The organism is Campylobacter sp. P0085 (assembly GCF_002139495.1).
Lineage (GTDB): Bacteria > Campylobacterota > Campylobacteria > Campylobacterales > Campylobacteraceae > Campylobacter > Campylobacter devanensis.
The window spans coordinates 133,488-191,158 of record NZ_MJKB01000004.1 but is presented as its reverse complement, the minus strand read 5'-3'; the positions used below and the strand labels follow the sequence as shown (position 1 = coordinate 191,158).

Below are 57,671 nucleotides of genomic sequence, written 5' to 3'. Positions count from 1 at the left end.
ATAGCAAAATTGCTAAAGTATTTGTTGAAAATTTAAAATACTATGAATATTGTGATAGGCTAATGTATCGCAAAATAAATAAAATAGTTTTTAAAATTTATGATAAATATTTTAGATTTAAACGAAGACTAAGAGTTAAATTTGGAGTTTAATACTTATTAACATAATGCTTTGATTAAAGATTATTATGCTCATTTTATTTACTTGTAGTGATGGCAATCTGGCAAATAAGCTAAAACTATATAGTAAAAACTACTACATAATAAGTTAGATAGTGAGATTAAAGCCCTAAACCTCCCACCCATCTAATGCATTTTGTAGCGTATCAATCGTAGTTTCTACCATTCCAGCCAAGCTAAAAAAGTAATACCCATGCTGGCGTACATATTCAAAAATTTTCTTATCACGTTCGCCTTTATTATTTTCAGGTTTTACCATTAGCGCCATAAATTCTAGCTCTTGATGAATACAAAAGTTATATGCGGTATACATATAGACATCATTAAAGACTTTATCACTCTGTAGTGTCGCCTTTAGTCGCTCGATTCTATCTTTTAACTCATAAAATTTAGCATATCGTGGCTCCTTGTTAGCGGCTAAATCTCTATCGGCACTCTCTACTAGCTTGCTAATTTTCTTAAATAGTTCAGTAATTAATGCTTGTCTATCCTTGCCAACTTTGATGAAATTTTCTATTATTGCTCTTTGTTCGCTTAGTTTTTGTTGGCTAAGTTTAGGTGAAATAGGCTCTGGTTTTATCAGTTCTTTTTTAACTCCAGCATCTATTAATTGGCTTACAAGCTCACCAAAAGGCATCTCAATAGCTCCTTTAATCCTAGAGCCGCCCTCAGTAGCATTATATACTTTTACATCTGTATAGGCATTTAAAGCATCAATCATCGCTTCAAAATAGTTTCTAAAAAGATCCCAGTTTTTAGTGGATTTTACCTGCGTTTTGCCGCCATAGCCTAGCACGGTTGTGATATTTGGTGTATACTCTTTAGAGGCGATAGTAGGTGAGGTCTCGCCAAATACCATTCCCTTAGCATGTGTGGTGCCATCGCTTGCCATTGCTAAATCCTGCCCGATAAATATGATTTGTTTACAGCCTAGTTCTATAGCCAAATCAAATGCAAAATGCGCTGTACTAGGACCTTTACACATATAGTTTTTACTATCCTCGCCTAGGGCGTACTCAAATTTAAGTGGCTTATGAGCAAAAACTGCATTTCTACCTTTTAAAAGTCCGATGGTATTTGGATGAATAAGTGAACTAGCTACAAAGGTTATACCATTATCAAATTCACTCGCTTTAGAATTAAAAAATTCACCACTTTCAACAATTCTCTCCATTGTAGTAACAAAATCTGGCCTAAGGTTATTAAGCTTTAATATCGGATATGAAGCATCAGCAGCGATAAGAATAGCATATGGCGCAACCTCTCTTAAAAGCTCAAGCTGCTTAGTTAGACTAGGTCCAGTAGAGACTATGATGGCGGTTTTATTGCGGTTAGCATTTAGGTTTAAAATATCTTTTAGGCTATAATTGGCATAAAAATGCGGCATATTTGCTACGACATGCTTCATCCCTATAAGGGTATCTTCGGCTGAAGTTCCGGCTGATTTGATACCTAAAAGCTGGGTGTTTAGTAGGCTTTTATTTATAGCATTTGCGCTAGATTCATAATTTTTAGCATAGTAATCATTATAGATATGAAAGTCATAACTTCGAACATTATAAATAACATCTTTTGAGCCACAAATTATATGTAGATATGACTCATTTAAGTAGCTAGTACAAAGTGGCACAAAGCGATTCTCACGCATATCTTTGCTAAAATCATTTAGATTAAGTACTATAAAAAATATCTCAATCTCAGGTTCAAATACTATAATCTTTTTATGATTTTTATTTTCTAGTAGGGCTTTGTAGAAGTTGCCATTACCAAGACCATAGAAAAATAGCGATGGATAAAGAGAATACTCTTTTTTAAATTTGTTTAGCATATCGTTAGTATGAGATGCTGGTGAGCCGCTATAAAGTGGCTCTTTAGTGTGAGTGTTGATTATATTGATATCTAGGCTACTTTTACCAGCAAATACATCAAATTTACTATTGCTTTTTAAGTCATAAACTGCCTTTGCTAGGTTGAAATTTATCTGACAAAGGGCAATTATATTATTTATAAATAGTGTTGTTCCGCCATTTGCTCTTATATCTTTATCGATTGCTTGGTGAAACTCTTTAACTGCATTTGGGTCAACTTGGTGGTTGTAATTTTTATTAAATATATTATCCATTCCATCGCCTTATTAGATTGTGTTTGATTTTTAAGCTATCTAGCCATTTAGCTATTATGAAATTTTCAGCCTCATCAATGCTGCTAGGCTGAGTGTAATATCCTAAAATTGGTGGAACAATCCCAACGCCAATACTAGCAAGCTTAGCCATCTGGCGTAATGATATAGCATTTAATGGTGTTTCACGCACAGCTAGGACTAAATTTTTTCGCTCTTTTAGCATTACTGCAGCTGCTCTTAAAAGAAGATTATCGCTAATACCGCAGCTGATTTTAGCTAAAGTATTTATAGAACAAGGCGCAACTATCATAGCATCAAACATCGCTGAGCCGCTAGCTGGAGCTGCGCTAATATCATTTATATCATAAATTTGAATTTTGCTATCAATTTTTTGGCTTAAATTCTCTTTTTGCATAGATAGTGTAGCGTTTTGAGTTATAATTAGGTTAGTATCTACGCCTAGAGAATTTGCATTATTTGCTAATTTGATTCCAAGGTGAGCGCCACTGGCTCCGCTGATTGCTACTATTAGCTTCACTCTATTATATGTCCTACGAATTTAGAGTAATTATCTATTATATCTTTACCTTTTCTAAAGCCTAGAGCGCACCCTTCAAAGGCAAAAAACATTCCAGCTTGATAGCTATCGCCGTTTTCATCTTTAGCAAAATCAGCAAACTCTTGATATAAAAATTTGCCACTTGCATATTCTCCATCATTTTGTATCTCTATACTACCATCGCTATTTATTATAGATACATTTGCTCCTTCTCTGGCTAAAAATGGCTTTTTAACCTGTTTTTTACCCTTTAATGGCTCAAAGCTTGATTCTAGAAGTAGCGGATGATTAGGATATAAATCCCATAGAATTTTCATAATTCCTTTACTTTGAAATAATAAAGTATAGGCTGGATTTAAGATTATGGCTTTTTGGTTTTTGATTATGTTTTTTATGATTAGTGCTAGGTCGCTCTCATCAATAGCAATCATCTCCCATGGAATTAGTTTAAACCAATACTCCCAGTTTTGCTCATTCCAAAATATCCCATTTTCATCATCAAAGCTCACCTCATCAACAAAGGCAAAATCACACTCAAATCCAGCATCTCTAGCTGCAGATTCTAGCAATCTTGTAGTATTTTCATCTTCAACACTTCCAGCTATAGAGCTAAAGAGAATTTTCCAACCCTCATAATACTCATCAAATCTGCTAGTATCTTCTTGAAGCGTTACAAGGCGTTTGAAATTCTCTACTAAAGCCTCATATACATCATTAAACTGAGCTGCTTCATCAAGATTGTTAAATTTAAGCATTGCCCATTGTATTATTGCTGTTTCAAAAAGACTCGTAGGCGTATCGGCGTTAAATTCAATTAATTTAATAGGCTTACCATCTATGCCACCAGCTAAATCAAATCTACCATAAATATGCCAATGAACATCATTTTCCCAGCTAGCTTTAATAGTATCAACTAGATTAAATGGAATCCCAAGCTCATGGAATAGATCATTATTAATAACATACTCAGCAGCCGCTACATACATATCATATAGCTCATTTGTCGCTTCATAAAAGGCCTCGGCTTCATCTTGGGTTATGCTTACTAGCTCATTAGATATATATCTGCTACCATCAAGATCGGTATGCCAGCCAAATCCGATACTCTCTAAATATCCATTATCAAGTGGTTTAATTTTTTTAAGCTTCACTTTTGTCCTTTTAATAGATTGATTTTAAATGCTTATTATATTTTAATAAATTAAATTTGAGCTATATTTTATAAATGATTTTACTATAGTTTTTTATCATTGTAAGGAGCTTGAAAAGTGTGGTAATTTGTAGCAACAATCAAATATTTTACTTATTTTTATATTAAATCTAAATTTTATATAAATTTTACTGAATTTAGATAATAATATTTAATTTTGCTAAATTTAGGCTCTCTTTTTTATCTCAAGTCTCTCAAAGTCAAACTCATCAGGGTGATTTATAGCATAATTAAACTTATTTCTATCAATTTTTTTATCCCAGATTCCTACGATTAGACAAGCGACTGCGTTGCCACAGAGATTTCCCACCGCACGCATCTCACTCATAAATTTATCAACCCCAAGTAGCACCGTCACAGTCACCACAGGTATGACATCATGCATAGAACCAAGCGTCCCGGCTAACACCACAAATCCAGATCCCGTTACGCCCACAGCGCCTTTACTAGTAACCATCAAAATTAGTAAAATACTAAGCAAATGTGAAAAACTAAGCTCTATATCAAAAGCTTGAGCCAAAAATATAACGCAAGATGATAGATAAATATTTGTACAATCTAGGTTAAAAGAGTAGCCAAAAGGGGTGATTACGCCGACGCAGCCTTTGTGAATTCCGGCACTTTCTAGCTTTTTCATAAGTGGAGCTAAGGCGACTTCGCTTGAGCTAGTAGCGAAGACAACTAGCACTTCTTTTGCGATAAAGCGCATAAATTTAAATATATTTACCTTAGCTAAGTAGCAAATCACGCCAAGCACAACAAAGATAAATATCAAACACGATACTAGCATAGTCCCAAGCAGACTTAGCATACCAATGAGACTCTCAATCCCAAATTTACCGATGAGATAGGCCATCGCACAATACGCCGCTAAAGGGCTAAGCCACATAAAAATACTAAGAATTTTTAGCACCCAGTGTTGGGCTTTTTCAATAGGTTTTATGAAAAAATCTTTAATTTTCTTTGGTGCGAAGCTTAACGCAATTGCTGAAATTAAAGCCATGAAAAGCACTTGAAGTGTATTAGCTTTGATAAATGGGGTGATAACGATACTTAGGGCTAAAAGGGCGTTTTTAAACACACCTAAAACAAAGCCAAATCCGCTAAGCGTACTTAAATCATCATAGGCAAAAAGCGGAGTTTTTGGCACTGCGTTTGCTAGTATCGACCAGATCGAGCCTACATCTTTTGAGACCCCAGAGAATTTCTCTACGCTACTAGGATCAAAGGAGTTAGCATCTAAATGCATTCCTACGCCAGGCTCTAATAATAGCGAACCTAAAATACCAACAGCCAAAGCCACCGTGCTAACTACTTCAAAGTATATAAAGCCCTTTAAACCTATACTTCCAAGGTCTTTCAAGCTCTCTAAACCCACAATGCCAGCAATAATAGTAAGAAAGATAATGGGCCCTACCATCCACTTTAAAATCATGATAAAATAGTCAATTCCAAATTTACTATCAATGCCAATTTGCGGAAAAAAATAACCTACGAAAATACCAAGCACTATTGCTAAAACAACCCAAAATGCAAGATTTTTAAACACTCCAAGCATACTAAAACCTTAAAAAATAAAAAATTCTAGCACAATAAAACTTAAATTTAGCAAGAAATCAAGGTGAATTTCAGATATAACTATATCATCGTAAAAATCAATATCGCATTACAAATCAAAATAATTTATTATCTATTCTTTAAAGCCATAGGCCAATCTCTGTGGTATAATCTGAAATTTCATATGAAATCACCAAAAAATGAGTTTAATAGCAATATTATAAATATTTTTTAGCTAATTTTATAAAAATAAATTTAAATTTAACAACTGCTAAACAATTTAGACTTATAATATTCCCTTATTATTTTAAGGAGAAATTATGAAAAAATTAGCCCTAGTCTGTCTGTGTGCTTATGCGCTCAATGCTACTTCGTTTAATGCACCTATGAGTGAGTATATAACAGAGTTAAAATCCGAGGCTCTAAAGCTAGATCCAAATTTTAAAGATTTTGATGCTTTAAGGGGTGAGAAAATCTTCACAACCAAGCATATAGGCAAAAATTCTCAAGAGCTTTCTTGCCAAAGTTGCCATGGTAACGACCTCAAAAAAGAAGCTACCAATATATTCACTAACAAAATTATCCCACCTCTCTCGCCAAGTGTTAATCCATCTAGGCTAAGCGATGTCAAAGAGGTGAAAAAATGGTTAAAAAGAAATTTCAAAGATGTCTATTTAAGAGAGGGAACCGCCATAGAAAAGGGCGATGTCTTATACTATCTAATCAAACAATAAAGGATAAAAAATGAGATTTTTACTATTTGTATTTGTAGCGATTTTAAGCTTAGAAGCAAAGGGGCTAGATGTAAGGCCGGTTGATAATGAGCTATATAAAAAAGAGTGTGCCACCTGTCATTACGGCTATCAGCCTGGACTTTTACCGACCCAGTCGTGGGAGTTTATAATGCAAAATTTAGAAAACCACTATGGGAGCGATGCGAGCATTGATGATGAAACAAATAAAAGCATTCTTAGCTATCTTTTGGCAAATGCTAGCCAAAATGCGATGAACTATAAAAGAAGTGCGAAAATCACAAATTCCCTAGAAAACGGCGTTTTATACAAGTCAATAACTGAAATTCCATATCATATCAAAAAGCATAGAAAGATAGAAAAATGGATGATAACGCAAAAAGAGGTCAAAACTCTATCTAACTGCACCGCCTGTCACAAAAAGGCCGATCAAGGCATCTACGGCGATGATAGCGTGAATATACCAAATTATGGGGTTTGGCGTGATTAAAAGCTATATTTGGAGTTTTGCGGCGAGATTTTCTCATCTTGCCTTGATACTTAGCTTTGCTCTTGCTTATGTGTTTAGCGAATTTGATGATTTGGTGTATTTTCACGCTGCTTTTGGTGTGATATTTGGTGTGGCGATCGTATTTAGGATAGTTTGGGGATTTGTAGGGACAAAATACTCTAAATTTAGCGATTTTAAATTCCAAGGATTAATTGGCTATTTTGGCTCATTTTTGGGTAAAAAAGAGAGATTTATCGGTCATAATCCCGCTTCAAGTATAGCAATTATCATTATATTGGCCCTTGGATTTGTCTGTGTGCTCTCTGGATTGGTGCTTTATGGCCTAGATAAAAATAGCGGAATTTTTGCGTTTTTATATGATAGTTATGCGAAATTTGAATTTACAAAATCCATCCACGAATTATCAGCAAATACCCTTTTGTTTGTAGCAATTATCCATATTTGTGGGGCTTTGATAGATAAATTTATACACAAAAATGATTCTGTAAATTCTATGATAACAGGCTATAAGCTCACTCAAAATGATGAGAGTATAAGGGCAAATTTAGCTCAAAAAATATTTTGTTTTATCTGGATTTTAGCTATTATCGCAATATTTTTATATATCTTTAATAAAGATAATTTTATATTAAAATCTCACGCTTTAAAGGTAGATTATAGCGCGCAAAATGCTGTATTTGCCAAAGAGTGCGGTAGCTGCCATATGATCTATGCACCATTTTTGTTGCCTAAAAAATCATGGGAAATTATGATGGCAAATTTAGAAGATCACTTTGGTGATGATGCTAGTGTAGATGAAGAGACAAACAAAGAGATATTAAATTTCCTAATATCCAACTCAGCTGAACAAAAAGGCAATAAAACAGCATTTAATATACTAAAATATGCTCAAAACGACCAAAATATCGCCATCACTCAAAATCCATATTGGATAAAAAAGCATAGAAAAATAGATGAAAAAATCTTTTTAAAGAGCGATATCAAATCCAAAGCAAATTGCGCAGCTTGTCATAAGGGGATCGAAAATGGGATAATTAGCGTGATTGAGTATGAAAAGATAAGATAATTTTTTAATTTAATTTAATGCTATAAATCGCCGCTTTGTTCATCTGATAGTGATAAATTTAGAAAATAGATTTTAAACTATTAAACACTTTGGGCGATTTTTTTCATCTTAACTAGTAGTTTTGATCGTTCATTATCATCTACATTTCCATATAATAGCTGATTCATCGCTTGCATAAAGTCAAATGTAGCAAAGAGTTTGGCGTCATTATTTGCCTCTTTGGTGGCATTTGAGATCGCTGAGTTTAGATCGCTAGAGTTGTTTTTTATCCCTTCTAAATTTTGTAAAATTTCATCAAATTTGCCACTTTCATCAAATTTGGCTTGATTTGTGGCTATTTTTATTAATTTTGTGGTTAGCTCATTGTCTATTGTCATATTTTTACCTTGTGATTGTGAATTTAGGCAATATAAGCAAATTTTAGACCAAATTTCACCATTAATTAGCTTGACTAAGAAGTAAAACAAATTTATTTTTACACTTATTAGAGTTTTGAAAGGTTGTTAAGTCCGTGCGTACCCAAAATTTTCGCCGTCGTTTCATCTATAAGATAAAACGCCTATTGTGAAAATTTTGTCGCAAAGCTGGGCTTAGCTCAGCTGCGAAGTAAGAAATATGGGTCACCCACTCAAGGAAACCACCCCTAAAGGGGTCGCATTCGCTGGTTTTGTGCATGTGGGGCTTTGCTATAAAATTAAAAATTATATCTAGCCTCAAATCTTAAATGTTTATAATCTCCTGGATCTGAGTCTCTATTAATATATGAATACCAAGCTTTAAAATTTAGCTTTTTGCTATATTTATAATCCACTCTAGCTACGGTTTCATACTTATTGGTAGTTGAGTTGTTTAGTTTGTGTGTTACTTCGCCAGATACATAATCAGCACCTACTCTTACTTTGTTAGCAAATGTATAGCCAGCTTTTAAAAACCAATGTTTACCTTCGCCAGTTATGAAAGAGTATTCTAGTATATCTTCACCAGCGTCTATAAAACTACCTTGGTCTTCAAATGAGATTAACGACACTTTATCTGTATCAAACCATACATAACCAGCATTCGCATCAAAGCCAAAAGCTTTAGCGCCAGCTTCTATAGCTGCAAATTTAGCATCATCTAAAGGCACCCCTTTTAAACCAAAATTTTCTGCCCACATACTTGAAGTGGCATATTGAGCTTGCAAGCTTAGGTCTATATCAGCTATATTTGTTCCTATTAGTAAATCAGTAGCATATAGTTGAGCTACGCTATCAATAGCGGCATACCATAGTTGGAAGCTAACTAGATCATATGAGCCAATAGCAGCTACACTATAGAGATTTCTATCGGTTACATATTCTGGTTGCTTGTAGTTTTTCTTGCCGATTAAAAAATAATTTGTTAGAATATCACTATCATTTTGAAGGTTATCAAATGCCATACCAGTTAAAGTAAGCCCGTTAATATCGTTATTAAGCACTTTAATACCAGTACCTACCATATCATCAGTAAAGAATGTGCCTAGCACTTGGCGACCAGCTGTGATAGTAGTGTTGCCAGCTTTGTATCCTAGATAGAATTGGCGAACATTGAATGTTTGACCATAATTATCATAGCTAAAGCCTGTATCCTTTGTCCCTACCTGGGTAGCAGCGTTATAATTTTGGCCAGAGTTATCACCGCTATCATATCTAAAGCCGATAACGCCAAAGAAGTTATCATCTAAAGTAGATTGAACATTTATTTCAGATGTAAATCTATGCCTATTAATATCAAGAATATCATATTCACTATCATAGATATCATACCTATATCTTGAATACCCTGATATATCTATATTTTTAATAGTCTCTTCAAGTGTCTTAGCGTTTGATACGCTTGAGATGGTAGCTACGCTTATAATAGCAAATAAGCTTAGTTTGACTAATTTCATTTTTATCTCCATATTTAAATATAAATTTATAAATTGTAACAATTTATCATTTAATATTTACTAAAAATTTGATAAATTATTATCTATTATTTACCAAAATTTAGCAATCTTTATAAGTGATTAGCTTAAATCAATAGCGGCAAAATCACTAAATTTCTTTGCTTATTAGCGGTAAATTTGGGCTATATTAAACGCTTTTTGCGATTTTTTCCATTTTAGCTAGTAGTTTTGACCGTTCATTATCATCTAAATTTCCATATAATAGCTGATTCATCGCTTGCATAAAGTCAAATGTAGCAAAGAGTTTGGCGTCATTATTTGCCTCTTTGGTGGCATTTGAGATGGCTGAGTTTATATCGCTAGAGTTGTTTTTTATCTCTTGTAAATTTTGTAAAATTTCATCAAATTTGCCGCTTTCATCAAATTTGGCTTGATTTGTGGCTATTTTTATTAATTTTGTGGTTAGTTCATTGTCTATTGTCATATTTTAGCCTTGTATTGTGAATTTGCACAACACAAGCAAATTTTAGACCAAAATATCAACCGCCAGTGGCTTGGGTTGAGCCACTTCCGCTTCCGCCACCAAAAAATCCGCTTCTAGCGTTGCTACCGGCTTTTGTAGCAGAAGTTGCGGTGGAGGCTTTGTTAAAGCTATTTACACTTCTGTTGTATGTGCTTGGGTTGCTGTATGCGCCTTGGCGTGAGTTTTGGTAGGTTGGGTTATTAAAGAGTTTTGAGCCGATCCAACTACCTATGATCGCACCTGCTGCGCTAGCTAGGATCGCTTCGCCTAGACCTAAGCCACCATTTCCGCTACTTAAATTTGAGTTTGTCAGACCACTTGTGCCGGCGTCTATTTTGGCGTTTTCTTCTTGAAGAAGTCTGTCTATTTCAGCTTGGCTTAATAATCTTTCACTCATTACGCCATTGGCATCGCTCTCTCGTAAAAATACTCTAGTATCATTACTTGGGAATTCATCTGCTATTTTATAGCTTCCATCGCTTGTTTTTTCTATAAATACGGTTGCGCCTTGTTTTTGGATAGTTTGGGCTGTGTTTGTGCTATCAGACTCGCCACATCCTGCTAAACCAAATGCTATTATAGCGCCCACACCGCTAGCTATGCTTATATCTTTTAATCTTTTGATATGTTTCATCTTTGCCCTTTAAATTAAAGTGAAATTATAAAAATATAGATTAAATTCAAATTTAACTTATCCCATATTTTAGTTTATACTCGCCAAATTCATTTTTAGCAAATATATCTTTGTTATAGTGTTTTTCTATAATTTGCCAAAATTTGGATTTGCTAATGCCTATAAAATTACAAAAATCCTCCACGCATCTAGGGTCTAGTGCGTGGTCTCTCTCTTTGACTAGCTCGATTGCTTTATCTCTACTCATCAGTCCATATCTAACAAACCTAGCAGCGTAGTCAGTAGCCATGGCGTGGCCAAATTTAGGATATTTCATCCAAGCATGGACGATATATGCTACGCTATCTACTTGATCGAAATCCTCTACAGTGTGAGCTCTATCCCATTCGCTCTTTAAATCGCTAAAGCCTCTGCTTTTAGCAAAGATATAATTAGAGTATGAATTCCACTTGATAAAATAGCTTAAATATATAGGTTCAAGGCTATCTATATCTAAATTTGAGCTATTTGGGTCATAAAATAATTGTAGATCTTTAAGGTCTATATCTACGCCACTTAAATCAATATCGCTTGCTACGCCATTTAAAAATATATCTTTAGCGCTTGGAGTCTCTACTGCGTCGCTACCGCCATACTCGTAGCTAACATTTTCGCCATATACCAAAAGCGGAGTATTAAATTTCGCCGCCATGGCAAATGGATAACTATATATAAGGCGATCTATATACCATGTTGGTTTGCCGTATTTTTCAAATGTGTAGAGCATTAGGGCTTTTTGGGTTTTGATATTTGGTTTTAGAGATATTATATGACAACCAAATTCTTCGCTTAAATTTCTTAAATTACTCTTACCAGCTTTTGTCATTGTGAAGTTATCCTCAACGCTAAAAAGCACAGGATTCATCCCTAAAACCTCTTTCATTATATGGACTTGAAAGTGGCTATCCTTACCGCCACTTACGGCGATAGCGCAGTCATAGTCATTTTTGCCATTTCGCCCTCTGTGCTTATCGCATAAAGCTTCAAGCTCTTTAAATCTAGATTTGTAATCGATATTTTTCTTATTTTCGTGATTTATACACGCACTACATTTGAGTCTTCCATCATCTAAGGTAGTAAATTTAATCCCCGGTCTGCTATCAGGCATAACACAAAAATCACAATATCGCATTACCCCCCCCCTAAAATCCTTACTCATTTATATATCCTTTTTAAATTATTTAAATTTGAAGTTGCGTTTAAAAGCAACATATCAGCTATAACTAGCCTTGCCATTGCCGTAGCTACCACGCTTCCACGCACTCCAATACATGGATCATGTCTGCCACGCAGCTGGCATATCGTCTCATCACCATTTAAATTTAGAGTTGGTTGAGCCTTAAAAATACTTGGCGTTGGCTTAAAATAGCTCTTAATCACAATATCGCTTCCATTGCTAATACCGCCTAAAATCCCGCCACAATGATTGGTTATAAAGCCGCTTTTATCCATGTAATCATTATTTTGACTTCCAAGCATATTAGCCACGCTTATCCCATCTCCTATCTCTACACCCTTTACTCCATTTATCCCCATCATAGCACTAGCTAAAGCAGCATCAAGCTTATTATATAGCACTTCGCCTAGTCCAGCAGGGGCGTTTTTGATGATAGTTAAAACACTAGCCCCAAGGCTATCATTTGAGTTTTTGGTATTTAGTATTAGCTCTTTAGCACTCTCTTCTGTGGATTCATCAGCCCAAAAAATCTCACTAGAATTCGCAAATTCAAAGTCGATTTTATCAGCTTTTATATCGCCAATTTGCCTTACGCAACTTTGGATATCTATATCAAATTCTCTTAAAAGCAACCCCGCAAACGCTCCACCAGCAACCCTTGCTACACTCTCTCTAGCGCTACTTCTACCACCACCCCTATGATCTCTAATCCCAAATTTAGCAAAATATGTATAATCAGCATGCCCTGGGCGAAATAGATCTTTGATATTATCATAATCTTTGGAGTGTTGAGAGGTATTAGCCACTATAAAGCCAATAGGACAACCGGTGGTAAAACCATCATAAATTCCGCTTAAAATCTCTATCTTATCACTCTCTTTTCTTGAAGTGGCATATTTGCCACCGGGGCGACGCCTATCAAGCTCACTTTGGATAAAGCTCATATCGACTTTAATACCGGCCGGAATTCCATCTATAACCCCACCTATAGCTACGCCGTGACTTTCGCCAAATGTGCTTAATCTAAATTTAGTCCCAAATGTATTCAATAACTATCCTTTCATTGAATTTAATATCTCTAAAGCCTTTAAAGCACAAGCCTGCTCGGCTGATTTTTTGCTATTTCCTATGGCTCTTGCGATCTCTTTGCCCTCTAATATCACCGCCATTTCAAAGCTCTTTTTATGATCTGGCCCACTTGAGCTTATTAGCTCATATTTTGGTGCTAAGCCTATCTTGGCTTGAGTGAGCTCTTGAAGAGTTGTTTTGTAATCTTTAGTTAGATTTAAGCTGATATCGGGGAAATTTGCTTCTAATAAAGCTATAAATATGCTCTTCACTTTTTCTAATCCACTCTCTAAATATATAGCCCCCATCAAGGCTTCTAAAGCATCGCTTATTAAGCTTTGTTTCTCTCTGCCTCCGTTATTCTCTTCGGCGGTTGAAAGATATAAAAACTCGCCAAGTCTTAGCTCTTTGGCTATCTTAGCAAGGCTATCTTCATTGACTAGTGAGGCTCTTAATTTGCTTAGGTCGCCCTCTTTTTTACCTTTAAATTTGTGATATAGATACTCACCTACTATCAAGTCTAGCACCGCATCACCTAAAAACTCAAGCCGTTCGTTATTGATAGAGCTTTTGATACTTTTGTGAGTTATGGCCTCTTTGAGCAAATTTATATTTTTAAATTTATATTTTAAAAGCTTTTGAATCTCTGTTAATTTATCCATAATAATCCTTTTTAATCCTTTGTAAGCTTCATCGCTGCATCTTTGGCTAGTTTGTCACATAACTCATTTTGTGGATGGCCGGCGTGGGCCTTGATCCAGTGGGCTTTGACTTTGTGAATTTGAGTTAATCTATCTATCTCTTGCCAAAGCTCTATATTTTTAACATTTTTAAAGCTCTTCTTTTTCCATCCATCTAGCCAAGAGTTAATCCCATTTGCAGCGTAGCTACTATCGGTGTAGAGATTGACAATACAAGGCTCTTTTAGGGCTTTTAAGCCATTGATGATGGCCAAAAGCTCCATTTGGTTATTCGTGGTATCTAGCACTGCTCCGCTATCATTTTTGGTATATTTTTCATACTCTAAGATATAGGCCCAGCCGCCATTTCCAGGGTTATTTAAGCAACTACCATCGCTAAAAAGAGATACTATTTTCATCGCTCTCCTTTATAACATTTGGGATAATAGCACAACTTCCTAGCCTAGCGCAGTGATTACACCGATAAAAAAATAGAGGATATGAGCCTTTACACTCCTTACAGATATAGCTAAAACTTAAAGTAGCATTAAGGTTATTATCCCTAGCGACCTTTAAAAGATTTAGATTAAAATCAGTTATTTGAGCGTTATTTAACCCCTTAGCGCTATAAAGTTCTTTATACTCATCATCATCTAAAACTCCATCATTTAGATACAAAATATCTAGGCAGTGAGCTAAATCTGGCTTTATATTTATTAAATTTACATCCTTGCCATTTATGATAAAAAGCTCTAAAATCATACGACTAACTAGCTTAAAATCATTAGCAAATTTAGCCATTTTAGCAACTTTTTCTTCAAATTCCATTTGGCTATTTTTAAGCTTTAGCGCCTTTGTATAGGCAATCTCCTGGGCGACATCTACGCCTTGTTCTTGTAATACATCAAGCACTTCTAGGCTCTTATCGTGCAATCTAAGCTTTTCAAATCCAAGCCCAAGGTGGCTAAGCGCATCAATATTTTTAGGACTAATCTTAATAGCTTCTAAAAATACTTCTATAGAGCGCTGCATAAATCCAGCTTTTAAATAGGCCTTGCCTAAATTTAAAAATATTAACTCTTTTTGAGATTTTGTGATTGCTTTTTGAAGGGCGATTAGATAAATGGCTATAGCTTTATTAAACTCTCCGCTTCTAGCAAAAATTCCAGCAAGTGCATTAAGTGAGCCTGAATCAATATCAAGGCGAATTAGCATATCTTGATATTTTTGGTCTAGATTGCTTTGAGATTGAAATTTATTGACAAATTTATCTATGCTATTTTTTTGATCTTTAAGCGAAAAAACTCCCCAAAAATAGCTAAAAATAGCTACCAAAAGAAGCACGCTAAAAAGCACAATAAGTCCAAAAATAGGATCTCTATACTCAATGAAAAAAAAGTCCAAACCAAACTACCTTGCTAAATTTAATGGCGATTATAGCTAAATCAATGTATAATCTCGCTTATGATATCTAAAAATAGTATAGAAAATTTAAAAAATATAGTTGATATTGCTGATGTTGTAGGCAGTTATATACCGCTTAAAAAATCTGGTGCAAATTTTGTATGTGTCTGTCCATTTCATAATGACAAGCATCCATCAATGTCTATAAGTCCTAGCAAAGGGATATATCATTGCTTTTCATGTAAGGCCGGTGGAGATGCGATTAAGTTTGTAATGGAGTATGAAAAATTAGGATATGTTGAAGCTATTGAAAAATTAGCAAGCATATATAATGTCGCATTAGAATATACAAGCAGCAAAAATGAATCAAAGATAGATAAGAAAATTTTAGAGAATTTAAATTTGCATTATAAGACGCTTTTGTATAAAAATCCTGAAGCTCTAAACTATCTAAAAAGTCGCTCCATCACTGATTCTATCATAGAAAAATGGGAGCTTGGCTGGGCGGCATCTTCGCAAAATACACTAAATTTACTTCAAAATGAAAATATCGAGCCAAAAGAGGCCTTAGAAGTAGGCGCTATAAAACAAAATGAGAGTGGATATTACGCTAGTTTTATCAATCGCATAACATTTCCTATATATAATCATCTTGGGAGTTTAGTAGGCTTTGGCGGTCGCACCATTAGCGATAATCCGGCCAAATATATCAATAGCCCACAAAGCCAAATTTTTGATAAATCTAAGATATTTTATGGCTATGATAAAGCTAAGAATGAAATATATAGATCACATTCTATTGTAATTTGTGAGGGTTATATGGATTGCATTATGCTACATGCTGCTGGGGTAAATAACGCTGTAGCAGTCCTTGGCACGGCTCTAACTCAAAAGCATATACCTTTAATACAGCGTGGAGATATCAAAGTAACTCTAAGTTTTGATAGTGATAGTGCTGGAATTAATGCAGCCTTTAAGAGTGCAAGGCTACTTATGGAGCATCAAATAGATGGTAAGGTAGTATTAATTAGTGGTGGCAAGGATCCAGCCGAACTAGTAGCAAGTGGCAGGGAGATGGAGCTAAAAGAGATATTAAAAGGTGGAATGGAGCTTGGGGAGTTTTATATAACTCAACTTGTAAAAAATTTAAATCCCAAAACCCCAATAGAGATAGCAAAATCACTAAAAGCTATTCAAGAGTTTAGCTTTGGTTTAAATCCAATTGTAGCTGATGCGTATGTGCCTTTAGTATCTACACTTTTAAGGATCGATCCGGGCTCATTTAGACTAAGTAAGATTGAAAAAAGAAGAGATAATTCAAATTTAGCAAAAACTCAAACAAATACTCAAATTCAAAATCTTCCAGTTATAGAAAAAAAGGATATAGCAGAGCTATCAATTTTAAAAAATATGCTTAAAAATCCTGAGTATTGTCAGATTGTAGAGCAGTATTATGGGGTTGAAATTTTTAAAGATAAGGCTACATATAGAGCAGTTACAGGCTCACAAAGCCAAAATAATGAGCATATAAGAGAGCTAGAGTTAAGCCAAAATTTAGAAGAGTATAAAAGTGTAAATGAGCTTCATAATGCTATTAGACCACTTGCTATTAGGTATTATGAAGGGCTTTTAAAGAGTGGCGGGCTTAGTATCGAAGAGATTATCGAGTGTAAAAAAAGAATATCAATATTAAAAGGAAAAAGATGAAAAGAAAGTGTTTAGCACTATTTAGCGGCGGGCTTGATAGTATGCTAGCTATAAAATTAATTACAATGCAAGGTATTGAGGTTCATGCTCTAAATATAGATATAGGATTTGGCTCAGACCCAGCTAAAAATGAAACTCTAGCCAAAAGAGCAGCTATGGCTGGAGCTAGTTTTGAGAGTGTAAATGTGCGTAGTAAATATCTCCAAGATGTGCTATTTAATCCTAAATTTGGATACGGGAAGCAGTTTAATCCATGTATTGATTGCCATGGGTTTATGTTTAGAACGGCTATTTCTATGCTTGATGATTATAACGCTAGTTTTGTAATTAGTGGAGAAGTCGTAGGCCAAAGACCGATGAGTCAGCGAAATGATGCGATGGTACATGTCAAAAATCTAGCCGATGATAAAGATGATATAGTGCTTAGACCATTATGCGCTAAGCTTTTAAAGCCGACAATGCCAGAGCGTGAAGGCTGGGTAGATAGAGAAAAATTGCTAGGATTAAATGGTCGTGGTAGAAACGCTCAGCTAAATTTGGCTAAAGAGTTTGGATTTGATGAGTTTGAAAGCCCTGGTGGAGGCTGTCCATATACGATGGAGGGCTTTAGTAATAGAATTAGGGATTTTATCAAATATGATAAAAATATGGGCGAAGACGACCTTCAAAGCCTAAGATATGGCAGGCATTTAAGGCTACCAGATGGTGCTAAAATGATAATTGGTAGGGATCAAAATGATAATGAAAAGCTTGAAGCTTTAAAACTTCAAAAGATGGATAGTATAAATTATGATGGAATTATAGGAGCGCATAGTTTTATAGATAAAAATGCAAGTGATTTAGATAGAGCTTTGGCTGCAAAATTAGCAATTAGTTATTGCAAAAGCGAACCAAATGTAGTGTATAAAGCCAAAATAGGTGATAAGATTATAGAAGCTACAAAATGCGATAAGAGTGAAGCTGCAAAATATTTTATCTAGGATTGGCGTGGGTAAATTTCAAAAAGTTTATATAGAAATTAGCGATGTTTGTGGGTGCGAGTGTAGCTTTTGTCCATCTGTCAATATAGCTAAATTTGGCTCTATGGATTTGGGGCTTTATGAGCGGATTTTGTCACAGATAAGGGGCAAGACAAGGGCGATTTGCCTTCATCTTTTAGGCGATCCACTAGCGAATTTAAATCTATATCAATATCTAAGCTTAGCTTATGATAATGGCTTTAAAATAGATCTAGTCACAACGGGCAAATACCTTAAAAAGCATGATTTTAGCGCACTTAGTAAGGCTCATCAAATTTCATTTTCTCTAAGTGCCTTTGTGGATAAAAATGCCAAATTTAACCAAGATTATATAGATGATTTACTAGCTTTTTGTCAATTTATTAAAGAGATAAAAAGTGAGATTTTTATCAATTTTAGAATCCAAAAACATATGATAAATGAGCCTAAATTTGAGATGATTAAGGCTAAATTTGAGCAGTTTTTTGGGGTAAAAATCGGTTGTAATGAGAGTAGAGTTCGCCTAGCTTATAAGATATTTTTGGTTTTTAAAGAGTATTTTGAGTGGAGAGAGCCAAACTCGCAAAATCCAAGTAAATATTGCCACGGCCTAATCTCACAAATCGGCATTAAAAGTAGCGGAATCGTGGTGCCTTGTTGCGTAGATGCTAACGCTAGGATAAACTTAGGCAATATCGGCCAAAATAGCCTAAATGAGATAGTAAATTCCCCCAAAGCTAAGGCTATAATAGATGGATTTAAACAGGGAAAAGCGATAGAAAATCTATGCCAAAAATGCGAATATAAGGCGACTTTGGACTAAATATCGCTTATTGTTTTGTAGTTTTTAAATCCTAATAAACTCATCCTTATCCAAGATAAAATTCAAATTATTTAAGCAAAATTTAAATTACAAAATTTTAAGCCAGAGAGCCTTAAATTTCAGCCCCCTAACCTTTTTAAACCTAGCAAATTTAATCTATAAAATCTCTATCAATTCACTAAAAATTCGCTCTTATATGCGCTCTATACGCATTTACATACTCATCCACTTTTGGATTTTTTACCACATCATTACAGATGAAACTAGGTAGCGCTTTCATGCCGCAAAACTCCATTGCCTTATGCATAGCAAAGGTTACGCCATCGCACCCACGCCCTTCAAAAAACTCATTTTTATCATTAAAGGCCGTAATTGGCGCATTCCAAGTGGTGCTTATCATATATTTTTTATTCACCGCTATCCCGCCTGTGCCATATCCGTGCTCAGGGTCGCTTGCGTGCCTGCCATCGCTTTTTAGCAGGCTTGCTGCTGCAGCCATGAAAACTTCATCAAGGTATTTTTTTACTATCCAAGGCTCACTCATCCACCAGCCAGGATATTGCCAGATTATAGCATCCGCGCCCAGCACCTTTTTTGTCTCAGTTTCTATATCATAGCCATCATCTATTCTTGTGCGTAGCACCTCGTGTCCTTTGGCTTTTAGCTCCTCATCTGCTATATTACAAAGCAGGGTGCTTAGCCTGCCACCGCTACTACCAAAATTTTTGCCACCATCTAACATTAATACTTTCATTTTTGCTCCTTTATAGTTTTTATGAGTTTGGCTGGCACGCCTGCTACTATGCTCATAGGCGGCACATCCTTGCTCACCACAGCCCCAGCAGCCACCACGGCACCATCGCCTATGCTAACGCCGCCTAAAATCGTAGCATTTGAGCCTATCCACACATTTGCGCCGATTTTTATCGCCTCCATGTGTAAATCACCCCTATGCTCTGGCAACAAATCGTGATTTAGCGTAGCTAGCACGCAAGCATGCCCTATTAGCGTATTATCGCCTATATAAATTCCGCCTTGGTCTTGGAAATGACAAGCGCCATTTATAAATACATTTTTGCCAAGGTGAATATTTCTGCCAAAGTCGCTATAAAAGGGCAAAAACACTCGCAAACTTTCATTTTTAGGCTCTTTTGTAATTTTGGCAAAAAATTCTCTTATTTTTTCTTCACTGCGCCATTTTTTATTCATTTTAGCGCAGAGTTTGCGAGTTTTTGCGCTGATTTCGCACATGAGAGTAAACTCAGCACTTTTAGAGCTTAATTTGCCCCCAGAGTTTAGAAGTTCAAAAAGTCTAGCATTAAGTTCTTTTTTACTCATTTTCTAAGTCTTTAAAAGCTCTTTGGATCGATCACGAAGCGATATCTAGCTCTTTTTGCTACTACATCACGCCAAGCCTGATTTATCTGTTCGCCAGTGATTTTTACTATATTTGGGCGAACTCCAGCTTTAGCACAAAACTCAGCCATTTCCGCAGTCTCTTTCATACCGCCAATTAAACTAGCATTTAAATTTACTTTTGTGCTAGCTAGATTTAAGGTTTGGGTTTTTTGGCTGAAATTTATAGGCATGCCAACTAGAGTGAAACTACCAAAAGGCTTAACCATCGCAATATATGGCTCCATCTCAAATTCATAAGGAATAGTGCTAAGCGCAAAATCAAATTTAGCCCTAAACGGAGTTAAATCATCGCTACTTTTTACTAGCACGGCTTTTGCGCCCCAGCTCTCTATATCTTTGATTTTGCTCTCAGTCGTAGTAAAGGCTGTAACTTTTGCACCCTTGGCAATAGCGATTTTAATCCCAAGATGCCCTAGGCCGCCGATACCGATGATCGCTACATTGTCGCCTTGTTTCATATATTTCATTATAGGTGAGTAGGTGGTGATCCCAGCGCACATTAGCGGTGCGGCCTCATCCCAGCTAAGCTCATTTGGGATATGGATAGCAAAATGCGAATTTACAACAAAATAATCGCTATATCCGCCCTGACTTATGCCAGTTGGCTCTTTAGGATATGGATACCCGTAGGTAAAAATCGTATTTTTGCTATATTGCTCTTCAAGCCCAGCCGTAGCGATATCAGTGTTATCCACCATGCAGCCTACACCTGCTCTATCACCGATTTTGAAGTTTTTGACATTTTTACCCACTTCACGCACGAGACCTACTATCTCATGACCGGGTACTTGTGGATAAATTTGCTTACCCCAATGTCCTAGCTCTGTGTGTATATCACTATGGCAGATACTAGTAGCCATCACTTCTATTAAGATATCATCATCACCAACAGCTCTACGCTCAAATCTCCACGGCCTCAACTCGCCACTCTCATCAAAAGCCGCCCAACCTTTACAAGCGATATTTGGCTTGTTTGCTGCGCCAAAAATATTTGTACCAGCACCGATTGCTACGCCAGCAACGGCTGCTTTTGCTAGAAAATCTCTACGATCTTTATTTTTGATTTCACTCATTTTTACCCCTTTAAAAAGATATGAAAAATTATAAAACATTACACCAAGTGTAAGTCAAGAGGTTTTGAGAAATTTAGTAAAATTTTGTTGAATTAAATAAGTTTTTGATAAATTTTTGGAATTCCTTGAAGTTTTGGAATTCCAAAAAATTCATATCATTTTAAAGATAGCCTTATCTCCACGCTGCTTGTGCCTAGTAGCTTTTTTAGTTCATCTTTGCCTATGCCATCTAATTTGCCAAGGCGAGTTAAGGGCCATGAGTTCGTATCGTAGGCTAATACGAAAGTTTGACCGCTATAAAGAATTATATCACAAGGCTGCATTGTGATTTGCTCATCATTTCGTGGCAACGGCGATGGTAGTTTGCCGCTTTTTTCAAAGCCACCATAATCACTAGCATTTATGATGATATCGCCTTTTTCTAGCTCTTTATATAGAGCCAAAGCCCGGCTATTTTCGGCCAAAACAGCCTTTAACTTTTGCTCATTTATAATAACAAAAATCTCCATTTTCTCTCCTAAAACAAAGCTAAAAAGCCAAAAAAGCGATAAAATCACTCGCATTTTTTGCCCCCTTTGCCGTGTGGGTCGCTTTTGGCTTTTATGGCAGTTTCGTAGAATTCGATTTTTTTATCCACGCAATCAAGTGCTGATTTTATCTCATCAAGCTCATTTAAAATTCTACTTTTTTCTTCTTTTATCATCGCTAGGCGAATTTCTAGCGTGCTATCGCCTTTGATAGCTAAATTTATATACTCTCTAAGCCGTTTAACGCTCATACCCATTTTACGAAAACGCACAACCCATTCTACCCACTCTATATCGCTCTTGCTAAAATACCTAATACCACTAGGGCTATGCTCAATCAAAGGAAAAAGCCCATTATCACACCAATAACGCAAAGTACGTGGGCTTACGCCTGTTTTTTGTGAGACTTCTATGATTGTGTATGCCATTATTTGCTAGCCTCTATTACAGCGGTGGTGGCATTTAGTGAGCGTGGATAGCCTATAAGAGCGATATTTGCGTTGATTAGGGCGATTAATTTTTCTTTATTTAAGCCTTGAAGAAAAATAGCTTTTGCGTGAGCTCTCATTTGTGATGAGGTATCGCCCTGCGCAGCCAAAAAGAAAAATGTGATAATCTCACGCTCGTCTAGGCTTAAAATCTCAGTTCTAGTGTAATAATCCCCAAAGCAATTTTGGCTTAAATACCTGCCGATTTGTGCGTAGTCGCCACTCATACTCTGCGTAGTAGCACTGCCAAAAAGCTCTATTTGTAAATTTTGCCCGTTTTTAAGTCTATTTTCATCACTATCTAGGGCAAAATCTGTGATTTTAACCCCTTTACGCTTATAAATTTCACTTGTAACAAAGATAAATTCCCTAATCCTAGCCATACCAAGATACGCCGTGCTTTGGCGTAAAAGCTCCATTATCTCATCAGCCTTTAACTCGCTTTTTTCTACTCTTTCTTGCCATAGTCTAACTGAACCCGATGCTATTATCACAGCTAGGTTGCTAAGTTCAATTTGCCTAGGACTTAGGCCGGCTTGTATGGTATCATTTTTACTACTTTTCTCAAAGTTTTCAAATATCGCTTTAAGCGTTGTATCCTCTATATCTGCACTCATCAAAACACCCCCAAACACCGCAAAAACAGCTAAAATCTTTTTCATTGAAGTTCTCTTAAAGTACTTTCATACTCTTCGTCGCTTACTTTTTCTAGCCAAGTAGTTTTGTTTGGCATACCCATTACTGAAATGTGTGCCATTTGCGTGGTTTTGCCACCCGCGTGAAAATGCTTAGCGTCGCTATCTATTTTGATAATTGCGCCAGGCGTAGCTTTTATGGCTTTTTGCCCCTCTATTTTCACTACACCTTCACCGCTTAGAACGATTAGAAGTTGGCCCTTTTCGTGTGTATGCCAATGCGTGCGAGAACAAGGCTCGAAGGTTACTAAACTAGCATTAGCACTTCTGCCACCCCCTGCATCATCAAAGGTATTTAGATAAGTAGTGCCGGTGAAATATTTGCTATACGGATTTATCTCGCCACGCTCAAATGGCAAATCTTGCGAAAAAGCCACTGCGGTAATGCCAAGAGTTAGAATTATTTTTTTCATTTTGCTTCCTTTTTTTAAAAGTTTAGCAAAAATTATAAAACATTACACCAAGTGTAAGTCAAGGAATTTAGAAAAATGTTGTAAAAAATGAATTAATATATTTTTATATCAAACATTGGTTTTATAACTCATCTCTAAACACGCTTAAAGAGTGCTTAATTAAGCTACAATCTATTTTTGCTGATTTTCATCTATATAATAAAATAATTTTAACTTTAAAATTTACTATTTATATAATTTTAGTTAAATTTAGTCAAAACTAAATTTAACTATAGAGACTTTATCTAGTTTTTTGTAGAGCCTTAGCTAGATAGCTCTCTGTGCTAGTAGAAATATCAATCATAGGATAAAGATAGAAAATTCCGTGCGAAGTAAAACCAGAATTTGTATTTGCCAACTCATTTTGACTTAACTCATCATAAAGCGCATACTCAGGTTCTACTAAAAATTCAATCAAACCAATACTATCAAAAAGTGCCTCATTTGAGCCAAAAAGATTTAGCTCAAATGACTATTAAATTTAAAAACCAAGGACGAATTAAAAGCACTTATAGCGTGGCAATGACTCTAATACAAACACAGTTTTGCCCTGGTGTCGGAGCAAACTCGCTACTTTCACCAATATCAACAATTTTAAAGCCATTTTGGATTAAATTTGCTTTAAATATATCTTGGTCTATAAATCGTCGGTAGTGACCATCGCTGATGAACTCACGCTTGCTAATGGCTTTGCCAATACCAAATTTACTATCATTTATACTTCTAGCCTCTACAACAAAAAGACCGCTAGACTTAAGTAAATTTTTGACATTTTTTATCAGCCCTTGCTCAGCGATATCATCAATAGCATGTAGTGTAAAACGGCTATAGCATATATCAAATTTATCTTTTAGGTTAAGTGGCGCAGTAAAATCAGCACAAATCCAGCTAGCTTTTTGGTTTTGTTTTTGCAAACTCTCAATAGCAATATGCGAACCATCGATAGCTACAACATCAATACCTTTAGCGTTAAAGTATAAAGAATCCCTACCATTACCACAGCCAAATTCGATCAAGCTTGCTTTGTTTTTATTGCGCAAAAAATTATTAAATATAAATTTAGCAAATTTGCTAGGCTCTTTAATTTCATCGTGTTCTAAGCTATAAAACTCATCCCAATAGGCACTATCTCTAAGCATTACTCACCGCCCCAAAAAGTATCACGCCCCAAGCTAGCACAGCCGTGCAAATAGAGATAAATACAGCCGCACTACCACAATCTTTGGCTACCTTAGCTAGTGGATGAAAATCAGGACTAACAAGATCTATACAAGCCTCAATAGCGCTATTTAAGCACTCCATCGCAAGGATAAAAAGCAAGCTCATTCCAAGTATAATCTGCTCTATGCTACTAAGTGGCAAAAACCAAATAGCTATAAATAAAGGAGTAATTATAAATATCTCAATGCGAAATGACTTCTCACCACGCCACATTGCCTTTATGCCACTTAATGCGTATAGTGTGTTGCTATAAAAATGGTATTTTGGCTTCATTTAACTCCTTTAATTTAGTAATCTTCTATCCAAGCATCTAGCCACTTTGTATAGATTTTTTGATAATCGATATCTTTAGTATCTGTGCCAAGCTATGTAAAGATTGGGAAATATCTGTTATTTTGAGCCAGAATTATATCTAAAATAAATTTAATATTACAATCAAATAATCATAAATTTAAGTTATAAATAAAATATATTTTATATTAAATTTGATAAAATAATGGGTTCAAAATCCTATAATTAGGCGGTCAAATGTCCTCTAAGCAACTATCTTTAAAAGCCCTTAGCGTGCCTATATTTTTTGAATTATTTTTGCGGTATTTATCACTTATTATCAACACCTTAATGGTCGCAGCGCACTCAAATTTCTTAGTTGGTGCTATGGGTGCGGGTAATCAAATTTTAGATATTTTTATCACGATTTTTACCTTTTTAAGTATTGGTTGTTCGGTGGTTATAACTCAAGCTATCGGCGCTAGAGATAAAATTTTAGCCCGCAAAGCCATCCATCAAAGTCTATTTTTAAACTCTATTTTAGGCTTAATTTGTGCTTGTGGGATAGTTTGGCATGGTGAGTTGATTTTGGAGCTAATGAATGTCCCAAAAGAGCTAATGGCTCAAAGCTCAATCTATCTATATATGCTTGGAATTTGCCTATTTTTTGATGCGGTTGGGATAGTTTTAGCGTCGATAATTAGGGTTTATAATAGAGCTTATAGCGTTATGTTTGTTACTATTTTGATGGATGGAGTTACACTTATTGGCAATTATTATGTATTGAATTTTACTCAAAGTGAGCTTTTTGGTGTGGGGTTATCTACTATAATCGGCCGTGTGGTGGCTATAATTATTTTGATATTTATACTCATTTATATACTGAAATTTATACCTAAATTTAGCGAATTTATCAAGCTTGAAAGAGCCGTTATAAACAAAATTATCAAAATCGGCGGCTGGTCAGCTGGGGAGAATCTACTTTGGATAGTCCAATACACAATCGCATTTGGTTTTGTCGCTAGTTTGGGCAAAGAGAATTTAAGCGTCCAAACTATCTATTTTCAAATTTCGCTATTTATAATGTTGATAGGTCAAGCAATCAGTGTGGCAAATGAGATTATAATTGGCAAATTAGTCGGTGCCAAAAAGCTACAAATAGCATATAAACACACTTGGCGAGCCTTGTATGTTAGCGTTTTGGCGTCATTTTTGGTAGCATTTGCTAGCTTTTTAGCCCAAGATGAGACAATGAACGCACTAAATTTAAATCCAAGCTTAAAAGAGCTGATGATACCGCTATTTACGCTATCAATTTTTCTTGAAGTAGCAAGGACATTTAATATTATAATGGTAAATTCACTTCGTGCTAGTGGCGATGCGAAATTTTGCTTTTTTAGTGGAGTGGTGTTTATGTTTGGGGTTTCGTTGCCTGTGGGATATATTTTATGTTTTAATTTTGGGCTTGGTATTTTGGGAGTTTGGATTGGATTTTGTGCTGATGAGGCGCTTCGTGGATTTGCAAATTCTTGGCGTTGGAAGAGCAAAAAGTGGCAAACCAAAGCCGTTGTATAAAATAAGATAAAAAATATATTAATTAAAATTAAACTAAATTTAGACGAAAAAATGTAAATATTGAGCCTTCAAACCATCGTAAAATCGACTTTAAGTTTATTTTTATTGACAAACAAATTAAATTTCATTACAATTTCATTTAACATTTTTATCTTTTTGGGGAAGGAGGATAAAGTGCAAAGTAGTAGTAAAAACTCTACATTTATGTGGTTTTTAGTTGTTGTAGTCATCATTATCATAGCTGCTGGATATACTTTTTACAATGCTAAAGGTATGTCGTATTTTAGCGATGATAGTGCCGCTTGTAATAACTGCCATGTAATGAATGATGTATATGCTAGTTGGCGTAAAAGCGCCCACTCAAGAGAGATAAACGGCAAGCCAATAGCAAGCTGTAATGACTGCCATTTGCCTAATGAATTTGTAGATAAATGGATAGCCAAAGCCCAAAGTGGCGTATCTCACGCTTATGCATTTACCTTTAAGCTAGATGATTTACCGCAAAATTTCACTGCAACTAAAATGAGTAAAAATATGGTTCAAGCAAACTGCGTTCGCTGCCACTCTCAAATGGTATCAGTAGTGGTAAATCCAACAACAAAGATAAATCATGCTAATGAGCAGCTAAGCTGTGTTAAATGTCACGCTAGTGTAGGTCACACTCGTGGATTTTAGGCTGATTTATGAACTTTGGCAACAAAGTAAATTTAATTTCACAGAAAGGATATAGAGTATGAAAAAGGCTCTTTTGGCGATATTAGCCATTATTGTTTTGATCGGCTTTGTTTTATTTAACAAAGACATCTCAAGCAAAAAAGCTCAGCCTGATATGGCTGGTGCAATCTCTAAAGATGTGGTGACTATGAGTGATGATGATCCACGCTTTAATGTCTGGGGTAAAAATTTCCCTGAACATATGGATATGTATCAAACAGTCGAAACCGAAGCACCGTTTGAGACTGAATTTGGCGGTAATCACTCTTATTCTAAATTGATTAGATATCCGCAACTTACAATTTTATGGGCGGGATATCCATTTTCGATAGACGCAAATGAAGAGCGTGGCCACTTCTGGATTCAAGTAGATCAAATGGATACAGCAAGAAACAATAAAGATTTCTTAAATTCACATGGTTTTGCTGCTTTTAATGGTCAGCCAGCTGCTTGTATGAATTGCCATAGTGGTTGGACAAAATGGCTAGAAAATAATGCTGCTTTGGGTGATACTCCTCGTGAAAAATGGGTTTCATTTAATAGTGCTAAATACTGGACAATGGTCAAAAATATACCAGCTCTAGAAGGCATCACAGAAAATAGCCCAGAACACAGCGGCCCTCATGGTGGTAAAAGAATGGGTGTTGCCTGTGCTGATTGCCATGTACCAAATACAATGGAACTTCGTGTAACTCGTACAGCTCTAATTAACGCTTTAACAAAATGGAGAGGCTATGAGCCAGATCCTGTAACAGGTGTGAAAGCTACTAGAAGTGAGATGAGAAGCTTAGTTTGTGCGCAATGCCATGTTGAGTACTATTTCCGCCCAACAGGTGAAAAAGTCAAAACTATCGGTGAATCAATCGCTAGTGATACAGATAAAAAATGGTGGAACGGCACTCAAAAAACTTATGATGAGTTTGATAGCTGGAGAGATGGCAACAAAGCTACTGAAATTGAAGTTGCTGGTATCGAGCTAGTATTCCCATGGAAACAATGGGGCAAAAATAAACCATTTAGAATTGAGATGTTTGATGAGTATTATGACGAGAATGTAACTCGCTCTATATTCCCACAAGATTGGGCTCACAAAATTACTAAAGCACCAATGCTAAAAATCCAACACCCAGAAACAGAGCTATACTCAAGCTCAGTTCACGCAGCAAATGGTGTTAGTTGTGCTGATTGTCACATGCCATATGTAAGAAAAGGCTCAAGCAAAGTGACAAATCACAATGTTACTTCTCCGCTTAAAGATATTAACGCTGCTTGTAAAAGCTGCCACACTCAAAGCGAAGAGTATTTAAAAGCGCAAATTCAAGATATCCAAAGATCGATCGCATTTGACCTAAGATCAGTAGAATACGCTACAGTAAGCCTAATCAACGATATCAAAAATATGCGTGATAGATTAGCTGCGCTTCCTGAGTTCCAAACAGATGGAAAAGCAGATGACAAAAAAATCTCTGCAGTATTAAAAGAGGTTTTAGAACTACACAGAAAAGGCCAAATGAGAGGCGACTTCGTAGGTGCTGAAAACTCAACTGGTTTCCACAGCCCAAGAGAAGCTAGTAGAATGCTACTTCAAGCGCTAGAAATGGCTAGAATGGGTCAAACTAAACTAGCTGAAATAGCGCTACAATACGGATTTAGCGATTTTAAAACTAGCAATTTAGGTTTTGAAGATATCCAAAAGTTAAATCCAGGTGAAATTCGCTACAAAGTAGATCTAAACGACGCTCGCCAAAGCACAGCTAAAGGTCATAAAGCTGGTGATAGATATTATGAACATGATAATATCAATGATGGCCCAAATGCGAAGCTTTTAGAGCTGGATAAAAACAATAAACCTTATAATCATAAGGTACTTGACTAATCTATAAGCTAGATAGGGCGGGGCTTAGGCTCCGCCTCTTATATTTATAAATCAAATTTCATTCTATTAAATCTAATAATCATAATACAACTATTATCACTTTTTATATCAATAAAAAAGAATTTATAATTTTGCTCATAATTTTGATAATTAATATTATTATAAGTCTTCCTTAGCTACTATTTTACAATCAAATCAACAAAAGGAAAAATAGATGAAAAAATTACTTTTAACTGCGGCTTTTGCTTGTATGGCTTTAGCTAATGAGATAAATTTATATAGTGGCAAAGGTCTAGATCCAAAACTTGCTAATATGTTTGAATTTCAAACGGGAATTCAAATAAATATCATAAAAGATAAAGAGCAAATGGCTAAAATGAACGCACCAGACTCTAAGGCTGATCTATTTATGGGTATGGATGTAAGTACATTTGCCAAATTACAAAATGATGGCAAGCTTGCTCCAGCTAAATCTAAAATTATAGATAGTATCGTTCCAGCAAATTTAAAAGATGAAAATAATGAATGGATAGGGCTATCTAAAAGAGCTAGAGTAATCGTTTATGACAAAAAGGCAATTGATCCAAAACTAATCCAAAATTACGAAGATTTAGCAAAGCCAGAGCTAAAAAGCAAGCTATTAATGCGAACATCAAATGTCTCATTTAATAGATCCTTACTAGCTTCTATCATTGCAAATGATGGCGAAGATAAAGCCAAAGAGTGGGCCAAAGGCACTCTAAATAACCTAGCTAGAGATCCAAAAGGCGGTGATAGAGAACAGGCTCGTGGCGTATATGAAGGAATTGGAGCAGTAGGCGTGATGAATAGCTACTATATTATCACGCTACTAAATTCTAAAAATCAAAGCGATCAAGAAGCGGCCAAGAGTCTAGGCGTAATATTCCCTAATCAAGATGGCCGTGGAACGCATATTAATATCAGTGGAATCGCCCTTTTAAAATCTAGCCAAAACAAAGACGCAGCAATTAAATTTATCGAATTTATGCTAAGCAAAGAGGCTCAAGAAATTTTAGTATCTACAAGCCACGAATACCCAGTAAATAAAGATGCCAAACCAAGTAAAGAGATTGCAGCATTAGGCAAATTCAAAGAAGATAGCATATCGCTTAATAAAGTTGCTAATGAGCTAGAAAACGCACAAAAAATCTATAAAGAACTAGGTTGGAAGTAATCTAGCACCATTAAAAGCATTATACTAGTAAGCTGTGGTGATTTTATATTTTTATGGTGCAACTAGCCACGGCTAAAGCCTTGCTTTGTGGAATTTGTTTTAAATTTGCTTTTTTATTATATTTAGTAATGCCACAAGGCAAACCCTCAGCAAAATTATATCCTATTTTTTTAAGATCTTTTTTATGATTTAAATTTGGCATATCATTAAATAGGCGTAACAATCTTACGCCATTACACAAAATGCCTCAAAAATTAAAATTTGGAATGCTATTTGCTTAATAAGCCAAAATTAAAATAAATTCTAACACAAAGGATAAATTATGATGGGAGCATTATGGTCTGGAGTTACTGGTCTTCAGGCACACCAAGTAGCGATGGATGTCGAAGGTAACAACATCGCCAATGTAAATACCGTAGGCTTTAAATACTCTCGTGCGAGTTTTGCTGATCTATTTAGCCAAACTCAAAAGGTAGCCACCGCCCCACAAGGCGACCTAGGTGGTAAAAACTCTATGCAAATTGGCCTAGGCTCCACGGTTAATACAGTTACTAAAATCTTTAAACAAGGTACAATCCAAACTACTGATAAACAAAGCGATATGGCTATCCAAGGCGATGGGTTTTTTGTCGTATCAGCTGATGGTGGCAAGACCTATATGTATACTAGAAATGGCGACTTCAGCCTAGACTCTCAAGGTAATTTCGTAGATCGTAACGGCTATGTAGTCCAAGGCTGGATGAGAAACGAAGATACCGGCACCATCGATCCTACTAGCCCATTAAGCAATATCATAATAGAACCTGGTATGGCTATGGAGGCTAATCCTACTAGTGAGCTAGCTATAATAGCCAATCTAAACTCAGGCTCAAACATCGGAGCTAAAAACTCACCTATCTATACTCTAGACCATTATAATGATTTTTTAGATGCTAATGGTAATGGTCTATGGGAAGATGGCGAAACTAAGAATCCAAATGACCTAAGCAACAACACCTACTACATAAACTCAAATAAAGAAGTAGCAGTAAAAGAAGCCGGCGTAGACCTAGGCGTAGTATTTAACGGCTCAGGTGAAGGGCTAAACCTAAGAGAGGGCCAAGGTATATGGGTTAGCTACGCTGATGCAAAGGCTACATTTGGCGAACTTCCAAATAATGCTGGGCAAGGCACTAACAAATATAAGCTACATATCTCAATCAACGGTATAGAGATACCAGCTACTGAGTTAACTAAGATGGATGAAGTAGTCAAAAAGATAAATGACTATACGCCTCAAACTGGAGTTATAGCTACGCTAAATGGTGATAAAGGAATTCAGCTAACAAATACAAATAACCAAGGCACCACCGATGCTACTAAAAATATCAAGATTAAAAAACTAGAAGGCGATACCACATCTATCCAGACAACTAGCGTAATCACAGCCTATAAGTATACCTACTCTTCAGGCGCTGGAAAGACTGCTGATCATAGCTACAATGACGGAGCTGCTAGAGTGGTAAAGACTACAGAGGATCTAAGGCGTGCTATGCAAACAGATGCTAGAGAGTATGTCAACTACGCTGGTAAGAATGTCTCAAATGCAGTAAATGGTGCTACATACTTTGTAAATGCTGTTATAGCTAGGATTAATGAAAATAGATGGAATGGTGGTCCTGTAAATAATCAACAACAATTAGAAGCAGCTATAGCAGCACTTAATGACGGTATAACAGATGGTCAAGCAATATTTAATAACCTTAAAGGTAAAGGCGTAATATCTGAGCCAATTTCAGAATCAGCTGTTGCATCTATAAGTAAGATTATATCTGATATAGACGCTATCGGTCTTGACGCTGGTAATCAATACAATAGTGCAAATGATATAATAGAAGCCCTAAAAGCTCTAATAACAGATGATAAGCTAGCGCAAATGGCTCAAGATGAGTGGGACTCTCCGCTAGATGCTGATGGTATTGGTAACTTTAATAACAATACTGCAAATAATTTGCCTGCCCCAGAAGCAGATGGCTCTCATGCTAATGGCACATATAGAGATATAAATTTAAATGATGGTGTGCAAGTAACTGTAAATGAAAAAGGACAATTTGTCTTTAGAAATCCAGCTGGTGATGCAAGCTACGGCCAAAATGATGGACACACTACGGTTAATCAAGCTCAACAAGGTGGCACAGATGTAAAAGATAGCGCAGATGCCTACACTGATACCAATGGTCAAAAGAAAACACCAGCAAATGCAGACACATACACCAACGACTACGCTATGCAAATAGCAGTAAGCGGCTATAGTAATGCAGCTCAAAATGTAAATGAAAACTCAGCTCTAGCTGATGTATTTAAGGCTCTTGGTGGGAGTCTAGCCACAGGTACAGGTGAAAAGGTATCAAGCAACCTAACAATGTCTAGCCACGCAGCTACCACTGAGATATATGATAGCCTAGGGTCGAAGCATGAGATTAAATTTGAGTGGAGAAAGGTAAGCTACAGTCCAGAAAATGGAACCGAGTGGTCAGTCCTAATCCAAGTCCCAGAACCAGGTGTACTAAATACTGATGGTAGCGGATTTTCTAATGTAGTATCTGGTTCAGCTAGATTTAATAATGATGGAACCTTGCTAGGATTTACACCTACTACTTTATCATTTACGGCAAATAACGGCTCAGCACCAGGACAAGGTATAGAGCTAAACTTTGGTAAAATCGGTGACTCTAATGGCCTAAGAAGTAACGACAACCCAAGCGCTACTGATAATATAATCCAAGATGGCTATACTGCTGGTAACCTAGTAGGTACTAGAATCGATGAGGCTGGTACTATCATAGGTAGCTTTAGCAATGGTAGAAGCTTTGGACTAGCACAAGTAAGCCTAGCAGTCTTTAGTAATAACGAAGGCTTAGAGAGTAGATCTGGAAATATCTTTAGCCAGACTGCCAATAGTGGCGATCCTATCTTTGGCGCAGCTGGAACTAGCAGGCGTGGGACTATTACAGCAAGTGCTTTAGAGATGAGTAATGTGGATTTAAGTAGGGCGCTAACTCAGCTAATCGTAGTCCAAAGAGGCTACCAAGCCAACTCTAAAACAATAACCACAAGCGACCAGATGCTTACTAGCTTATTACAAATCAAACAGTAGGCTAGGTAACATTGCGGGGTTTCCCCGCTTTTATCGATATAGAGCTTTTGCTAAATATTTAGCAATATTTTGAGTTTAAACCCTTACTACGCTAAAATTAACCTAATTCATTGGAAATCATTATACCGCAATCAAAATCAAAAATAATCAAAAAACTAATAAAGTATGATAAAAAGGGAATTAAAACAAGTTATCAAAGATTGATTGAAGCTTAAAAAAGCTTAATTAGTGGAGTTAAGCACAGCCAAAGCAAAAAGCGACTTAAAAAGAAGATTTACATATTTATCCTTAGAAGTGAAATTTGGGTATTATTTTACAATTTTAAATACAATATTTGGTTAAATTTGGCTTTCTTGCGGCGAGGTTGATTAAAATTCGCCGCAATTGTAATGGCTAAAAATTCGCCGCAAAAAATGGCGGCGGATTAAGCTAGATTGTTTATTGGTTCATCATTTATGTAGGATTTTAAGATATCTTTTAGCTTTGTATCTAGCTCTTGGGGTTCTATGATTTTGATATATGGGATCCAAGCTTTTATAATGTTTAATAGCTCATCATCAAAAGCAAACTCTACATCTAGCAAAATTCCGTTTTCATCATCTTTGATTAATTTGTAGCTTTTAAATACTTGCTTACGCTCAAAATACTCCCTAGCCTTGGGCAAAACTAGGATTTTAGCGTTTTTTAGGCTAGTGCTAAACCATTTGAGATTATTAGATTCTATCCGCTTTAAAAATGTATTTGATGGGGTGAAGTGCTGGTCTAGTGGCTTATAGCTTTTGATTTTAGATAGGGTGAAGTGCTTTAATTTGGCCTTTTCATCACCTAGGAGATACCAGACGCCAGCTGTATTTATGAGCTTATAGGGTTTGATGGTGCGCTGTGAGTCATTGTAGTAAAAGCTGATCACGCAGTGCTCTAAAATAGCATCGCTTAGGAGTTCAAATAGATCTTTTAACTCTTTGGAGTCTTGCTTTGGTTCGCTTGATACGATAAGGCTTTTAGAGATTGTGGTGCTTAGTATATCAGCTATCATTGGGGTGTCTAGCTTGGGGTATAGATCGGCTACACCGCTTCTTTTGGCGAAGGTTTTGATATCTCCAAAGCTTAGCAATCCATCTTCGTATTCTGTGCGTGAGATATAGTATTTTCCATCTTTGCCTTTTTGTATATCTACGGCGCAATACTCTTTTAAGCGTGCGATGTCTCTTTGTAAGGTTCGCAAGCTAAGATTAAACTCACTACAAAGCTCGCTAGGATTTAGCCCTTGACCCAGATATAGCATTTTGAGCATTATCATGAGTCTGCGGATCATATTTTCGCCATTTGAGCCATTGGAATTCATCGGCCGCCTTTGAGTTTGCCTATGAGTTTATCTATGAAATTTCCGCTAGAAGGGATCATTATTGTATTGCATTTTGGGCAGGAATAAAAATTTATCACACAGCCAGCGGTGATCACCTTTTTCTTGCCACATTTTGGGCATTTTAGGGTTTGGATATGTGGGACAAAGCCGTTCATTTTCTCTCCTTTTTTAAATTTGTTTTGAGCGATCTATTTTGGACTCTTTGTATAGGGCATTTAGCTTGGATTTTAGCTCCAAACAAGTTATCAAAATACTCTCTTGACCTATGCCTAAAATCGCATTTCTGATCTTTTGGGTCTCTTTTATGGTGGCGTTTTTGCCGTGGATATTTTCGTTTCTAATATCTTTTAAAATATACATAAAATTAAGTATTTTATAATAAAAGCCATTTTTTATATCATTTGGGACTAGGTTTTCAAAGGTGCTAGATATCTCGCTTTGCTTCATCAAATAGCCATATGAGCCTAAATTTGGTTTATGTGTGAAAATATCTTTTAGCTGATATTTGATCCCTTGGATATCATATCTGATGGTTAAAAGTCCAGGATTATTATAACACAAATAGGCAAAAAGAGCTTTAAAAAGAGAGTAAAATTCTCTCTCAATGCTCTTAGAATACTTCACCAAAATAGAGCTAAAATCATTTGACATATTTTTTTGGTTTTGTATGTATTCGATCTCGGCCAAAACCACCGCATCTATGGTATCGCTCATCAGTTTATCGATATTTGCGCCAAAGCAGTATCTAGATAGGGTTTTTTTGGTTTTTAGATATTTTTTGGTTTTATAGATATCTGTGTGGTGTAGGGTTTCATCTTCGAAATAATTTTGGTCTTGGTCGATGATGAGTGGATATACATAGTTATTGCCATATAGGGCGTAGGTGTGATTATCACGCAAAGGCAAGGTGATACGGGACAAAAAATAATCCCTTACACTCTCAAATTCATTTCTATAAATTTCACGGATATCCGTGATGACAAACCAGCTCTCTACTAGCAAATTTTGCTCTTGATAATACTTAGGCGCTATGGCAGTGTGGTCATCGCTACTGATCTTTACCACCTTAGCGACATATAAATTTGAATAATCCGTGATAAAAAGCTGAGTGAAGCTATCAGGATTTGTATCATTATATATCTTTTCTAATTCGCCCTTAAAGGGGTGTGGCATATTGTTGTTTTTGACTCGCACCTTGCCAAATGCCACCTTGCCACACTCTTTTAGAATATCTAAATGCGCCTTTATCAAATCGCTATTATATCTTGGGTTGTATAGGATTAGGAGGTTATGCATCGCTGAATATATCCCTAAATTTTCTTGTATCTTCTGCTAAGAAAGAGTTGTTTAAATATTTATCTAAATACTCTTTTATCTCATCTGTATATTGAGCCAAAATCGAATTCTCAACCATAAAAATTCTCACCAAAATATCAATACTAACCCCATTATCGATGAATTTTCTCAACTCTTTTTGGGAGGTAGTTATCTTTGTTTCGTCTTGTCTGATCTGTTTTACTAGATCTTTTACACCTTCTTTTTGTAGTTCAAATAGCTTGAGTATATCATATTTGGTTGGATTTTGTATGATATCTGAGCCGATGAGTATTCCGCTTTTGGCGTTTTGTGTGTAGAATTCCAAAGCAGATTGCTTGATTAGCTCTTTGTCTAGGATTTTGTCAGTGGTTTTGGAGCTTTGATTGATTTTGACTGATACAGATTTATTAAATCCACCGCTAAAAACTATAGCTTCACCCACTCTTAATTTGCTTAGAAAATCGCTTTGTTCATCTTCTAGCGCCATTGTATTTCCTATTGCCTTTTTATCATCGGCTGCAAATATTCTATGAACAATTTTTGTATTTGTGTTTTTTAGAACTTCAGGTGCTAGTTTGTTTGGTATTTGGTCTGCTATCATCAAACACTCACCATATTTTCTAATCTCAGCAAGCATATCGGTAAATACTTCTACACCTTGCTTTTTATTCATACTATCGCCAGGCTCATATTTGCTAAGAAGCCTATGCGCTTCTTCTATTAAGATTATGTGATTTAATTTATGTTCGTTTCGCTCTTCAAAATTTGATTTGATAGCTTCTAATAAATGAGTTAATATAAATCCCATAATAAGAGATTTTTCACTACCATTTCTGATCTCTTCTAACTCAAAAACGACTCTTTGATTAAGCAGTTGCTTGAAGTTTATTGAACGCTTGGTATTTAGCATAAATCCCTTTGAGCCTACAATAAGCCCGTTTAATCTAGCTCTAATTGAGCCAAGATAATCATTTTTCAGCCTTTCATCAAAGCCTTGTTTTTTAACTACATTTTCTACTTGGACAAGCAAATCATCAAGTGTAGGAAATGCATAAACCCCATCATCAAAGGCTTTATCGCCATAATATTCATTTTTGTTTGTGCCGATATTCCAGCCTTTATTTTCGTAGCATTCATATATTGCGCTTTCTATGATTTGTGGGATTGCGGCTTCCATATCAAAGGCTGCTTCTATACTAGCCTTTATCATATCGACCCTAGAGGTTATACTCTCATGTGGGAAGAATTCAAAAGGATTTAGTCTAAATGGGGCTAAGCTATCATTGCCAAGAGTGAAGATTAGTAAATCAGGATATTTCTCTTTTAAAATTCTATATTCTGTTTTGGCAGGCTCAATAACCAAAAAAGGCAAATTTGAATTTTCTAAAATATTCAAACAAGTTGTAGTTTTCCCGCTACCAGTTACGCCTGTGATAAAAATGTGTTTATCAAGGGATTTTTTGTCTATGCTTACGATTTTGTTTGTTTTGTTTCTACTTTGGAGTAGATAGCCCAGTTCTAATGGGTTATCGAATGTTTCGAAGTTTAGACCAAATTCCACTTCTTCTTTTAATTCTAGTCCCATAATATCTTTTTTTGGTAATCCAGCTATTAGACTTAGCTCTTTTGAGCTAATTAAATTTCCCATACCATAATCGCTTTGAGATAATAGCGATTTTAGCTCTGTATCTACATCTGAATGGATTTTTGGTAGTTGTAAATTTTTTAAAGATTCTAGCTGTAAATCATCTTTTATCAAAAACGATCTTAAAGGTATTTTATTGCCAGTTTCACCACTAAATAGCGACATTACTGTATTTTCTAGCTTTTTTAGTATGGCTTTGGAATTTGAAAAGCAAAACATACCACTTCTAAACATCCCCTTAGCACTACCATAATCCAACCTAGCCAAAAGCATATCATCAATGTATTTGATCCAATCTTGTGCTTGTTTATCTACTATTTCTGTGGTGACTGATTGTGAGTAGGATGTCCCTTCGCTAGTCCCTGTGGTGGTATTGGTGTTTGTGGAGGTGCTCTCATTGGTGCTAGTAGTTTTGGCTATCGATTTGCTCGTATTGCTACCTGTGGTGGTATTGGTGTTTGTGGAGGTACTTTGGTTAGTGCTTTGGTTTGAGCCAGTAGTTTGTCCTATTGCTTGGCTATGGTTACCGCCTTTTGTTGTTGTGCTAGTTGTCCCACGGCTTTCATTAGAGCCGTTATTTTTGCTGTATGAGCTATTTCCGTCTGTAGTTGTGCCTTGCGAAGTGCCTATTGTCTTTGATGTGCCTTCAGCTTCACTCTCACTGGTGCCTTTAGTTTCTGTTCTGCTTTCGCTCTCATTGGTGCCTTTTGAAGTGCCTTTTGTCTCTGATTGACCTTCGCTTTTGCTCTCATTTGTGCCGGTGCTGTCTGTTTGGCTATGGCTATCGCTAGTACCTTTTGTCTCTGATTGACCTTCGCTTTTACTCTCATTTGTGCTGGTATTTGTCCCATTAGACACTTGTCTGCTTTCTTTGCCTATTTCTGCTAGGGTCGCATATATATTAAAGATATTTTTTTTGACTATTTCTAGCTCAGCATCACTAACTAAGGATGAAATAATCATAAAGCCGTATTCTGGGCTATTACTCATAACATCAGCTAATCTATCAACCCCTTGAAACTCATCATCTTTTTCTAAGACCCCAGGGACACCCTCTACTATGCTGTAATATTTGTTAGAGCCTATTCTTTCTAAAATTTTTCTTTTTGTATTCTCTTCGATTTTTTGGATTTCGCTACCACGGAAATTTCCTTTTATGCTAGGTTCTAGTATATATTTTCCTATTTCATCTATGTCGATTTCTAGCTCGTTGGTATAAGAATAATCTCTTGAAAGACCATAGTAAAACTCCACCCCTTCGCTATTGCCTAAAATCAAATAGATAAAATTTATCCCCTCTATCCTAAGAGAGCTAAGTACATTTTCTAAGGCCTCTCTCCTTGGTGAGTCTTTTTTGTATGTTACGCTATTTATCTTGTATAATACTACATCGCTAGTATCTAGTTCGGCGGTTTTTTCTACCTTATGTTTGTTGGCGTTTAGATAGTAGTTATTAAATTTTTCTAAAAAACTTTTGATTTCGCTCATTATTTTTTCCTTTGTCTATCTTCTCTCTCACGCATTTCACGGAAATATTTTTGCATCGGTGTTTCATCTTGGGTGGTTGGGGCTATTGTGCCTTGATTGAATTGTTTTTTGCTAGAGTTGTTGGCTCTACTTTTTGGTGGTAATTGATTTTTTAGTATTAAGTTAGTGTAAAACTCTTTTTCATACTGCTCAAAACCGATAGAATTACCATTTGGAGAGCTTATCTTGCCTTTAATATCAAAAAGCCCCAAAAGCAAATCAAGGGTCTCTTCATTCCAAATATCAGATTCTAGATTATTACAAAATCTCTCATTTTGCATAATTAGATCATTTTTCTCATCCCATACAAAGCAAAAGTCCATCTCATCGCCATTTGAAAACCCAACCTTCTCTTCCCACCAAGTCCAAAAATCAGAATTTATAGCCTGGAATTTTTCACCTTCTTTTTTGAGAAATTCAAGCTGTTGTTCGCTTTTATTTATATTTTTTAAGCGCAAGACAGCTATTTCATTATTTTGTATAAAAAACAAATTCACTCTTTTCATTTTTTCCCCTTGCCTAGTTTGGCAAAAAACTCTTTGCTATCATCTAATTTATATTTATCATTTAGCGATAAGTTTTTCATCTTTTTATTTTGTGTTTCTATCATTGCATTCATTTGTCGTCTTTTCTCGTCCAAATCTAAATCTGGTTCGGACGAGACGCTAGATGATCCAATCGCACTACCAATCGAACCCAAAAAAAACATATTTTCCCCCTATTATTCTATTAATTTATTAAATCTACTTGTGATCTCTTCATCGCTCATGCTTGGATTTGCTGCTTTTAGGCCACCTTCTATGGCATCAGAAACACCAGATGCTTTTTGTCCATCTGTCATCTTATCACCATTTATGTAGTTGGTTACATTTTCAGCGCTTACACTATTTTTTGATGAGGTTTCTAGTATTTTAGTTATCTCAATTGGGGTTATCTTGCCTTCTTCGAATTTTTTTCCCATTGCGCCCCAAAATTCGTCGCTAGTTTGAAGTTGGTATTTTTCATCTATGGCTTTTATACCAAGCGCAGCACCAGTGGCGGTGTAAGCGGCTTTTTGTATATCGCTTAAATTGTCATTTAGTTTGACTTCACCAGATCTTATGCCCTCTCTTAGATAGTCTATATACTCATTTATACTATCAAAATCCTCTGGCTTTTTATCCATTTGCTCCATAGCTTGTCCTAAATCTTCTGGCCTTTCATTCTCTTTAAAGATACCAAGTATATTAGCTATGGCTGATACGATAGTCGCAACTGGACCTAGAAACGGAGCTATAGCAGTTGCTAACGTACTAATACCAGCAGCAATAGCACCACCCACAGCCGAACAAACAGTACTAATAGCACCACTTACAAAACTACCAACTGAACTCCAAAATCCCATTTTTTTCTCCTTATTTTTCTAATAATTTATTAAATCTACTTGCGATCTCTTCATCGCTCATATTTGGATTTGCTGCTTTTAGTCCATCTTCTATGACATCAGCAACACCAGAGGCTCTTTGTCCACCTGTCATCCCATCACCATTTATGTAGTTGGCTACATTTTCAGCGCTTACACTATTTTTTGATGAGATTTCTAGTATTTTATTTATCTCATCTGGGGTTATTTTGCCTTTTTGGAATTTACCTCCCATTGTGACCCAAAATATGTCGCTAGGTTGAAGTTGGTATTTTTCATCTATGGCTTTTATACCAAGCGCAGTAACAGTGGCAGTGTAAGAGGCTTTTTCTGTATCGCTTAAATTCCTAATTAGCTTGACTTCACCAGATTTTATACCCTCTCTTAGATAGTCTATATACTCATTTATACTATCAAAATTCTCAAGCTTTTTATTCATTTGCTCCATAGCTTGTCCTAAATGTTCTGGCCTATCATTCTCTTTAAAGATATCAAGTGCCTTAGCTATTTCTGACACGATAGTCGTAGATGGACTTAGAAGCCAAGATATACCAGTTGCTAACAGTCCAATACCACCAGCAACATCGCCACCCTCAGCCGAAGCACCATGCTCAAGCGCCGAAAAAACAGTACCAATCTTACTAAATAATTCCATATTTTCTCCTTTTAATCTAATTTGATTTCTTTGTTTATATTTGATAATTTTTTTCCATTTTTATCAAATACTTCATAAATAAAGCTATTAACGCTTAGTTTTTTGATTTTGACTAAATCATCTGAGCCATACTCTTGGTCTAATATTAAATTTTGACTTTTTACACCCTCTATGCTAATGCCCTCTTCTGATGTAGCTCTAGCCTCGGCAGTATAGTAGATAGTGATTGTTTTTTCATCTGCGTAATCAGATATCTCTTTCCACTCTCCTTTATTGAACTCAGCATCGCTCCTATCTACAAGTAGCTTAAACTTCTCATATTTTTCACAACCTATATAAAACTCAAATTTAGCTTCATCTTCGGCGCTAATTTCAGAGAATACTTGTATTTTACCGCCCTTTCTATTGTCCAATAGCCCAAAGACAACTCCGGTTTTGCAAGTTATCTCTTTAGAAAAGTCATCGCTGTGAGTTACTTCAAGCCCTCTTTGTCTTTTCTTCTCATCAGCTTCTGGTGTGCCAAGAGCAGGAAATATCTCAAAATTATTTTTATACTCTTCTGGTAGTTTACCTATCTCTTCTTCAAAGCACTGCATCACAAGAGCAGAGCGAGAGGCATTACCACCTAAAAATATACAAAGTTTATCATTGCTTGCTTTTAAATCCATTTTGCTAGCTACATTTTTAAAACTATTAATAAAGTTTTTTACACCTTTTGAAATTTGATATTTCAAAATTTTTTCTATTTTTTCTCTATCTACTTCTAAATCAACAGGCTTAAGCCCAGAGTCATTATCCATAAGCTGTAGATTTATCTTGCCTGAGAGAATGTTTGAGATATTTTTATTATCTTTAGCGATCTCATCTATTTTGCCGATATTTTCCCAAAACGGCCTAATATATTCAACCAAAATAGTAGTATTTTTTCTAGATTCTCTTGAATCTTTGACTATGGATTCTGACCCACCAAAATCCTCTCCTAGCTCTGACTTGCTAAAAGAGCAGTTGCTCTCTTTCATTACCGCTTTGTTATCTTTGAAAATCTCAAAAGCCAATAACTCTAATAAATTTTCTCCACCCAAAGTAGGGTCGCCACCATCACCAAAATGCTCAATTTTATAATCAAATTTCCTACTATCTACCGTGCGCCACATACCAAAATCAAAATCAGTAGTCCCACCACCAAAATCGAAAATTCCATAGCAGACGACTTCATCTGGCTTTAAATAAGGCGGTCTAAATCCATACTCTTTAAGAGCGGAAACAGCATACGCCGCTGGCTCGCTAGTCATTATATCAACATTTATACTATGCTTTGGTGATGTGAGAACTGCGTAAGGGATTGATTTTTTGATTCCCCTTTCAAAACTCTCTTTTATCTTATCTCTAACGGCTTTTTCATACTTAACAGGATAAGACAATACATAGTTTATATAAATTCCTTTTGTCATATTGTTTATATATCGCCCTATATAATAAGCGTAAATTTCAATAGGATTTATATCTTTTGGATCGCATTTTAAAAAATCTTTTAGAGTGTATGTCTCTAATTTGTCTTTAATGCGAATTTTTGAGTTTTTGGTTCTAGCCCATTGTTTAAGCTTGGTAAAAAATCTATAGAAATTTTCATTATCAGCTTCTTCTAAGTGATTAACAGCGGTGTGTGATATACATATATCATCCCACGAAGTAAGCGGTCTAGACTTCACAGAGAAATAATCTTCCATAAAAGTCCCAATATCTGTAAATTCGATTATTGTAGGATTTTCGTAATCATTTTTGTTGTGGTCTTTTTTGTAACTGCCACCACCAATGCGAATTAGTTGTTTTCTATTTGTCTTTGAGTCTATAAATCCAGCTACAGTGCTTTTAGTTCCAAAATCAATAGCCACCACATCATTTTCTCTAATATCCAAAATCGGAGATCTAGCGACTAAAGTGTCATTAAATTTAATTGTTACTGTGTTGCTATTAGCTTCACAAGCACGATAAATATCCCAGTGGCCTAAATTTATATCTTCACAAACCCCTCTGTCATATTTGTCTAAATTTGCTGCTATATTATCTACTTCAAGGAGCAAATCTATTAGTTCATTACGATCAACTCTATTTGTTGCGCTATCGTATGATTCGAGCTCGGTGATTCTTTGAAATAATCTTTCATCTTTGTGAAGTGTTATCTCAGAAATGTTTTTTATTTGTTCATTCATCTTATTCTCCTATTTTTACTATTGATTTATATGGCTTCTTGCCATCTTTAAAGCCTTGAAATATAGTTTTTTCTATTTTTCCCCTAGATTTTCCTCCTAAATCCGTGTGGTTTGACTCATCAAATTCACTGCTAGCTTCAATCCTTTCTAAGCCATAAATATCTCTTTGAACCTCAAATAACTCATCAAAAAATTCGCTTAATTGGCTTATATCTTTACCATTCTTAGCCTCATTTTTTATATGCTCATAAAGATTGATAAGAGTAGTTTTATCTCCACTTGTAATGATAAATTTCATTTGAGTATCTGCTTTTATATAGCTAAAATTCTGACGAAAATCAGCTGGTAATTGCTTGTATAGATTAAACAAATCCGTATTTATATCTTTATTTAGCTTCTCATTTTTTCTCTTTTCGTCTGTTAGCTTACTAGTTAGGGCTTCATTTTGTGAATTTAGTTCTGTATTTACACCTTTTAGATTATCTATCTGCTGTGTTAAGGCCTTGTTGTCGCTTTTTAGTTGATCATTTTGAGATTTCTCATTTCTCAAATTCTCTGATAGCTCTTCTTTTTTTCTCTTTTCATCTGTTAGCTTACTAGTTAGGGCTTCATTTTGTGAATTTAGTTCTGTATTTACACCTTTTAGATTATCTATCTGCTGTGTTAAGGCCTTGTTGTCGCTTTTTAGTTGATCATTTTGAGATTTCTCATTTCTCAAATTCTCTGATAGCTCTTCTTTTTCGCCTTCTAAGCGTTGTTTGTCATTACTCAAGCTTTTGTTTTGGCTTTCTAAGAGTGGGATTTTTTTTATTTCGGTTTTGTTTTCTGTATCTATTTCATTTAATTTGTTGGTGATACTTTCAATTTTATCATCCAACTTAACCAAAGCTCTAACTATCTTTTCTATATCATCTTTGGTGATGATAATCTCTTTCATAAAATCAGTTGCTCTGATTTCAAACAACACTTTATCGCCTATATCGATTGCCATTATTTTTATTCCTTTCTTTTTGGTCGTTGCTTTGTAAAGAGTTTTTAATAGCTTACACAATATCTTTTTTGCTGATTTAAAGTTAATTTCATTTTTCATTTTCTTGATTGTCTGCTCCTTTAGTGTAATTTGAATTCTCTATTTTGGATTGAATGAAATTTTCATAAGATTTATTTCGTTCTTTTAAATATGGATTATTTTCATCATAATAGACATAGCCACAATCTGGACACACCACATTATGCTCTTGTGGCTCTTGATCTGCTAGATCGATATCTTGGACTTTTAGTGCCACCATCTCAAAATACTCCTTTTTAAAATCATTATTCACACCTTTATCATAAATCAATAAGGCGAGTTTATTGTAATTGTTGATCTGCGCAGACCTAATCAAAGCAAATATAGTTTTTATAAATATATAAGCCAGCACAAAATAAATATATATTTCTAAATTATCAATTTTGGATATATAAATAGCGATATTACTCATTATTTTGGTATCAAAAAACCAATCAATGATTTTAAATAAACTTATCAAAATAAATATATAAAAAGCGATCTTAGCAACCCTAAACACATAGGCCAAAGGTAGCGCTATAATCGTCATTAGATATGGATTGCGTAGTTTTAGACCCTTACTCTCGTATAAAATTTTGTTAGCATATAGATCACTTAAACTCTCGATTTTTTTAATTAACTTTTCGATTTTTTCATAATTTTTTGGTAAGACCATTTGGTTTAAAAGCACAAATTCTCTTAGTTTCATCACTACTCTCTTATGAAATAATTAATACTATTTTGACTTCACCATCTCCGCTGGCGTAATCCTAGCCACGCCAAATTCTCATAAATCAAATTTATAAGAGTTTGGCGGATTTGACATCAAAATTTGATTATACCCCCCCCTGTCTTAAAACCTACTGATAAGAGCGCTTTTATCGCTCTTTTTCACCAGTATTGGTAGCGCAAGGCTATGATTGGTTTGTCTCGCAGGCATTGGTCTTGAGTGGTTGTGCTTGATCGGCGCCACAAGGCTCTGATTTGTTGGCACCTTCATTAAATCCAGCATTCATAGACATAGCACCAAATATCTTAAGCAAAGCCTCTCTTGTCTCTGGCGATACCTCATTGAGATCTAAAATCGTGCGGTGATCTACCTCTTTGCCTGTGATCTTGGTTTGTAGTTTATCAAGAGCAGTTAGTGTAGTCTCTTCGGCTCTCTCAAGCGCATCATAAGACTTCCAAAGACCATTTTCTAATTTATCCAATAAGGTATCTTTGATGGAGTAATCATCACCATATATCTTTCTGGATTTTTCCACCTCTTTGTCTAGCCATTTTTTGGCCATGAAGCCCGCTGCACCTAGTGCGATCGCTGCTATTGCGTATTTTGCTTTCATTGTTTGCTCCTTGTAGGTTGATTTATAGACAGAATTATAACAAAGCCAGATGACACAATTTGTCGTTTTATATAAGATTGTGAAATTTTGTGCGGTATTTTGTTTGGTAAATGTAAAATTTTGTTTTTAGAAATTTAAAATTTTAGTTGGATAAATTTAGCCCAAGTTATAGCAAAAAATGAAAAAATTTATTTTTGATAAGAATTAAAAAGCAATTTTTTCTATTTGAATTTAAAATCTTTTATTTGATTTTATGGGTGTTTAATGCTATTAAAATTGGCTATTGATTTTAAAGATTTAATAGTGTAGAATTAGAGAAAAAGCGATAAAATGGATAGAGAAAAATATATAGAGTTATATTCAAATTCACGCATAGATAGCTATAGTAGCATTGATGAGCATGAAGCAAACTTTAAAATGCTAGGCAGAATAGCGCCGAAGCTAGCTAGAATCGAAATCATCATTAGAAATAGAATTGATAGAAAAATGTGTGAAAAAAATCGACATTGGATGTTTGATTTGGCAGATAGTATAGGGTTAGATGATGATAAAGGTAGGATAAAAGAGCATGATATTTTGGTTTCTAGGCAGACTTTTGGATTTTGGATAAGGGTGGTGGAGCATTATAAAATCCATAGTTGTGCGTTTGATAAAGAGTTTTTAGATGGGTTTTCTTTTAAAAAATATTATGAGAAAAATAAAGAAAGGTTAAATAAAATACCGCTTAGCAACTACCAAAAGGCTTATGGTATATTGCTACTTACAAAAAGTATTAGAAATAGAGCTTTTCATTTTGAAAATTTATTGAAATTAAGGGCATTGGGAGTTCCTAGATTGTCTGTTAGGGTGGATTTTAGCAAAGAGAAATTTTATTATTTTAATATTAAGCCAAATATGATTATTCAATATTTAGATGATATTTTACAAAGTTTTGATAAGGATTTGAGCTAAAATAAAATGGGGGAAAAGTATCCCCCCCGAAATCAAGGTAGCATTATACTAAAAAATGCTTAAATAGTAATAAAATCGCAGATGGCACTTTGGTAAATTATCTAAATTATTCAGAGTGATTAAAAACAAATTTTGGTATTAAAAAAATAATTTAAAAATTTAGTTTTGAGAAATTTAAATTTTCGGTTGGATAAATTTAGAATCTTTGGATTGAGATATTTAGAATTGCAATTCTTGGGGATTTAAAAGGGATTAAAGAATTTAAAAGGGTTCAAAAAAAGGTAAAGCTTAAAAAACCTTTAAAAACCCAAATAATATAAATAATATCTCTAAAATTCAAATAATATTTTAGAATTCAAATTTGACATTTGCTATACCATTGATACATAGTTTCTACTATATATAAAAGAGGCTTCTACATATGGCCTAGAGCTTATAATACTACCAAAGTCATATCTAGCTAATATTATCACACCGATATATCTACTAACGCCATCTATCTTAATTTTTTTATCCATATACTTTATAAGTAACTCTTTATATGTATGCTTTTTAGCCTTATTTAATAGATTAAAATCCTTTCCTAACTCATCAAATTTATTTAGTAGCTTAATAGCATCTCTTCTAGCTTTAAATGCATTATAAAGTCCAGGTCTAAATTCTTTTAATTTGCATTTATGTTTTTTGCCATATTTATCATAAATAGTAACTGAAAAAACCTTGCTTCCTTTAGGATTGATATAAATTTCAAGCTCCTTAGGATTTCCCACAACAGCAAAATATCTTTTATCTCTAAAAGCTCTATATCCTTATCACTTAAACAAGCCTTTGAAATATTAGCCATAATAACTTCTTTAATAGTGACTTAATTAGTAGTAAAATTTTTTGAGAATTAATAGTATTTTTTCAAAATCAATTGAGAAAAAACAGCAATAAAAAACCCTCTCCAAGTATGGAAGACAGGTAATAAAATTGAATAAATAAAAAAGGATTTGAATAGATATAAGATATTAAATGGTGGAGTTAAGCGGGATCGAACCGCCGACCTCTTGAATGCCATTCAAGCGCTCTCCCAGCTGAGCTATAACCCCATTTAAAAAATAGATTGTAATGATACATTTATTTTGCTTATAATTTTATGAAATTTATGAAATTCAATAAATTAGATAAAAATAGATAAAATTTTTTAAAATTTAGTAAAATCAAATTAAATTTTAAGGTTTCTTTTGCTATTATTCAATTTCCAAAATTGATGCGGGAATAGCTCAGGGGTAGAGCACAACCTTGCCAAGGTTGGGGTCGCGAGTTCGAATCTCGTTTCCCGCTCCATATTTAGCCCAGGTGGTGGAATGGTAGACACAAGGGACTTAAAATCCCTCGGAAATTACTTCCGTGCCGGTTCAAGTCCGGCTCTGGGCACCACTAGCATATGGCGACATGGCCAAGTGGTAAGGCAGAAGCCTGCAAAGCTTTTACCCCCAGTTCGAATCTGGGTGTCGCCTCCATTTTACAGGATTTATATGCGTTATATATTTTGTGCTTTTATCTTGTTATTATGCGGATGTTCTAATACTTGGCACGGAGTCAAAGAGGATTCTAAAGATGCCTATGAATGGTCTAAAGAAAAGGTCAATCAAGGTGCTAGCTGGGTAGAACAAAAAACTTCTAATTAATTCACTCGGGAGATGGCTGAGTGGTCGAAAGCGGCGGTCTTGAAAACCGTTGAGGTGTGAAAGCCTCCAGGGGTTCGAATCCCTTTCTCCCGGCCACTTTTTATAATCTACACTTTTAAGGCTATTTTTTTATGCGAAGCACTACAAAGATCCATGGATTTGCTAAATTTAAATTAATCATTATTTTAGCCTTTATGTCTAGCATTGCACCGCTATCTACAGATATGTATCTGCCAGCGCTATCGCATGTTCAAAGTAGCTTTTTAGCTAGTGAGTTTCTTACTCAGCTTAGTCTTGCTAGTTTTTTTATAGCATTTGCTTTGGGGCAGCTTATCTATGGTCCTTTAAGTGATACATTTGGGCGCAAAACTCCCTTGATAATTGGAATTTTGATATTTATTGCTTCAAGTCTTGGGTGTGTGCTAGTGGATAATATCTATATTTTTATTACTTTGCGATTTTTTGAAGCGCTTGGCGGTTGTGCTGGCGTGGTGATTGCTAGGGCTATTGTCAATGATAGTTTTGATATCAAAGATGCTGCTGGAGTGTATGCTTTAATGATGGTATTTTCATCGCTTGCGCCTATGTTATCGCCGACATTTGGCGGGATTTTGCTTAGCTATTTTTCGTGGCAAAGTATTTTTGCGGTTCTTTTTATGTTAGGAATTTTGTTACTTGGGTTTATTATTTTTGGACTTAAAGAGACTCAGCCAGTACGAACTAAATTTTCTCATCAAGCTACTATTGCTAGTTATAAATTTGTCCTAAAAGAGCAGATATTTATACTTTATAGCCTGCTTGGCGCATTTGCTTCGGCGGTACTTTTTGCCTATATTACTGGTTCATCATTTGTTTTTATGGGTCATTTTGGGCTAAGCGGAACGCAGTATGGACTTCTTTTTGGTATTAATGCACTTGGATTTGTACTATTTGCTAATATTAATGCTAGGCTTACTAGAAATTTTGATTGTCAAAATTTGCTTAAATTCGCCCTATTTATAATGCTTGGAGCGCTTGTAGTAGTAAGCATTGGAGCGCTTTTAGGGCTTGGATTTTGGATTTTTGAGGCTGGAATTTTTGTAGCTATTAGTATGCTTGGATTTATTTTGCCAAATGTTACAACATTAGCAATGGCAAGATTTACAGACCACTCTGGTACTGCCTCAGCTGTGCTTGGGACTATGCAGTTTGGATTAGCTGGGGTAATTGCTTTTGGGGTTGGAGCGCTTGGGGCAAATACTCCGCTATTTCTAGCTTTAGTAATGTTAGTACCGTGTGCTTTAGCAGTTATTTTACGCTTTAAAACAATATAGCTAATATAGATTTTAGCTCTTACTAAAATCTATATTATTTTAATCTTTATATACACACTCAGCAAAGATAAATTTATGCTCATTAGGGAGTGCATTATATATTGCATTTGCTAGATTTCGAATCTCCCAAAGGGCACTTTTAGAACTTCTTAAGGTTATGAAATTTTGTAAGCTTCTAGCGTTTATACTCCAGCTTAATTCTGTTTTATAGCTCTCTGGAAGGCAGTATTTGGCTATATCTAAGCTTGTGTTTTGGTTTAGAATTTGGCGCAAATTCTCAAGTGCGTTTATACTTGCGTTATCTACAAATTCATTGCCAGTTAGCACTATATATCTACTTGCGTTATCAAAGTCATTAGGCTTAAATTCGCTTTCGTTTTTTAGCTCTTTTAGGGTGTAGCGTGTGGATTTTACACTTAGACTTGCTATTCGGTGACGGGCTAACTCTTGGAGGCAAGCTCTGCTAATGCCTTTTATATAAAAGTTATAAAATAGATGCTCTAGCGTGCTTGCGTGTTTGAGTTGATTGCCTACTCTATCGATTAACGCTAGATCTATTTTGCCGCCATTATCGCCTTTATCAAAGCTTTGCCAGCAGGTACGAATAGCGTTAGAACAAACCCATAGTGGCGTGTGATTTAGCAGTGTTACTTCCATTTTTTGCCCTTATTTATAGATTACTACTTGTTCTAAACTTTGGCGAATTTTAGCTGGTGCTTCTTCATCGCTATATCCTAAAGCAATTACAAGAACAGGTCTAAAATTCTCTCCTAAATTTACAAAATCATTTAATTTATCTGCATCAAAACCAGCTACAATGCAGCTTTTAACACCTAGGCTTTGAGCGATATTGACCATATTAGCACTTGCCATATAGCATTGTAGTGATGCGTAGTGCATTAGTTCTTCATCGGTTTGCGGGTTAAACCTTGCTGCGAAGTGATCAAGGGCTTTTTGAAGTCTCTCAGGAGTGCGTGGTTTGCGATCTACTTGAGTTCTTATAAAATCACAACCCTCTTTTAGATCGTTGCGTGCGATGATGATTATAGCGTGGCTACATCCGCTTACTTGGGCTTGATTATTACAGATTTGCCCTAATTCTTTTAAATCGTTTTCTTTGCTAACAACCATAAATTTCCACGGCTCCAAACCGCATGAGCTAGGACTTAATCTAGTAAGATCTAAAATTTCGTTTATAGTCTCTTGATTAATTTTTTGGCCATTAAATTCTCTACATGAATAGCGTTCTTGCATTATTTTCTTCATTGTTTTTCCTTTTTGGTTTGTGCTGATTTTGATTTGAATTTTGTAGATTATAGCGGTATTTTATCAATAGTTGGTGAATTTGGGTTAATGGATTAAACTCTAATATTTTTGTATAAATTTACTATTGCGAGCTAGATACATAATAATCAAAGATTTTACTATTTGATTATAGAATAAATTAAAAGTCAAATTAAGCAGTAGATCTATAAGATTAACTGCTTAATTTAGTTAAGAATTTAACAAGATATTTAGATAAATGCAGCTAATAAACCAACCTAAATTTATCTATTTTTTTGCCATTCTTTTGCGTACTGTTGGGTCTAAGTAGCGTTTTCTTACTCTAATATTTATTGGGGTAACTTCTACTAATTCATCTTCTTCAATCCACTCTAAAGCACGCTCTAAGCTTAGTTTGCGTGGTGGGACTAGCTTGATTGCATCATCGCTGCCGCTAGCTCTTACATTGGTTAGATTTTTACCTTTAATTGGATTTACATCCAAATCATTTGGTCTGCTATGTTCGCCAATAATCATACCTACATAAACTTTTGTTTGCGGATCGCAAAATAGCACCCCACGATCTTGGAGATTAAATAAAGAATAGGCTAGAGCCACGCCATTTTCCATGCTTACTAACGCACCATTGCTTCTATGTTCAACTGTGCCAGTAAGTGGTCTAAACTCTAAAAAGCTGTGATTCATAACACCTTCGCCTTTTGTATCGGTCAAAAATTGGCTTCTAAAACCGATAAGCCCACGAGCTGGGATTTCAAATTCGATTCTAGTTTGACCATCGCCAGTAGGATTCATACTAACCATCTCAGCTTTTCTTTTGCCAAGCTTTTCAATTACTGCTCCAGTACAATCATCTGGTGCATCTATTACAAGTAGCTCAAATGGCTCACATTTTACTCCATCGATCTCTTTTATAATTACTTCTGGCCTACCAAGACAGAACTCAAAGCCCTCTCTTCTCATATTTTCAGCTAGAATTGTAATTTGTAATTCACCACGACCGCTTACTTTAAATTTACCTTCGCCTATATTTTCATATTTCATAGCGATATTGGTTTTCATCTCGCTCTCTAGGCGTTCATCAAGTTTATTTGATGTTACATATTTACCCTCTGTACCTGATAGTGGGCCATCATTTACGCTAAATACTACGCTTAAAGTTGGCTCTTCTATATGAAGTGGATCAAGTGGCATTGGTGAGTTAGGATCTACTACGCTATCTCCTACATCAAGAGCATCAAATCCAGCAATTGCTACGATATCTCCGCTACTTGCTGTATCTATATCTGTGCGTTCAAGTCCTAAAAATCCAATAAGTTTGCTAATTCTACCTGTTGTTTTGCTACCATCTGCTTTAGCTAGCATTACATTTTGGTTTTTGCTAATTGTGCCATTAAAAATTCTTGCAACACCGATTTTACCTACATAATTATCATAATCTAGTGTGAAAACTTGAAGTTGCAGTGGATTTTCATCTTTGCCACTTGGAGCTGGAACATGATTTATAATAGTTTCAAATAAAGGCTCCATATTGATATTTTCATCTTCTAGCTTATGTTTAGCATAGCCATTTTTTGCCGCAGCATATACGATTGGGAATTCAAGCTGTTCATCATTGGCATCAAGTGCAACAAATAGGTCAAAAATCTCATTGATAACTCTATCAGGATCGCCAGCTGGTTTATCAATTTTATTTACTACAACGATTGGGCGAAGACCTAAAGATAGGGCTTTTTTTACAACGAATTTGGTTTGTGGCATTACGCCTTCTTGTGCATCTACAAGAAGTAAAACTCCATCAACCATCTTTAAAACACGCTCAACCTCACCACCAAAGTCGGCATGTCCTGGAGTGTCGATGATATTGATTTTATAATCTTTATAGCGAATAGCTGTATTTTTGCTAAGAATTGTGATACCACGCTCACGCTCGATATCATTGCTATCCATAACTCTTTCACCTATATTTTGGTGTTCTGTAAATGTGCCCGATTGTTTAAGTAGCTCATCTACCATTGTTGTTTTACCGTGGTCAACGTGTGCGATGACGGCGATATTTCTGATATTTTCCACTAGATTTTCCTTAAATATTTTCAAATTTTTAGGGGCGATTATATCTAAAAGTTGCTAAATTTGCTTTGAATTTAATAAAGATAATATAAAGCCTAAAATTTGGAATAGAATTTGCTATATAAGGCCAAAATTCTTAAACTAGGATAGCAAATGCAAGGTTTAAACGAAGCGCTATTAAGCTCAAGTAATTCCACTCAAGTCCAAAGCAAACCTGTTAAAACTGAACAAAATGAAGGCGATGATAGCTTTTATAAAATGATTGAAAATAGCGTAAAAGAGTATGAAGATTCTAAGGCTTCACAAAACTCTCAAGAAAATAATCAATCAAAATCACAAGAACAAAGCACTAATCAAACCACACAAGGCTCTAGTACAAACTCTAGTGATAAAACTGCTCAAAACTCTAATCAAACAAATAGCGCTAAAACCGATAGCTCACAAAGCGATAAAATGGTTCAAAATAGCGCTTCAAATTCAGCCCAAAGTAGTCAAAATACAGATGAGATTATGCTAGAAAATGCTGATTTTATAACGCTTTTAAGCCTTTTAGAAGCTAGTGATGGTAGTACTAAAACAGGCGCTAATTTGCTAAGTTCAAGCTTAAATAAATTCTTAGCTACTGAACAAAATATCAAAGAGCTAAAAGGGGCTAAAAATCTGCAAGAATTACTAAATTTAAGTGAAAAATTTGGCCTAGGTCTAAGCAAAATAAAAATCTCAAAAGATGGTCTTGAAGCGCTAAAAAATGAGTTTAAAAACCTAAATGCTAAAGGGTTTTTTAATCAAATTCCAGCACTAAATCAAGCTATTGATTTAAATGTAATTACTAAAAAAGATATAGAAAAGGCACTTCAAAAAACACAAAAAGATGATAAAAGTGTCTTAAGCAAACTAATGCAAGGTCAAAGTGTAGAACTAAGCGATGATATAAATTCGGTCAAAAAGCTACATCCAGAAGCTAAAATCGATACTCAAAAAATCACCCAAAAGCTTGCTCAAACTGCTGAGCAAAAGCTAAATCAACCTTTTGAGCTAAATAAAGAGATTAAAGATACTAAAACTACTACAACAATTACACCAAATGCTACAAAATCTCAAAGCATATCTAGCATTGATGATTATTTAGCAAATATTATGCAACGAGCAATGAAAGAAAGTAGCGAACAAAGTGCTAAAGCGGCTATGACAGCTACTACTGATTTAGCCAGTAGCAGTGTAGAGACAAGTTTAAGTGAACAAACCACTCAGGGCATAGAGCCAACTAGCCAAACAAATTCTCAGGTAAAAGATATTGTAAATAGTGCTAAATTAAATGCTAAAGAGTTAAATTTAAGACAGGTTTTTGATAATTTTGCAACTCATCTTCAAGAAAAAATTAGCGAATACAAGCCGCCAATTACAAGATTTCACCTAACGCTAAATCCAGGAAATTTAGGCGAAGTCGAGATTACTCTAATTAATCGTGGCTCAAATTTGCATATAAATTTTAACTCCAATAATCAAACTATGCAGCTATTTATGCAACACCAGGCTGAATTTAGAACCAGCCTTGTAAATATGGGTTTTAGTGAGTTATCAATGAGCTTTAATGATAATGCTAATAAAGAACAAAGCCAAGGTCAAAATAAAAAGGCAAAATTTGTTAGTGAAGATAGCGAGCTAACGGAAATAGCTCAAAATGAAGAGAGTGTTTTAGAAGTAATACTACCAAAGTATTTCTAAATTTGGAATACAAATTGCTTTAAAGTAAAAATGTAAGAAAAAATTAGGAGAGCATCATGGCAACATCTATTAATCAAACACCGCAATTCACCACTGATAAATGGGCGGCTAATAAAGCCAAGCAAAAAGCCGATAGCGTAACAGGTGGAGTAAATCCAAATTCGCAATTAGATAAAGATGCTTTCTTGAAGCTTTTATTAGTTGAGTTGCAACACCAAGACCCAACCGAGCCGATGGATAGCGCAAAAATGCTAGAACAAACCAGTCAGCTAGCTACAGTTGAAATGCAAGAAAAAACCAACCAAGTTATGAGCCAATTAAGCGCGCAGATGCAAGCAAGTGCTTCACTAAATGCTATGAGTGCATTAGGCAAGATGGCAAATCTAGCTAACTCAGTAGCCAAGGATACGCCATCATCTCAGGTTGATTTTAGTCTATTCTTCCCAGTTGATGCAGTTAGCGGAACAATTGAGATATACGACTCAGTAGGTAATGTCGTTCGTAATGTCAGCATAAGTGATATTAAATCTGGTGTCAATCAATTTAGATGGGATGGTTTAAGCAATAGTGGAGAACCAACACTTCCAGGTGAATATTTAGTAAAAGCTAAATATATAGATGCTAATGGCGGCAATAGAGAGACTGTTTTAGGTCAGTATCCAGTCGAAGCTGTTAAATTTGAAAAAGGCGTAGCATATATCAAAGTTGCTGGTGAGTTTGTAGCGATGGATCAAGTTAGAGAATTTACTGAATCAATTGTACATAATACAGTAAATTCAAATCAAACTAATTCAAGCAATAAAGAAGAAGAATCAGAAGATGAAGATCTAAGTGATAAACCACAAGATGCTAAAGATAAATTAGCTAAAGATGAGAGTCAAAAAGATGAGGTAGTTAAGTCATGATGATAGGATTTTATAATGGCGTAAGTGGTGTAAAGACTGCTGAATTTGGTCATAGTACTATTGGAAATGATATCTCAAATATTAATACAGTTGGCTATAAAAGCTCTACAGCGGAGTTTAAAAGTCTATTTTATAGTACTTTAGCAAGTGCATCTAGCTCGCCGGTAAATTCGCAAATCGGACTAGGCTCGACCAAGATGGCTACATCTTTGAATTTCACTCAAGGGAACCTTCAACCTACTGATAATGTTTTTGATATGGCAATTGATGGAGATGGGTTTTTTGGGTTAATGGGTGCTAATGGTGAGCAGTATTTTACTAGAAATGGTGAATTTACCAAAGATAGTGATGGAAATTTAGTAAATAGAAGTGGTATGTATCTACTAGGTACAGTCGCTCCGCTAAGTAGCGCAACATTAGGAGAGAGTGCATTAAATAAACTAGGAGTAACAGGTGGAAATGTTGAGGCTTATAGTATCCCAATTGGCGATAGTATTAAGCTAGGTAGCGTAGATTCTCAAGGTAAAATTCAGCTCCCAGATGTACTATATACACCATCGTCGCCAACAACACAGGTAAGCTACTCAGGCTATTTAAATTCAACTATTTATACTGAGCCTCGTAGCGTAGAGCTTACTAGTGAGAGTTTTGAGGCTAAGGCTGATAAAGACACTAATAAAATCACTATTACTGGCGATTTAAATTTAACTCCAGAGATCCATCATCCAAATAAAGCTAATAACGAGGTAATGATCACTATCACAGATGCAAAGGGTCAAAGTGTACAAATAAAAGCCTCAACTCAAGCTGATGGAAAATTTTCAGCTGAATTTGACAATAGCAATGCAACGACCAAGTTAGATTTAAATGGTGAACTAACCTACTTAGCTAGTGCAATGGTAAAACAAGAAGTAGCTACTCCGCAGACATTTACTACTGATATTTGGGCGCCAAACGGGGATAAAAATATTTTAAAACTTGAATTTACTAAGCAAGTTCCGCAAGGTCAGCAAATCGCATTTGATGCTGTTGTAAGCGTGATTGACCCAGATGGAAATATTATCAGTGCTACACAAGGCGAGCTAAGATATAATCAAAAAGGTGCATTAGTTAGTAATACTTTAGGCGCTATTAATAATGGTGGGGCAAATTTAGAACTATCACTAGGAACACCATATAATCCAGCAGTGCCAAATACAGGCTTTGATGGATTAAAGCCAGCTGAGCAAATTAGCGCTGAATTAAGCGTTTCAAAAAATGGTAGATCTGAAGGTTTGCTAACTGAATATACAATGAGTGATAGCGGGGATATTTTGGCCGTTTTTGATAATGGCGATATGGCAACAGTAGCAAAGGTTGCCCTATATCACTTCCAAAACAATCAAGGCCTAAACAAAGCTAGCGAGAATACTTATCAAGCTAGTGCAAATTCAGGAGAGCCGATATTTTATACTAACGCTAATGGCGAAGTGATTTATGGGGCAGCGATTCGTAATCATATGCTAGAGATGAGTAATGTGGATTTAGGTGTATCGCTAACTGATATGATCGTGATGCAAAAGATGTTTGACGCTAGCTCAAAATCCATAACAACTGCCGATGAGATGATAAAAAATGCTATAAATTTGAAACGATAAGAGCTTTAGCGGTTCTTTTATTTTAGAATTCTAAATTTATT

The 57,671-nt window shown here is 35.4% G+C and carries 58 protein-coding genes and 5 tRNA genes (1 of these 63 only partly in view); 22 read left to right on the top strand and 41 right to left on the bottom strand.

The genetic code is table 11. From position 1 onward, the window contains the following. Positions 1-152, top strand: partial view of a hypothetical protein gene (locus CIGNP85_RS06065; protein ID WP_141031747.1) — the 3' portion only. 265 nt of this gene lie to the left of the window's left edge; the window shows 152 of its 417 coding nt (coding positions 266-417); its start codon lies beyond the left edge, outside the window; it ends in the stop codon at positions 150-152. 136 nt (positions 153-288) lie between these two features. Here the strand turns inward: CIGNP85_RS06065 and CIGNP85_RS06060 are convergent, their stop codons facing one another. The 4 genes from CIGNP85_RS06060 to CIGNP85_RS06045 all read right to left on the bottom strand — a co-directional run bounded on the left by CIGNP85_RS06060 (position 289) and on the right by CIGNP85_RS06045 (position 5,628). Next, a complete protein-coding gene (locus CIGNP85_RS06060; protein WP_086287445.1) occupies positions 289-2,301 on the bottom strand; it encodes a motility associated factor glycosyltransferase family protein in 2,013 nt (670 codons plus the stop codon). Continuing rightward, on the bottom strand, positions 2,294-2,839 hold the full coding sequence (locus CIGNP85_RS06055) for a UbiX family flavin prenyltransferase (RefSeq protein ID WP_086235138.1): 546 nt from the start codon (positions 2,837-2,839) through the stop codon (positions 2,294-2,296). The genes CIGNP85_RS06060 and CIGNP85_RS06055 overlap by 8 nt, the downstream gene beginning before the upstream one ends. Continuing rightward, a complete protein-coding gene (locus CIGNP85_RS06050; RefSeq protein WP_086287443.1) occupies positions 2,836-4,011 on the bottom strand; it encodes a glutathionylspermidine synthase family protein in 1,176 nt (391 codons plus the stop codon). Before CIGNP85_RS06050 ends, CIGNP85_RS06055 begins: the two co-directional genes overlap by 4 nt. Positions 4,012-4,236: 225 nt before the next feature. Further along, entirely contained in the window at positions 4,237-5,628 is a 1,392-nt protein-coding gene (locus CIGNP85_RS06045; protein ID WP_086224972.1) for a cation:dicarboxylate symporter family transporter, read from the bottom strand. Between the two features lie 319 nt (positions 5,629-5,947). Between CIGNP85_RS06045 and CIGNP85_RS06040 the strand changes: the two genes are divergently transcribed. From CIGNP85_RS06040 to CIGNP85_RS06030, 3 genes are read left to right on the top strand one after another with little or no spacing between them, the layout of a single operon-like run. Next, entirely contained in the window at positions 5,948-6,361 is a 414-nt protein-coding gene (locus CIGNP85_RS06040; protein WP_086224971.1) for a DUF1924 domain-containing protein, read from the top strand. Between the two features lie 10 nt (positions 6,362-6,371). Continuing rightward, positions 6,372-6,869 (top strand): diheme cytochrome c, encoded by a 498-nt coding sequence (locus tag CIGNP85_RS06035; RefSeq protein WP_086229920.1) that lies wholly within the window; start codon positions 6,372-6,374, stop codon positions 6,867-6,869. Next, a complete protein-coding gene (locus CIGNP85_RS06030) occupies positions 6,862-7,956 on the top strand; it encodes a cytochrome b/b6 domain-containing protein (protein ID WP_179187388.1) in 1,095 nt (364 codons plus the stop codon). The genes CIGNP85_RS06035 and CIGNP85_RS06030 overlap by 8 nt, the downstream gene beginning before the upstream one ends. An 80-nt stretch (positions 7,957-8,036) precedes the next feature. On the opposite strand, the gene CIGNP85_RS06025 is transcribed toward CIGNP85_RS06030, so the two are convergent. The 9 genes from CIGNP85_RS06025 to CIGNP85_RS05985 form a co-directional block, all read right to left on the bottom strand. Next, positions 8,037-8,333, bottom strand: a complete 297-nt coding sequence (locus CIGNP85_RS06025; RefSeq protein WP_086287439.1) for a hypothetical protein — start codon at positions 8,331-8,333, stop codon at positions 8,037-8,039. A 317-nt stretch (positions 8,334-8,650) separates the two neighbouring features. Then, the gene (locus tag CIGNP85_RS06020; protein ID WP_086287438.1) at positions 8,651-9,868 is read right to left on the bottom strand and encodes a major outer membrane protein; all 1,218 of its coding nucleotides are present in this window, start codon (positions 9,866-9,868) and stop codon (positions 8,651-8,653) included. Positions 9,869-10,055: 187 nt separating this feature from the next. Continuing rightward, positions 10,056-10,352 (bottom strand): hypothetical protein, encoded by a 297-nt coding sequence (locus CIGNP85_RS06015; RefSeq protein WP_086287436.1) that lies wholly within the window; start codon positions 10,350-10,352, stop codon positions 10,056-10,058. A 55-nt stretch (positions 10,353-10,407) separates the two neighbouring features. Next, positions 10,408-11,025: a UPF0323 family lipoprotein gene (locus CIGNP85_RS06010; protein WP_086287433.1), complete on the bottom strand. Its 618-nt coding sequence runs from the start codon at positions 11,023-11,025 to the stop codon at positions 10,408-10,410. A gap of 52 nt (positions 11,026-11,077) precedes the next feature. Next, positions 11,078-12,196 (bottom strand): N-acetyl sugar amidotransferase, encoded by a 1,119-nt coding sequence (locus CIGNP85_RS06005; RefSeq protein ID WP_086287518.1) that lies wholly within the window; start codon positions 12,194-12,196, stop codon positions 11,078-11,080. Between the two features lie 23 nt (positions 12,197-12,219). Continuing rightward, positions 12,220-13,290 carry a chorismate synthase gene (aroC, locus tag CIGNP85_RS06000; RefSeq protein ID WP_086287431.1) on the bottom strand — a complete coding sequence of 357 codons (1,071 nt, stop codon included), beginning with the start codon at positions 13,288-13,290 and terminating at the stop codon, positions 12,220-12,222. Between the two features lie 3 nt (positions 13,291-13,293). Next, positions 13,294-13,971 carry a ribonuclease III gene (gene rnc / locus CIGNP85_RS05995; protein ID WP_086226076.1) on the bottom strand — a complete coding sequence of 226 codons (678 nt, stop codon included), beginning with the start codon at positions 13,969-13,971 and terminating at the stop codon, positions 13,294-13,296. Positions 13,972-13,982: 11 nt separating this feature from the next. Continuing rightward, positions 13,983-14,408: a ribonuclease HI gene (rnhA, locus tag CIGNP85_RS05990; RefSeq protein ID WP_086232231.1), complete on the bottom strand. Its 426-nt coding sequence runs from the start codon at positions 14,406-14,408 to the stop codon at positions 13,983-13,985. Continuing rightward, complete coding sequence (locus CIGNP85_RS05985; protein ID WP_086287429.1) at positions 14,386-15,393, bottom strand: tetratricopeptide repeat protein; 1,008 nt, start codon at positions 15,391-15,393, stop codon at positions 14,386-14,388. Before CIGNP85_RS05985 ends, rnhA begins: the two co-directional genes overlap by 23 nt. 60 nt (positions 15,394-15,453) lie before the next feature. Here CIGNP85_RS05985 and dnaG point away from each other — a divergent pair, with 60 nt between their 5' ends. From dnaG to CIGNP85_RS05970, 3 genes are read left to right on the top strand one after another with little or no spacing between them, the layout of a single operon-like run. Then, complete coding sequence (gene dnaG, locus CIGNP85_RS05980; protein ID WP_086287427.1) at positions 15,454-17,100, top strand: DNA primase; 1,647 nt, start codon at positions 15,454-15,456, stop codon at positions 17,098-17,100. Then, positions 17,097-18,080: an ATP-binding protein gene (locus CIGNP85_RS05975; RefSeq protein ID WP_086287426.1), complete on the top strand. Its 984-nt coding sequence runs from the start codon at positions 17,097-17,099 to the stop codon at positions 18,078-18,080. The genes dnaG and CIGNP85_RS05975 overlap by 4 nt, the downstream gene beginning before the upstream one ends. After that, on the top strand, positions 18,055-18,921 hold the full coding sequence (locus CIGNP85_RS05970; protein WP_179187387.1) for a radical SAM/SPASM domain-containing protein: 867 nt from the start codon (positions 18,055-18,057) through the stop codon (positions 18,919-18,921). Before CIGNP85_RS05975 ends, CIGNP85_RS05970 begins: the two co-directional genes overlap by 26 nt. A 178-nt stretch (positions 18,922-19,099) precedes the next feature. Here the strand turns inward: CIGNP85_RS05970 and CIGNP85_RS05965 are convergent, their stop codons facing one another. From CIGNP85_RS05965 to CIGNP85_RS05925, 10 genes are all read right to left on the bottom strand, one after another. Beyond that, complete coding sequence (locus CIGNP85_RS05965) at positions 19,100-19,675, bottom strand: NAD(P)H-dependent oxidoreductase (protein WP_086287424.1); 576 nt, start codon at positions 19,673-19,675, stop codon at positions 19,100-19,102. Next, positions 19,672-20,259: a DapH/DapD/GlmU-related protein gene (locus CIGNP85_RS08615; protein ID WP_086235123.1), complete on the bottom strand. Its 588-nt coding sequence runs from the start codon at positions 20,257-20,259 to the stop codon at positions 19,672-19,674. The genes CIGNP85_RS05965 and CIGNP85_RS08615 overlap by 4 nt, the downstream gene beginning before the upstream one ends. An 11-nt stretch (positions 20,260-20,270) precedes the next feature. Continuing rightward, positions 20,271-21,413 carry an NAD(P)-dependent alcohol dehydrogenase gene (locus CIGNP85_RS05955; protein ID WP_086287423.1) on the bottom strand — a complete coding sequence of 381 codons (1,143 nt, stop codon included), beginning with the start codon at positions 21,411-21,413 and terminating at the stop codon, positions 20,271-20,273. 155 nt (positions 21,414-21,568) lie between these two features. After that, entirely contained in the window at positions 21,569-21,976 is a 408-nt protein-coding gene (locus CIGNP85_RS05950) for a cyclophilin-like fold protein (RefSeq protein ID WP_201790153.1), read from the bottom strand. After that, on the bottom strand, positions 21,967-22,368 hold the full coding sequence (locus CIGNP85_RS05945) for a MerR family transcriptional regulator (protein ID WP_086287421.1): 402 nt from the start codon (positions 22,366-22,368) through the stop codon (positions 21,967-21,969). Before CIGNP85_RS05945 ends, CIGNP85_RS05950 begins: the two co-directional genes overlap by 10 nt. Continuing rightward, positions 22,368-23,090 carry a carboxymuconolactone decarboxylase family protein gene (locus CIGNP85_RS05940; protein WP_086287419.1) on the bottom strand — a complete coding sequence of 241 codons (723 nt, stop codon included), beginning with the start codon at positions 23,088-23,090 and terminating at the stop codon, positions 22,368-22,370. Before CIGNP85_RS05940 ends, CIGNP85_RS05945 begins: the two co-directional genes overlap by 1 nt. After that, entirely contained in the window at positions 23,087-23,536 is a 450-nt protein-coding gene (locus tag CIGNP85_RS05935; protein ID WP_086287417.1) for a cupin domain-containing protein, read from the bottom strand. The genes CIGNP85_RS05940 and CIGNP85_RS05935 overlap by 4 nt, the downstream gene beginning before the upstream one ends. 280 nt (positions 23,537-23,816) lie before the next feature. Beyond that, positions 23,817-23,993, bottom strand: a complete 177-nt coding sequence (locus tag CIGNP85_RS08380; RefSeq protein ID WP_179187386.1) for a hypothetical protein — start codon at positions 23,991-23,993, stop codon at positions 23,817-23,819. Positions 23,994-24,084: 91 nt separating this feature from the next. Further along, positions 24,085-24,714: a class I SAM-dependent methyltransferase gene (locus CIGNP85_RS05930; protein WP_086287415.1), complete on the bottom strand. Its 630-nt coding sequence runs from the start codon at positions 24,712-24,714 to the stop codon at positions 24,085-24,087. After that, positions 24,707-25,069 (bottom strand): diacylglycerol kinase, encoded by a 363-nt coding sequence (locus tag CIGNP85_RS05925; protein ID WP_086287413.1) that lies wholly within the window; start codon positions 25,067-25,069, stop codon positions 24,707-24,709. The genes CIGNP85_RS05930 and CIGNP85_RS05925 overlap by 8 nt, the downstream gene beginning before the upstream one ends. Positions 25,070-25,324: 255 nt before the next feature. Between CIGNP85_RS05925 and CIGNP85_RS05920 the strand changes: the two genes are divergently transcribed. The 4 genes from CIGNP85_RS05920 to CIGNP85_RS05905 all read left to right on the top strand — a co-directional run bounded on the left by CIGNP85_RS05920 (position 25,325) and on the right by CIGNP85_RS05905 (position 30,426). After that, positions 25,325-26,641 carry an MATE family efflux transporter gene (locus CIGNP85_RS05920; protein WP_086287410.1) on the top strand — a complete coding sequence of 439 codons (1,317 nt, stop codon included), beginning with the start codon at positions 25,325-25,327 and terminating at the stop codon, positions 26,639-26,641. A gap of 204 nt (positions 26,642-26,845) precedes the next feature. Beyond that, on the top strand, positions 26,846-27,316 hold the full coding sequence (nrfH, locus tag CIGNP85_RS05915; protein ID WP_086229944.1) for a cytochrome c nitrite reductase small subunit: 471 nt from the start codon (positions 26,846-26,848) through the stop codon (positions 27,314-27,316). A gap of 58 nt (positions 27,317-27,374) precedes the next feature. Beyond that, positions 27,375-29,231, top strand: a complete 1,857-nt coding sequence (locus CIGNP85_RS05910) for an ammonia-forming cytochrome c nitrite reductase subunit c552 (RefSeq protein WP_086226062.1) — start codon at positions 27,375-27,377, stop codon at positions 29,229-29,231. Positions 29,232-29,445: 214 nt separating this feature from the next. Beyond that, on the top strand, positions 29,446-30,426 hold the full coding sequence (locus CIGNP85_RS05905; protein ID WP_086287408.1) for an extracellular solute-binding protein: 981 nt from the start codon (positions 29,446-29,448) through the stop codon (positions 30,424-30,426). A 43-nt stretch (positions 30,427-30,469) separates the two neighbouring features. On the opposite strand, the gene CIGNP85_RS05900 is transcribed toward CIGNP85_RS05905, so the two are convergent. Further along, on the bottom strand, positions 30,470-30,649 hold the full coding sequence (locus CIGNP85_RS05900; protein ID WP_086287406.1) for a hypothetical protein: 180 nt from the start codon (positions 30,647-30,649) through the stop codon (positions 30,470-30,472). Between the two features lie 99 nt (positions 30,650-30,748). On the opposite strand from CIGNP85_RS05900, the gene CIGNP85_RS05895 reads away from it, so the two are divergent. Beyond that, positions 30,749-33,562, top strand: a complete 2,814-nt coding sequence (locus tag CIGNP85_RS05895) for a flagellar hook-basal body complex protein (RefSeq protein ID WP_179187385.1) — start codon at positions 30,749-30,751, stop codon at positions 33,560-33,562. A 424-nt stretch (positions 33,563-33,986) separates the two neighbouring features. Here the strand turns inward: CIGNP85_RS05895 and CIGNP85_RS05890 are convergent, their stop codons facing one another. From CIGNP85_RS05890 to CIGNP85_RS05835, 12 genes are all read right to left on the bottom strand, one after another. Next, positions 33,987-34,907 carry a helix-turn-helix transcriptional regulator gene (locus tag CIGNP85_RS05890; RefSeq protein ID WP_086287403.1) on the bottom strand — a complete coding sequence of 307 codons (921 nt, stop codon included), beginning with the start codon at positions 34,905-34,907 and terminating at the stop codon, positions 33,987-33,989. Next, positions 34,904-35,083: a hypothetical protein gene (locus tag CIGNP85_RS05885; RefSeq protein WP_086224945.1), complete on the bottom strand. Its 180-nt coding sequence runs from the start codon at positions 35,081-35,083 to the stop codon at positions 34,904-34,906. The genes CIGNP85_RS05890 and CIGNP85_RS05885 overlap by 4 nt, the downstream gene beginning before the upstream one ends. Before the next feature lie 13 nt (positions 35,084-35,096). Continuing rightward, complete coding sequence (locus CIGNP85_RS05880; RefSeq protein ID WP_086287402.1) at positions 35,097-36,224, bottom strand: HP0729 family protein; 1,128 nt, start codon at positions 36,222-36,224, stop codon at positions 35,097-35,099. Continuing rightward, entirely contained in the window at positions 36,217-39,378 is a 3,162-nt protein-coding gene (locus CIGNP85_RS05875; RefSeq protein WP_086287400.1) for a helicase HerA domain-containing protein, read from the bottom strand. Before CIGNP85_RS05875 ends, CIGNP85_RS05880 begins: the two co-directional genes overlap by 8 nt. Then, on the bottom strand, positions 39,378-39,923 hold the full coding sequence (locus CIGNP85_RS05870; RefSeq protein ID WP_086287398.1) for a hypothetical protein: 546 nt from the start codon (positions 39,921-39,923) through the stop codon (positions 39,378-39,380). Before CIGNP85_RS05870 ends, CIGNP85_RS05875 begins: the two co-directional genes overlap by 1 nt. After that, the gene (locus CIGNP85_RS05865; RefSeq protein ID WP_086287396.1) at positions 39,920-40,126 is read right to left on the bottom strand and encodes a hypothetical protein; all 207 of its coding nucleotides are present in this window, start codon (positions 40,124-40,126) and stop codon (positions 39,920-39,922) included. The genes CIGNP85_RS05870 and CIGNP85_RS05865 overlap by 4 nt, the downstream gene beginning before the upstream one ends. Before the next feature lie 12 nt (positions 40,127-40,138). Continuing rightward, positions 40,139-40,801, bottom strand: a complete 663-nt coding sequence (locus CIGNP85_RS05860) for a hypothetical protein (RefSeq protein ID WP_086287394.1) — start codon at positions 40,799-40,801, stop codon at positions 40,139-40,141. 10 nt (positions 40,802-40,811) lie between these two features. Then, positions 40,812-41,474 carry a hypothetical protein gene (locus CIGNP85_RS05855; RefSeq protein ID WP_086287392.1) on the bottom strand — a complete coding sequence of 221 codons (663 nt, stop codon included), beginning with the start codon at positions 41,472-41,474 and terminating at the stop codon, positions 40,812-40,814. Positions 41,475-41,485: 11 nt separating this feature from the next. Beyond that, positions 41,486-43,684, bottom strand: a complete 2,199-nt coding sequence (locus CIGNP85_RS05850) for a hypothetical protein (RefSeq protein WP_086287390.1) — start codon at positions 43,682-43,684, stop codon at positions 41,486-41,488. Position 43,685: 1 nt separating this feature from the next. After that, positions 43,686-44,675 (bottom strand): hypothetical protein, encoded by a 990-nt coding sequence (locus CIGNP85_RS05845; RefSeq protein WP_141031746.1) that lies wholly within the window; start codon positions 44,673-44,675, stop codon positions 43,686-43,688. An 88-nt stretch (positions 44,676-44,763) separates the two neighbouring features. After that, entirely contained in the window at positions 44,764-45,441 is a 678-nt protein-coding gene (locus CIGNP85_RS05840; RefSeq protein ID WP_086287385.1) for a hypothetical protein, read from the bottom strand. A gap of 205 nt (positions 45,442-45,646) precedes the next feature. After that, the gene (locus CIGNP85_RS05835; RefSeq protein ID WP_086287383.1) at positions 45,647-46,075 is read right to left on the bottom strand and encodes a hypothetical protein; all 429 of its coding nucleotides are present in this window, start codon (positions 46,073-46,075) and stop codon (positions 45,647-45,649) included. A gap of 330 nt (positions 46,076-46,405) precedes the next feature. Between CIGNP85_RS05835 and CIGNP85_RS05830 the strand changes: the two genes are divergently transcribed. Then, positions 46,406-47,026: a hypothetical protein gene (locus CIGNP85_RS05830; protein WP_086287381.1), complete on the top strand. Its 621-nt coding sequence runs from the start codon at positions 46,406-46,408 to the stop codon at positions 47,024-47,026. Between the two features lie 371 nt (positions 47,027-47,397). On the opposite strand, the gene CIGNP85_RS05825 is transcribed toward CIGNP85_RS05830, so the two are convergent. Together CIGNP85_RS05825 and CIGNP85_RS05820 are read right to left on the bottom strand one after the other, a co-directional pair. Then, positions 47,398-47,796 carry a hypothetical protein gene (locus CIGNP85_RS05825; RefSeq protein ID WP_086233463.1) on the bottom strand — a complete coding sequence of 133 codons (399 nt, stop codon included), beginning with the start codon at positions 47,794-47,796 and terminating at the stop codon, positions 47,398-47,400. Between the two features lie 245 nt (positions 47,797-48,041). Then, positions 48,042-48,117, bottom strand: a tRNA-Ala gene (locus CIGNP85_RS05820). Between the two features lie 163 nt (positions 48,118-48,280). Here CIGNP85_RS05820 and CIGNP85_RS05815 point away from each other — a divergent pair. The 6 genes from CIGNP85_RS05815 to CIGNP85_RS05795 all read left to right on the top strand — a co-directional run bounded on the left by CIGNP85_RS05815 (position 48,281) and on the right by CIGNP85_RS05795 (position 50,012). Beyond that, a tRNA-Gly gene (locus CIGNP85_RS05815) sits at positions 48,281-48,355 on the top strand. A 6-nt stretch (positions 48,356-48,361) separates the two neighbouring features. Continuing rightward, positions 48,362-48,448, top strand: a tRNA-Leu gene (locus CIGNP85_RS05810). Between the two features lie 9 nt (positions 48,449-48,457). After that, positions 48,458-48,531 (top strand) — tRNA-Cys (locus tag CIGNP85_RS05805). 15 nt (positions 48,532-48,546) lie between these two features. Continuing rightward, complete coding sequence (locus tag CIGNP85_RS08375) at positions 48,547-48,699, top strand: hypothetical protein (RefSeq protein WP_179187384.1); 153 nt, start codon at positions 48,547-48,549, stop codon at positions 48,697-48,699. Between the two features lie 6 nt (positions 48,700-48,705). Next, positions 48,706-48,795 (top strand) — tRNA-Ser (locus CIGNP85_RS05800). 35 nt (positions 48,796-48,830) lie between these two features. After that, on the top strand, positions 48,831-50,012 hold the full coding sequence (locus CIGNP85_RS05795; RefSeq protein ID WP_086287379.1) for a multidrug effflux MFS transporter: 1,182 nt from the start codon (positions 48,831-48,833) through the stop codon (positions 50,010-50,012). Between the two features lie 39 nt (positions 50,013-50,051). Here the strand turns inward: CIGNP85_RS05795 and thyX are convergent, their stop codons facing one another. The 3 genes from thyX to typA all read right to left on the bottom strand — a co-directional run bounded on the left by thyX (position 50,052) and on the right by typA (position 53,366). Next, positions 50,052-50,669, bottom strand: coding sequence for an FAD-dependent thymidylate synthase (gene thyX / locus CIGNP85_RS05790; protein ID WP_086287377.1), 618 nt, complete (start codon positions 50,667-50,669; stop codon positions 50,052-50,054). A gap of 9 nt (positions 50,670-50,678) precedes the next feature. Then, a complete protein-coding gene (locus tag CIGNP85_RS05785) occupies positions 50,679-51,278 on the bottom strand; it encodes a nitroreductase family protein (RefSeq protein ID WP_086232256.1) in 600 nt (199 codons plus the stop codon). A 285-nt stretch (positions 51,279-51,563) separates the two neighbouring features. Then, positions 51,564-53,366: a translational GTPase TypA gene (typA, locus tag CIGNP85_RS05780; protein ID WP_086287376.1), complete on the bottom strand. Its 1,803-nt coding sequence runs from the start codon at positions 53,364-53,366 to the stop codon at positions 51,564-51,566. Between the two features lie 150 nt (positions 53,367-53,516). On the opposite strand from typA, the gene fliK reads away from it, so the two are divergent. From fliK to CIGNP85_RS05765, 3 genes are read left to right on the top strand one after another with little or no spacing between them, the layout of a single operon-like run. After that, positions 53,517-55,088, top strand: a complete 1,572-nt coding sequence (gene fliK / locus CIGNP85_RS05775) for a flagellar hook-length control protein FliK (protein WP_086287374.1) — start codon at positions 53,517-53,519, stop codon at positions 55,086-55,088. Between the two features lie 56 nt (positions 55,089-55,144). Then, positions 55,145-55,993, top strand: a complete 849-nt coding sequence (locus CIGNP85_RS05770) for a flagellar basal body rod modification protein (RefSeq protein WP_086244037.1) — start codon at positions 55,145-55,147, stop codon at positions 55,991-55,993. After that, positions 55,990-57,630 carry a flagellar hook-basal body complex protein gene (locus tag CIGNP85_RS05765; RefSeq protein ID WP_086287372.1) on the top strand — a complete coding sequence of 547 codons (1,641 nt, stop codon included), beginning with the start codon at positions 55,990-55,992 and terminating at the stop codon, positions 57,628-57,630. The genes CIGNP85_RS05770 and CIGNP85_RS05765 overlap by 4 nt, the downstream gene beginning before the upstream one ends. The last annotated feature ends 41 nt before the right edge of the window (positions 57,631-57,671 follow it).

Bases quoted from the DNA above. Each gene is read 5' to 3' on its own strand.
- CIGNP85_RS06060 (WP_086287445.1), bottom strand. From the start codon at position 2,301: ATGGATAATATATTTAATAAAAATTACAACCACCAAGTTGACCCAAAT.
- CIGNP85_RS06045 (WP_086224972.1), bottom strand. From the start codon at position 5,628: ATGCTTGGAGTGTTTAAAAATCTTGCATTTTGGGTTGTTTTAGCAATA.
- CIGNP85_RS06040 (WP_086224971.1), top strand. From the start codon at position 5,948: ATGAAAAAATTAGCCCTAGTCTGTCTGTGTGCTTATGCGCTCAATGCT.
- CIGNP85_RS06035 (WP_086229920.1), top strand. From the start codon at position 6,372: ATGAGATTTTTACTATTTGTATTTGTAGCGATTTTAAGCTTAGAAGCA.
- CIGNP85_RS06025 (WP_086287439.1), bottom strand. From the start codon at position 8,333: ATGACAATAGACAATGAGCTAACCACAAAATTAATAAAAATAGCCACA.
- CIGNP85_RS06020 (WP_086287438.1), bottom strand. From the start codon at position 9,868: ATGAAATTAGTCAAACTAAGCTTATTTGCTATTATAAGCGTAGCTACC.
- CIGNP85_RS06015 (WP_086287436.1), bottom strand. From the start codon at position 10,352: ATGACAATAGACAATGAACTAACCACAAAATTAATAAAAATAGCCACA.
- CIGNP85_RS06010 (WP_086287433.1), bottom strand. From the start codon at position 11,025: ATGAAACATATCAAAAGATTAAAAGATATAAGCATAGCTAGCGGTGTG.
- CIGNP85_RS06005 (WP_086287518.1), bottom strand. From the start codon at position 12,196: ATGCGATATTGTGATTTTTGTGTTATGCCTGATAGCAGACCGGGGATT.
- rnc (WP_086226076.1), bottom strand. From the start codon at position 13,971: ATGGATAAATTAACAGAGATTCAAAAGCTTTTAAAATATAAATTTAAA.
- rnhA (WP_086232231.1), bottom strand. From the start codon at position 14,408: ATGAAAATAGTATCTCTTTTTAGCGATGGTAGTTGCTTAAATAACCCT.
- dnaG (WP_086287427.1), top strand. From the start codon at position 15,454: ATGATATCTAAAAATAGTATAGAAAATTTAAAAAATATAGTTGATATT.
- CIGNP85_RS05975 (WP_086287426.1), top strand. From the start codon at position 17,097: ATGAAAAGAAAGTGTTTAGCACTATTTAGCGGCGGGCTTGATAGTATG.
- CIGNP85_RS05965 (WP_086287424.1), bottom strand. From the start codon at position 19,675: ATGAAAGTATTAATGTTAGATGGTGGCAAAAATTTTGGTAGTAGCGGT.
- CIGNP85_RS08615 (WP_086235123.1), bottom strand. From the start codon at position 20,259: ATGAGTAAAAAAGAACTTAATGCTAGACTTTTTGAACTTCTAAACTCT.
- CIGNP85_RS05955 (WP_086287423.1), bottom strand. From the start codon at position 21,413: ATGAGTGAAATCAAAAATAAAGATCGTAGAGATTTTCTAGCAAAAGCA.
- CIGNP85_RS05950 (WP_201790153.1), bottom strand. From the start codon at position 21,976: ATGCGAGTGATTTTATCGCTTTTTTGGCTTTTTAGCTTTGTTTTAGGA.
- CIGNP85_RS05945 (WP_086287421.1), bottom strand. From the start codon at position 22,368: ATGGCATACACAATCATAGAAGTCTCACAAAAAACAGGCGTAAGCCCA.
- CIGNP85_RS05940 (WP_086287419.1), bottom strand. From the start codon at position 23,090: ATGAAAAAGATTTTAGCTGTTTTTGCGGTGTTTGGGGGTGTTTTGATG.
- CIGNP85_RS05935 (WP_086287417.1), bottom strand. From the start codon at position 23,536: ATGAAAAAAATAATTCTAACTCTTGGCATTACCGCAGTGGCTTTTTCG.
- CIGNP85_RS05930 (WP_086287415.1), bottom strand. From the start codon at position 24,714: ATGCTTAGAGATAGTGCCTATTGGGATGAGTTTTATAGCTTAGAACAC.
- CIGNP85_RS05925 (WP_086287413.1), bottom strand. From the start codon at position 25,069: ATGAAGCCAAAATACCATTTTTATAGCAACACACTATACGCATTAAGT.
- CIGNP85_RS05920 (WP_086287410.1), top strand. From the start codon at position 25,325: ATGTCCTCTAAGCAACTATCTTTAAAAGCCCTTAGCGTGCCTATATTT.
- nrfH (WP_086229944.1), top strand. From the start codon at position 26,846: ATGTGGTTTTTAGTTGTTGTAGTCATCATTATCATAGCTGCTGGATAT.
- CIGNP85_RS05910 (WP_086226062.1), top strand. From the start codon at position 27,375: ATGAAAAAGGCTCTTTTGGCGATATTAGCCATTATTGTTTTGATCGGC.
- CIGNP85_RS05905 (WP_086287408.1), top strand. From the start codon at position 29,446: ATGAAAAAATTACTTTTAACTGCGGCTTTTGCTTGTATGGCTTTAGCT.
- CIGNP85_RS05895 (WP_179187385.1), top strand. From the start codon at position 30,749: ATGATGGGAGCATTATGGTCTGGAGTTACTGGTCTTCAGGCACACCAA.
- CIGNP85_RS05890 (WP_086287403.1), bottom strand. From the start codon at position 34,907: ATGAATTCCAATGGCTCAAATGGCGAAAATATGATCCGCAGACTCATG.
- CIGNP85_RS05885 (WP_086224945.1), bottom strand. From the start codon at position 35,083: ATGAACGGCTTTGTCCCACATATCCAAACCCTAAAATGCCCAAAATGT.
- CIGNP85_RS05880 (WP_086287402.1), bottom strand. From the start codon at position 36,224: ATGCATAACCTCCTAATCCTATACAACCCAAGATATAATAGCGATTTG.
- CIGNP85_RS05875 (WP_086287400.1), bottom strand. From the start codon at position 39,378: ATGAGCGAAATCAAAAGTTTTTTAGAAAAATTTAATAACTACTATCTA.
- CIGNP85_RS05870 (WP_086287398.1), bottom strand. From the start codon at position 39,923: ATGAAAAGAGTGAATTTGTTTTTTATACAAAATAATGAAATAGCTGTC.
- CIGNP85_RS05865 (WP_086287396.1), bottom strand. From the start codon at position 40,126: ATGTTTTTTTTGGGTTCGATTGGTAGTGCGATTGGATCATCTAGCGTC.
- CIGNP85_RS05860 (WP_086287394.1), bottom strand. From the start codon at position 40,801: ATGGGATTTTGGAGTTCAGTTGGTAGTTTTGTAAGTGGTGCTATTAGT.
- CIGNP85_RS05855 (WP_086287392.1), bottom strand. From the start codon at position 41,474: ATGGAATTATTTAGTAAGATTGGTACTGTTTTTTCGGCGCTTGAGCAT.
- CIGNP85_RS05850 (WP_086287390.1), bottom strand. From the start codon at position 43,684: ATGAATGAACAAATAAAAAACATTTCTGAGATAACACTTCACAAAGAT.
- CIGNP85_RS05845 (WP_141031746.1), bottom strand. From the start codon at position 44,675: ATGGCAATCGATATAGGCGATAAAGTGTTGTTTGAAATCAGAGCAACT.
- CIGNP85_RS05840 (WP_086287385.1), bottom strand. From the start codon at position 45,441: ATGAAACTAAGAGAATTTGTGCTTTTAAACCAAATGGTCTTACCAAAA.
- CIGNP85_RS05835 (WP_086287383.1), bottom strand. From the start codon at position 46,075: ATGAAAGCAAAATACGCAATAGCAGCGATCGCACTAGGTGCAGCGGGC.
- CIGNP85_RS05830 (WP_086287381.1), top strand. From the start codon at position 46,406: ATGGATAGAGAAAAATATATAGAGTTATATTCAAATTCACGCATAGAT.
- CIGNP85_RS08375 (WP_179187384.1), top strand. From the start codon at position 48,547: ATGCGTTATATATTTTGTGCTTTTATCTTGTTATTATGCGGATGTTCT.
- CIGNP85_RS05795 (WP_086287379.1), top strand. From the start codon at position 48,831: ATGCGAAGCACTACAAAGATCCATGGATTTGCTAAATTTAAATTAATC.
- thyX (WP_086287377.1), bottom strand. From the start codon at position 50,669: ATGGAAGTAACACTGCTAAATCACACGCCACTATGGGTTTGTTCTAAC.
- CIGNP85_RS05785 (WP_086232256.1), bottom strand. From the start codon at position 51,278: ATGAAGAAAATAATGCAAGAACGCTATTCATGTAGAGAATTTAATGGC.
- fliK (WP_086287374.1), top strand. From the start codon at position 53,517: ATGCAAGGTTTAAACGAAGCGCTATTAAGCTCAAGTAATTCCACTCAA.
- CIGNP85_RS05770 (WP_086244037.1), top strand. From the start codon at position 55,145: ATGGCAACATCTATTAATCAAACACCGCAATTCACCACTGATAAATGG.
- CIGNP85_RS05765 (WP_086287372.1), top strand. From the start codon at position 55,990: ATGATGATAGGATTTTATAATGGCGTAAGTGGTGTAAAGACTGCTGAA.